Genomic DNA, 57,671 nt, shown 5'->3' on the forward strand with positions numbered 1-57,671 from the left:
GCCTCGAACCAATTGCCGCCTGCGCTGTTTGAGCAGCAGGCGGCCTAATACTCCTACGGAGTGGTTTAAAAAAACTGAACCACTACAGCCTGCTCGCGATAGCTATTTCCCTGACAACGAATTTTTTAAGGCTTGGTATCAGCCTTCGCCACCGTGACCCAATACGGTGTATGCCGCTCGATCTGCACCGGCAGGGTCGGCAGCAGCGCACTCAAGGCCTTGTCGGTGTCGTGCAGCGGGAAACTGCCGGTGATGCGCAGGTCAGCGACTTCCGGCGCGACGCCCAGATGCCCTCGGCGATAACGACCCAGTTCATGCACCAGGTCTTCCAGTCGCGCGTTGTCCACCACCAGCATGCCGCGGGTCCAGGCATCGGCGCCGGGCGTGAGCGCGGCGACCGTGTCGAGGCCGTCATTGCGGATCAGCACTTGCTGGCCTTCGCGCAGGATCTGCTCTTCAGGATGACTTTGCGGATGCGCCGCCACCGCCGACTGCAACACGCTCAAGCGTGTGCCTTGGTCTTCACGCTTGACCAGAAACCGCGTGCCCAACGCGCGCATGCTGCCTTCGCGGGTTTCGACAATGAACGGCCGCGCATCGCCATGGCCGGTCTCGACCATGATCTCGCCTGCCTGCAACACGATCAGCCGCTGCCTGGCATCGAAACGCACATCCACCGCGCTGTGGGTGTTGAGATTGAGCACGGTGCCATCGGCCAGCCGCACCGTGCGCTGCTCACCGGTGGCGGTGCGTTGATCGGCGAGCCAGTAATCCAGCGGCAAGTAGCGATCACCGGCAAACAACGCCAGACCGACGAGCGCCACCACGCTGGCCAATCCGCTGCCGAGCTTGCGCACACGGCGTCGAATGCCTTCGCGCGATTGCAGCAAGGCTGCGCGGGCCGGGCCGTTGGCGACGCTGAAGCGCTGATCGAGCATGCCCAGTTGGCGCCAGGCGCGGGCGTGTTCTTCATGGGCCGCGTGCCACTTGGCGAACTCTTCGCGCTCCAGCGGACTGCCGGAATCCAGCGACAACTGCCAGGCAATCGCCGCGTCCAGCACCTGAGCCGAGACCGGTTTGGAACTGGCCGGATTCATGTCGGCTCACCGTACAGGGCGATATAGCACTGGCGAATGCCTTGCGCGAGGTACTGCCGCACGCGGGGCACTGAGACGCCAAGCTTCTCGGCGATTTCGGCGTGGCCGAGGCCGTCGAGGCGGTTATACATAAAAGCGGCGCGGGCCTTGGTCGACAGTTTGCCGAGCAGGCGGTCGATGGCCTTGAGGTCTTCGAGGATCAGTTGCTGTTCTTCCACCGAAGGCTGTTCGCCTTCGGGGATCAGCATCAATTCGGCGAGATAGGCCTGCTCCAGCGCGGCGCGGCGGAAGTAATCGAACAACAGGCCCTTGGCGATCGCCACCAGAAACGCCCGGGGTTCGCGCGGCGTCAGCAGTTGCTCGCGACCGAGCAGACGGACGAAGGTGTCCTGGCTCAGGTCTTCGGCCCGTTGCGGGCAAGCCACATTGCGCCGCAACCAGCTCAGCAGCCAACCGCGATGGTCGCGATACAACGCACCGACGAGTTCACTGTGAGGGCTTGGGACTGACGACACCAGACGCACCGATTGGGAAATGTTAACCAACGAGAATTGTTCGCGATTCTCGCAGAGGTGGGAATGGTTAGCAATTGGCCACTGGTCGGGTGGTATGAGCAAGACCGCATCATCGTTCTTCGCGAGCAAGCCCGCTCCCACAGGGGGAATGCATTCCATTGTGGGAGCGGGCTTGCTCGCGAAGAGGCCAGTACCGGCACCGAAAATCTAGAAGGACGGCGCCTGCTGTCGGCGTTTCCATTGACTCAAGCGCTGCTGCAGATTCAGCGGACTATGAATCTGCTGCTGCCGCGCCCGGCTGAACAGAATCAACGCCAGCTCTGCCGTGGCCAGCGCATCGGCACTCGCGTTATGCCGCTCGAACACCTCAAGCCTGAACCAGTCGATCCATTCATCCAGGCCGGCCTCGCGAATATTCGCCTGTGGGCACAACAACGGCGCCATGTCCGCGACATCCAGAAACACGTTATGCAGCTTGTAACCCAAGTGTTCTTTCAATGCGCGCCCGAGCATGTGCTGATCGAAGGGCGCATGAAACGCCAGCACCGGGCTGTCGCCGATGAACTCCAAGAGCTCCAGCAACGCCTCGGCCGGGTCGCTGCCGGCGGCAATCGCATTCGGCCCCAGGCCATGAATCAACACGCTCGGGCTGAGTTTCAGCTCCCGACATTGCAGGGTACGCTCGAACTGCTGGCTGAAGTCGATTGCGCCGTCTTCGATCACCACCGCGCCGATCGACAGCACGCGATCCTTGTTCAGGTTCAACCCGGTGGTTTCCAGATCGAGCACCACCCAACGCTGCTCGCGCAGGCTGCATTCTTTCAGTTCGCTGATCGCCGGCAGTTTTGCCAGACGTTGTTGCAGGTCTGCCGACAGCAGAGGGCTGGCCGGCCGCAGCCACGAGAACAGGCTCATAGCTGATACCGCAGAGCCAGGCTGCTCTGCAGGCGCTGGGCCTGGCGCAGGGATTCACGCAGGATGCGCCGGTCCAGATGATTGAGGCTGTCCGGGTCGACCCGGTTCGACCAGGGCTGATTCTCACGGGTCTGGATCTGGTGTTGCTGCATGCGCGTCTGCTGGATGAAGTGGTAAGCCTCTTCATATGCCGCGCCGTCGAGCCGTTCGATGACTTCTTTCTCGACCAGCTGACGCAGGCGCTCCAGAGTGTTGTTGGTTTCGATGCCATGCGCCAGCGCCAACAGGCGTGCGCCGTCGACGAAGGGCGTCAGGCCCTGAACCTTGAGGTCGAGGGTGGCTTTCTCGCCGTTTTTGCGCGCCAGCACAAACTCGCGGAAACGCCCCACTGGCGGACGATTGCGCAGGGCGTTCTCGGCCAGCATGCGCTGGAACAAACGGTTGTCGCCGACCTGATCGAGAATCCCCCGGCGCAGTTGCGCGCAGCCTTTCTCGTCGCCCCACACCACCCGCAGGTCGAAATAGATACTCGAACCGAGCAGGTTCTCCGGTGTCGCCTCGCGGATAAATGCTGCAAAGCGCCGCGCCCATTCTGCTCGGGACAGGCACAGCTCAGGGTTGCCGGCCATGATGTTGCCCTTGCACAGGCTGAAGCCGCACTGCGCCAGGCTCTGGTTGATCTGCTGGGCGATCGGCAGCAGCTTGCCGCGAATCTCCGCCGCATGCGCCGCGTCCCGCGCTTCGAACAGAATGCCGTTGTCCTGATCGGTGTGCAGCGTCTGTTCGCGCCGGCCCTCGCTGCCGAAACACAGCCAGCTGAACGGCACGCCGGGGTCGCCTTTTTCGGCGAGGGTCAGTTCGATCACCCGGCACACGGTGTGATCGTTCAGCAGGGTGATGATGTGGGTGATCTGCGTCGAGGACGCACCGTGGGCGAGCATGCGTTCGACCAGTTGGCCGATCTCGCCGCGCAGGCTCACCAGTTGCTCAAGGCGCTGGGCACTGCGGATGGTCCGGGCCAGATGCACCAGATCGACCCTTTGCAGCGAGAACAGATCACGCTCGGAAACCACGCCACACAGGCGCTGATCCTTGACCAGACAGACGTGGGCGATGTGCCGTTCGGTCATGGCAATCGCCGCGTCAAAGGCGCTGTGATCCGGCGACAGGAAGAACGGCGAACAGGTCATGTGGCGCTCGATGGTTTCGCTGAAATCACCGCTGCCATTGGCGACCACTTCGCGCAGATCACGCAGGGTGAAAATCCCCAGCGGCGCCTTGTGTTCATCCACCGCGACGATGCTGCCGACCTGTTGCTCGTGCATCAGCTTCACCGCTTCGCGCAGTGGCGTGTCCGGACTGCAGGTGACCGGATGGCGCATCGCTAATTCGCCGAGGCGGGTGTTGAGCGAATACTGGGTGCCGAGGGTTTCCACGGCTTTTTGCTGGACTTGCTGGTTGACCTGATCGAGCAGGCTGCTGACCCCGCGCAAAGCGAAATCGCGGAAGCTGTTGGACAGGGCGAACAGCTTGATGAACGCCGGTTTGTTCAGTTGCAGGCAGAAGGTGTCTTCGCTGGCCAGATGCTCAGTGCGGGTCGCCCGTTCGCCAATCAGCGCAGCCAACGGGAAGCATTCGCCGGTGGTGATCTCGAAGGTGGTTTCGGTGCCGGGCCGGGTGATGTGCTGGCGTTCGCCGACCACTCGGCCCTGTTTGACGATGTAGAAATATTCGACCGGCCCGTCGGCGGGCTTGATGATGCTTTCGCCCTGGCCATAGAAGCGCAGCTGACATTGTTCCACCAGAAAAGCCAGGTGGGCGTGTTCCATCTGATTGAAGGGCGGGAAGCGCTGGAGGAATTGCAGGGTGCCCTGAATGTTCTGCAACACCGCGGTTTTCCCTGCCTGGGTGAAGGCGTCCGCTTTACTCATAACCATTACCGCAGTCTTTTTTGAATTGTTGTTGTCGGATCGTTGCAGCCATGGTCGGCCCCTGCGCGCGGGGTGCCCATTGGACGTAAGTCTAGGTTTGAGCTGCCGCTCGGCACATTTGGGAAGTGCCCTACAAAAACAGTCGGAAATTCCTCCGCCAGCCACTTGGAAAAAAATCCGACGAAGTGCACATTGAAGCTCTGCTTAGCGATGTCTGACGACTGTGCCAGGTGACTGAATTGAAAACGTAGAGAATGCCATGTCCGACCACGATATTTTGAGCGACGCCGAGCGTGAAGCGCTCAGCGCAGTAATGCTCGAACCCGACTTGCCGCCGCAGCGTGTACTGATCGTCGATGACGACAAGGACGCGCGGGAGCTGTTGTCGGAGATACTCGCGTTGGATGGCATTCGTTGCATGACCGCGGCCAGCGGTGAAACCGCGCTGAAGATGCTCGACGAAAAACCTTCGATCGGGCTGGTGATCACTGATTTGCGTATGGGCAATGTCGGTGGGCTGGATTTGATTCGGCAGGTGCGTGAGTCGGAGCGGGCGGCGTTGCCGATCATCATTGTTTCGGGCGATGCCGATGTGAAAGACGCCATCGCCGCGATGCACCTGAGCGTGGTGGATTTTCTGCTCAAGCCGATTGATACGGCCAAGTTGCTGGGCCTGGTCAAACACGAATTGGGCATCGAGCCCTGACTCTCAAGCGACACCGCCCCCCCTGTGGGAGCGGGCTTGCTCGCGAATGCGTCCTTTCTGTCGAAATTAATGTTGAATGTGAGTCCGTCTTCGCGAGCAAGCCCGCTCCCACAATGGATCTCCAGTGGTCCGGAGATTTTTATCGGCCAACAAAAAAGCCCTGATCTCTCGACCAGGGCTTTTTCACAGCAGCGCAAACTTACAGGCCGTTGGCCTTCTTGAACTCGCGACGACGACGGTGCAACACCGGCTCGGTGTAGCCGTTCGGCTGTTTGGTGCCTTCGATCACCAGTTCGACCGCCGCCTGGAAGGCGATGTTGCTGTCGAAGTTCGGTGCCAGCGGACGGTACAGGGGGTCGTTGGCGTTTTGCCGGTCGACCACTGGCGCCATGCGCTTGAGGCTTTCCATCACTTGCGCTTCGGTGACGATACCGTGGCGCAGCCAGTTGGCGATGTGCTGGCTGGAGATGCGCAGCGTCGCACGGTCTTCCATCAGGCCGACGTCATTGATGTCCGGCACTTTCGAACAACCCACGCCCTGGTCGATCCAGCGCACCACGTAACCGAGAATGCCCTGGGCGTTGTTGTCCAGTTCGTTCTTGATCTGCTCCGGGGTCCAGCTCGGGTTGACCGCCAGCGGAATGGTCAGGATGTCGTCCACCGAAGCACGGGCACGCTTGGCCAGTTCGGCCTGACGGGCGAACACGTCGACCTTGTGGTAATGCAGCGCGTGCAGCGCAGCCGCAGTCGGCGACGGTACCCAGGCGGTGTTGGCGCCGGCCAGCGGGTGAGCGATTTTCTGTTCGAGCATCGCTGCCATCAGGTCGGGCATCGCCCACATGCCTTTACCGATTTGCGCACGACCTTGCAGGCCGGTGCTCAGACCGATATCGACGTTCCAGTTTTCGTAGGCGCCGATCCACTTTTCGGCCTTCATGTCGGCCTTGCGCACCATCGGGCCGGCTTCCATGGAGGTGTGGATTTCGTCGCCGGTACGGTCGAGGAAACCGGTGTTGATGAACACCACGCGCTCACTGGCCGCCTTGATGCAGGCCTTGAGGTTGACCGTGGTGCGGCGCTCCTCGTCCATGATCCCGACTTTCAGGGTGTTGCGCTTGAGGCCCAGCACATCTTCGATGCGACCGAACAACTCGTTGGTGAACGCCGCTTCTTCCGGGCCGTGCATCTTCGGTTTGACGATGTAGACCGAGCCGGTGCGAGTGTTCTTGCGCGAGGTGTTGCCGTTGAGGTTGTGCATCGCCGCCAGACAGGTCACCAAACCGTCGAGTATGCCTTCCGGCACTTCGTTGCCGTCCTTGTCCAGGATCGCGTCGATGGTCATCAGGTGACCGACGTTACGCACGAACAGCAGCGAGCGACCGTGCAGGGTCAGTTCACTGCCATCGACCTTGGTGTAGGTGCGATCCGGATTCATGGTGCGGGTGAAGGTCTGGCCGCCCTTGGCGACTTCTTCGGACAGGTCGCCCTTCATCAGGCCGAGCCAGTTGCGGTAGATCACCACTTTGTCGTCGGCATCGACGGCAGCCACGGAGTCTTCGCAGTCCATGATGGTGGTCAGTGCCGCTTCCATCAGGATGTCTTTGACGCCGGCGGCATCGGTCTGGCCGACCGGGGTGCTGGCGTCGATCTGGATTTCGAAATGCAGGCCGTGGTTCTTCAGCAGGATCGCGATCGGGGCATTGGCGTCGCCCTGAAAGCCGACCAACTGAGCATCGTCACGCAGGCCGGTGTTGCTGCCGCCCTTGAGGGAGACCAGCAGTTTGCCGTCAGCGATCTTGTAACCGGTGGAATCGACATGGGAGCCAGCGGCCAATGGCGCCGCTTCGTCGAGGAACGCACGGGCGAAGGCGATGACCTTGTCGCCACGCACCTTGTTGTAGCCTTTGCCTTTTTCTGCGCCACCGTCTTCGCTGATCGCGTCGGTGCCGTAGAGGGCGTCGTACAGCGAACCCCAGCGGGCGTTCGAGGCGTTGAGGGCGAAGCGGGCGTTCATCACCGGCACCACGAGTTGCGGGCCGGCGGTGCGGGCGATTTCATCATCGACGTTTTGCGTCGTTGCCTGGAAATCAGCCGCTTCTGGCAGCAGATAACCGATTTCTTGCAGGAAGGCTTTGTAAGCCACGGCGTCGTGCGCCTGGCCGGCATGTTCCTGGTGCCAGGCATCAAGGCGAGCCTGGAAGTCATCGCGTTTGGCGAGTAGGGCTTTGTTCTTCGGCGCCAGGTCATGAATGACCTTGTCGGCACCTTCCCAGAATTTTTCGGCGGTGAGGCCGGTACCGGGAATGGCTTCGTTGTTCACGAAGTCGAACAGGACTTTGGCGACCTGCAGGCCACCGACTTGAACGTGTTCAGTCATTGCTTGCCTCACTCTGCTCAGCTATTTCGCTTTTCAGCTCTTCAATTTTGACAATGAAGCCTCTGGCCATTTAAACCACAAACCTTCCGACCAGTACATGCCATTGCTGGCGGCTGGGCTGGGACCAATCAACGGCTTGGGGGCCTTGCTGACGGGGCTTTCAGGGTTGCGAACATGCCTTGGGCAGACATCGATCCAGCGTTATGTAGTGCGCGCCGAGGCATACTACATGATGCGTTGCGCTTGTGAAAATCAGACTAATAACGTCGTTCTGCGACCTCATGACGCATTGCGGTCACATCGCGGAACGGGATGTTCTCAAAAAACCATCGGATTGTTCCAGCTAAATATAAAAAGTTGTACACATAAATACTGTGTGGCTTCCATTCAGCTTCGATGAGCCCGCGTTTGTGGCGAGGGAGCTTGCTCCCGCTCGGGTGCGAAGCATCCGCGAAAGATATTACTGACTGAAGAGGGCGTCCTGCGGCCGCCAGCGGGAGCAAGCTCCCTCGCCACAAGTGTTGTTCACTTGAGCATGGCGGCTGAATGTCGGTGCTTGCCTATACTTGCCTTTCTATAACAAAAGTCATGACAAGAGGGCGGCGCCATGGACCATCTCGTACTCACTGTGTTTGCTCCGGACAAGCCCGGGCAGGTCGAGCGCATCGCCCAATGCATCGCCGAGCACGGCGGCAACTGGCTGGAAAGCCGCATGTCACGGATGGCCGGGCAGTTCGCCGGGATTCTGCGGGTGGGCGTGCCGGCGGAGGCTTACGACGAATTAGTCGATTCCTTACAAGCACTGTCGGTCCAAGGCATTCGCGTGCTGATCGCCGAGAGTGGCATCGAGCAGTCCTGCACCTGGAAACCGATCGCCATGGAGTTGGTGGGCAATGACCGCCCGGGCATCGTGCGCGACATCACCCGTTTGCTGAGTGAGCAGGGGGTGAACCTCGAGCGGCTGGTGACCGAAGTGCGCCCGGCACCGATGAGCAGCGAGCCGTTATTCCACGCCGAAGCGATTCTGGCGGTGCCGCTGACCCTGTCGCTGGATGTGCTGCAATCGCGCCTGGAAACCCTGGCCGATGATCTGATGGTCGAACTGGTGTTACGCACAGATCTTTAAGCGCCGTCGAGGTTATCCAGTTTTAACGTGCACCTGCCTGTGGATAACCTGTAGAGACCGGGCGCAACGCCACGTCTGCCGTGGCTTGCAGCATGCTGATCAAAAAACCGCCAGCATTCAGTGACTTGCGCACAAACGGCGGGGATCACGCTGTGGATAACCTTGGGAAGGAACGTTGCAGGCCACGAGAACCGTGGCCTGCGAAGCTTTGTGCGTTTTTTGATCAACTGCGCCGACGCAAACTGATCACCGCATCGACGCTGTAAACGGCCAGACCGGCCCAGATGAAGATGAACGCGATTAGCGTGCTCGACGACAAGTGCTCACCAAACAACAGCACCGCCTGCAGCAGCACCAGGGTTGGCGCGGTGTACTGGAGGAAACCGATGGTGGTGTAGGACAGATGACGGGTGGCAGCGTTGAAACACACCAGCGGGATGAGCGTCACAGGACCCGCCGCGACCAGCCACCAGGCTTGCGAGGTGGTCCAGAACTCCGGTTGTGCGCTGGTGGCGGTCTGGTTGAACAACAACCAGGCCACGGCAATTGGCACCAGCATCCAGGTTTCCACCACCAGCCCCGGCAAGGCCTTGACCGGCGCCTGTTTGCGGATCAAGCCGTAAAAGCCGAAGGTCAGCGCCAGCACCAGCGAGACCCACGGCAGACTGCCGACCTGCCACACCTGCTGCGCCACGCCAACGGCCGCCAGCCCCACCGCGATCCACTGCATGCGCCGCAGGCGTTCGCCGAGAATCAGCATCCCCAGCAGCACGTTGACCAGCGGGTTGATGTAGTAACCGAGGCTCGCTTCGAGCATGCGCCCGTTGTTCACCGACCATACGTAGGTCAGCCAGTTGGCCGCGATCAGGGTGCCGCTCAGGGCGAGGATCGCCAGACGCTTGGGGTTGTCGAGCAACTCGCGTAACCAGCCCGGATGCTTCCACACCATCAGCAACAGTGCGCCGAACAGCGCCGACCACAACACGCGGTGAATGATGATCTCGACAGCAGGGACTTCGGCGATGGCCTTGAAGTAGATCGGGAACAGGCCCCAGATGATGTAGGCACTCAGGCCCAGAATGTACCCGCGACGCGGGTTGGCGGCTTGCATGCAGAATCCTTGCTTAGGCAGCTGACAAAGCAGGGATTGTAAGGAGATTTGTCGACGAATGCCTGAGCTGATTGGTCAGAAAAGTGTGAACACAGAACCCTGTAGGAGTGAGCCTGCTCGCGATAGCGGTCTGACATTCAACATTTACGTCGACTGATAAAACGCTATCGCGAGCAGGCTCACTCCTACAGAGGCGGTGGTGGGTCAGAACAGTTTCAGGGGTTCTTCGTTAAGCGCCGACAACTGTTCACGCAGCGCCAGCACCTGATCGCCCCAATACCGTTCCGTACCAAACCACGGAAAGCTGTGCGGGAACGCCGGGTCGTCCCAGCGTCGTGCCAGCCAGGCGCTGTAGTGCATCAGGCGCAGGGCGCGCAGCGGTTCGATCAGCGCCAGTTCGCGGGGATCGAAGTCATGGAATTCGTTGTAGCCGTCCATCAGCTCCGACAGTTGGCCGAGGCATTCCTGACGGTCGCCGGCGAGCATCATCCAGATGTCCTGCACGGCCGGGCCCATGCGGCAGTCGTCGAGGTCGACAATGTGGAACATTTCATCGCGGCACATCATGTTGCCGGGGTGACAGTCTCCATGCATGCGGATGTTCTGGTGCGGCGTGGCGGCGTAGACGTCTTCGACCCGCTTGAGCAGGTCGCGGGCCACTGACTCGTAGGCCGGCAGCAGGCTCTTGGGGATGAAATTGCCTTCAAGCAACGTCGCCAGCGAGGCGTGGCCGAAGTTCTGTACGCCCAGTGCTTCACGGTGTTCGAACGGCTTGGTCGCGCCGACCGCATGAATCCGCCCGAGCAACTGGCCGAGACGATACAACTGATCGAGATTGCCCGGCTCCGGCGCACGGCCGCCGCGACGCGGAAACAGGGTGAAACGGAAACCGGCGTGTTCGTGCAGGGTCTGGCCGTTGTGGATCAGCGGCGCCACCACCGGGATTTCGACGTCGGCCAGTTCGAAGGTGAACTGGTGTTCTTCGAGAATGGCTTCGTTGGTCCAGCGTTGCGGACGGTAGAACTTGGCGATCAGCGGTTCGGAGTCTTCGATGCCGACCTGATAGACGCGGTTCTCGTAGCTGTTGAGCGCCAGAATGCGCGCATCACTGAGAAACCCGATGCTTTCGACGGCATCGAGTACGAGATCGGGTGTGAGGGTTTCAAACGGGTGGGCCATGCTGACTCCTGCGCGCAGCAGGCTGCCGCGTCCGGCCCAGCATGGTAGCGCAGATGGCAGCGGGGGAGTTGGTTGGTGTCTGTGCTGACGCCATCGCGAGCAGGCTCACTCCTACAGTTGGAACGCATTTCCTTGTAGGAGTGAGCCTGCTCGCGATGAGGGCCAATCAGGCGCCGACGATCCCGCCATCCTCACGGGTAATCGCCATCACCGAAGAGCGTGGCTTGCCATTGGGCAGATGCTCGGGGAAGGTCGAACCACCGTTTTCGCCTGGATGTTGAATCCCGACAAACAGGGTTTTCTGATCCGGCGAAAAACTGATCCCGGTCACTTCACAGCCAATCGGCCCGACCATGAAGCGACGAATCTCGCCGGTCTTCGGATCGGCACAGAGCATCTGGTTGTTGCCCATCCCGGCAAAGTCCCCGGCGTTGCTCGAATCGCCATCTGTGAGAATCCACAAGCGCCCGGCCTTGTCGAAGCCCAAACCGTCCGGGCTGTTGAACATGTTCTGCGGGGTGATGTTCGACGAGCCGCCCTTCGGCGTGCCGGCGTGTACACCCGGGTTGCCGGCGACCACAAAGAGATCCCAGGCAAACGTCTTCGACGCGTGATCGTCGCGGTCGGTGCGCCAGCGCAGGATTTGCCCGTAGACGTTCTTCTCGCGCGGGTTCGGCCCGCCGACCGGCTGCCCGTCTTCGCCGCGCTTGGCGTTGTTGGTCAGGGTGCAATAAACCTGGCCGTCCTTCGGGCTGACCACGATCCATTCGGGGCGGTCCATGCGCGTGGCGCCGACCACACTGGCGGCGAGGCGGGCGTGGATCAGCACTTCGGCCTGATCGGCGAAACCGCTGCTGGCGTCGATGCCGTTCTTGCCGTGAGTCAGTTCGATCCACTGGCCCTGGCCTTTCGGGTGATCCGGGTTGCCGTCACCGGCGTCGAACTTCGCCACGTAAAGGGTGCCGTGGTCGAGGATGTCGCGGTTGGCTTTCGCATTGCGATGGTTGATGCGGTCGCGACTGACAAACTTGTAGATGAACTCGCCACGCTCGTCGTCGCCCATGTAAACCACGGCGCGACCGTCATCGGTCTCGGCCAGTGCGGCGTTTTCGTGCTTGAAGCGGCCGAGGGCGGTGCGCTTGACCGGGGTCGATTGCGGATCGAACGGATCGATCTCGACCACCCAGCCGTGACGGTTGAGTTCGTTGGGATTTTTGGCCATGTCGAAACGCGGGTCGAACGGGTGCCAGTTGATCTCACGGCTGGCGGCTGACACGCCGTAGCGCTTCTGCGCCGGGTCGAACTGCTGCTGAGCGTTGCTGCTGCCGAAACAGTCGGTGAAGTTCTCTTCACAGGTCAGGTAGGTGCCCCACGGCGTCTTGCCGTTGGCGCAGTTCTGAAAGGTGCCGAGGACTTTTTTGCCGTGCTTGTCGGCGGCCGTCTTCATCAGCTCATGACCAGCCGCCGGGCCACTGATGCGCAGCGGCGAGTTGCCGTGGATGCGGCGGTTGTAGCGCGAGCCCTGGACGAACTGCCATTGGCCGTTCCTGCGCTGCACTTCGATCACCGACACACCTTCACAGGCCAGCGCCTTGCGCACGTCTTCGGCCGACTGCGGCATGCCGCCGTGCGGGTAGAGGTAGCGATAATTGGTGTATTCGTTGTTGATCGCCATCAACGCACGGTTTCGGTCGTCGGGGAATTCGAACAGGCTCATGCCGTCGTTGTTGTCGCCGAATTGCACTTCCTGGGCGGCGGCGGTGCCATTGCCGCTCGGGTCGAACGCCGGGCCGTTCTTGTGCAATGGCTGACCCCAACTGATCAGCACCGATGATTTGTAGCCCTTGGGCAGGCTGATGACGTCGGTGGTCGCGGCGGGAATGCTCTCGAAACCGAGCAGGCGGCTGTTGCCGGCGCTGATGCCGGTGGCCAGCGCGCTGCGGCTCAGCAGGTTGCCGCCGAGGAACATGACGGCGCCGCACAGTGCCCCGGCGCTGATGAAACCGCGACGGCTGAGGCCGACCATTTTTTCCAGATCAGTCGATTGGTTTTCTTCTAATAGGCTCACATCAGGCTCCCTGCTTGGTTTTGGCAGCCACCTTAATGAGCGTCGATTACGCTTTCGTTGCAGCGCCTGATTACAGCGGCGTGCCGATCAGCACATTGGACGGCGAGAACTGCACCTGCACCGGGTGCTCGACACTCAGCCCGCGGGTGCGAAGTTGCAGCGGCTCCGCCAGAGCGCAGAGCGTCTGGCCGTTGGGCAGGGCGATGCGCACTTCGCTGGGGCCGTCCTCGGCATCGAGAATGGCTTCGATGGTGCCGCTCAGAAGATTGTGTCCAGATGTTGCAACTTGCTCCGGGGGCAGTAGTTCAAGCCAGCCAGCCTTGATCAAGGCCACCACTTCAGTGCCCGGTTGCAGTTCCAGGTGCACGGTGCTGTCGTGGGTGATCTGCGCGTTGATCCACAGGCCTTCGGCCAGTTCGAGGCGAATCAGGTCGTTGCGGCCCTGACCCTCGATGGCCACGACTTTGCCGTGCAGCTGGTTGCGCGCGCTGGTTCTGAGCATCAATCGCCCGAGCAGATCCAGATCGCTGGCGTCCTCAGCGGCCTCCAGCACCTGTGCCTGTAAAGCTTGCAGCTTTTGATACAGACGCAACACCCGTTCGCCTTCGCTGGACAATCTGGCGCCGCCGCCGCCCTTGCCGCCGACCGCACGTTCCACCAGCGGTTTCTGCGCCAGGTTGTTCAGCTCATCGATCGCATCCCAAGCGGCCTTGTAACTCAGCCCGGCGCTTTTTGCGGCGCGGGTGATCGAGCCCTGTTCGGCAATGTGTTGCAGCAGGGCGATGCGCTGCGGACGGCGGACGATGTGCTGGGAGAGCAGGGTGGGCAGGGACATGGATGGGTGCTTTTTCACGGTGGCGGTGGAGAGTGAAGTTGGCGGCTTGCGACGCATCAGTCAAGCCAAACACAGTGCTCTTGTAGGAGTGAGCCTGCTCGCGATGGCGGTGGAACAGTCAGCATCAATGTTGGCAGTAATTGCGCTATCGCGAGCAGGCTCACTCCTACAAGGGATTGTGTCGGTTTCAGTTTCCGGGTTTTGGCGTGCGGGCCAGACAATAGACGTCGACTCTTGCAGCGCCCGCATCCCGCAGCAGTCGCGCCAGTGCCTGGGCCGTGGCGCCGGTGGTCAGCACGTCATCAATCAACGCGAAGTGCCGACCTTTCACCTTTGCGTCAGGGGCCAGGGCGAAGGCGTAACGCAAATTGCGCTTGCGCGCCTTGGCGTCGAGATCCTGCTGGGCGCTGGTGTCGTGGATCCGCCGCAGAGCATGTTCCTCAAAAGGCAGATCCAGCTGTTGGCTCAACCATCGGCCCAGCATCGCCGCTTGATTGAACCCGCGTTGACGCAGACGTTTGCTCGCCAGTGGCACCGGCAGCAACACGTCGGGTCGTGGCAATCCCTCATCGAAGCGATGTTGCAGGTACTGTCCGGCAACATCGGCGAGCAAGTGGCCAAACGGCCATTTCGCGTTGTGTTTAAAACGCGTAATCAAACTGTCCACCGGGAAGTCATAGCGCCACGGCACGACTACCTGTTCGAACGCCGGCGGCTCTAGCAGGCATCCGCCGCAGGTCAGGCCAGCGCTGGGCAGCGGCAAGGCGCAGGTCTGGCAATGGTCGCCGAGCCAGGGCAGATCGGTTTCGCAGGCGACGCAGATTGGCACTTCTGCTTCTGCGGGTTCATCGCACAACAAACAGCTTTGTACGTTTTTTAAACAGATGTAAACCTGTGCTTCGTCTCGTGGTTGACAGTGCATGACTCTTCCTTAAATATGCCGAACATCCGTGTCGCGCCTGTGGGTATTCCGTTCCCACAGCCGCCAGCCAAGCATAACCAAGGAACTGCCCATGAGCGCCAGCACCTCTGCCACCCTGCGTCACGACTGGTCTTTAGCCGAAGTCAAAGCGCTCTTCGTACAGCCATTCAACGACTTGCTGTTCCAGGCGCAGACGGTGCACCGTGCACATTTCAACGCCAATCGCGTGCAGGTTTCCACGCTGCTGTCGATCAAGACCGGTGCCTGCCCGGAAGACTGCAAGTACTGCCCACAGTCCGGTCACTACAACACCGGCCTGGAAAAAGAAAAGCTGATGGAAGTGCAGAAAGTCCTCGAAGAGGCTGCCCGCGCCAAGGCCATCGGCTCGACCCGTTTCTGCATGGGGGCCGCGTGGAAGCACCCGTCGGCCAAAGACATGCCGTATGTGCTGAAGATGGTCGAAGGCGTGAAAGCCATGGGTCTGGAAACCTGCATGACTCTCGGTCGTCTCGATCAGGAACAAACCGAAGCGCTGGCCAAGGCTGGCCTCGATTACTACAACCACAACCTCGACACCTCGCCTGAGTTCTACGGCAGCATCATCACCACCCGCACCTACAGCGAACGCTTGCAGACGCTGGCCTACGTGCGTGAGTCGGGGATGAAGATCTGCTCCGGCGGCATTCTCGGCATGGGCGAGTCGCTGGACGACCGCGCCAACCTGCTGATCCAGTTGGCCAACCTGCCGGAGCATCCGGAATCGGTGCCGATCAACATGCTGGTGAAAGTCGCCGGCACGCCGCTGGAAAACGCCGATGACGTCGATCCGTTCGACTTCATCCGCATGCTCGCCGTGGCGCGCATCCTCATGCCGCAATCCCATGTGCGCCTGTCCGCCGGCCGCGAAGCGATGAACGAGCAGATGCAGGCGTTGGCGTTCTTCGCCGGTGCCAACTCGATTTTCTACGGCGACAAACTGCTGACCACCGCCAACCCGCAGGCCGACAAGGACATGCAACTGTTCGCGCGCCTGGGCATTCAGCCTGAAGCGCGCGAAGAGCATGCCGATGAAGTGCATCAGGCCGCGATCGAGCAGGCGCTGGTGGAGCAGAAGAGCAGCGAGCAGTTCTATAACGCGGCGGTCTAAACCTGCGCGGATTTCTCTGAAGGAATGCAAAACCCCTGTGGGAGCGGGCTTGCTCGCGAAAGCGTCAGTGCAGTCGACATTACCGTTGAATGTCAGACCGCCTTCGCGAGCAAGCCCGCTCCCACAGGGAATCTGTGTCACTTGAAAGTCGAGGCCTGCATGTCTTTCGATCTCGCCGCACGCCTTGCTGCCCGCCGTGCCGAAAATCTCTACCGCCAGCGTCCGTTGCTCGAGTCCCCGCAAGGGCCTGAAGTGGTGGTCGACGGCCAGCCGTTGCTGGCGTTCTGCAACAACGACTATCTCGGACTGGCCAATCACCCGCAGGTGATCGAAGCCTGGCGCGCCGGTGCCGAGCGCTGGGGCGTCGGTGGCGGAGCGTCGCATCTGGTGATCGGCCACAGCGGCGCGCATCACGCACTGGAAGAAGCACTGGCTGACCTCACCGGCCGGCCGCGTGCGTTGCTGTTCACCACTGGCTACATGGCCAACCTCGGTGCGGTCACGGCACTGGTCGGGCAGGGCGATACGGTGCTGGAAGATCGCCTTAACCACGCGTCGTTGCTCGATGCTGGTCTGTTGTCCGGCGCGCGTTTCAATCGTTATCTGCACAATGACACCGACAGCCTGGCCAAGCGCCTGGAGAAAGCCACCGGCAACACGCTGGTGGTCACCGACGGCGTGTTCAGCATGGACGGCGATCTCGCCGATCTGCCAGCGCTGGCACGCGAGGCCAAGGCCAAAGGCGCGTGGCTGATGGTTGATGATGCCCATGGCTTCGGCCCGCTCGGTGCCAATGGCGGCGGGATCGTCGAGCATTTCGGCTTGAGTCAGGACGATGTGCCGGTGCTGGTCGGCACCCTCGGCAAGGCGTTCGGCACCGCCGGTGCGTTTGTCGCCGGCAGTGAAGAGCTGATCGAAAGCCTGATCCAGTTCGCCCGGCCCTACATCTACACCACCAGCCAGCCACCGGCGTTGGCCTGTGCGACGCTGAAAAGTCTGGAATTACTGCGCAGCGAGCATTGGCGACGTGAGCACCTTAACCTGCTGATCCGCCAATTTCGTCGAGGGGCCGAGCAGATCGGTCTGCAGCTGATGGACAGCTTCACCCCGATCCAGCCGATCCTGATCGGCGACGCCGGTCGCGCCGTGCGCCTGTCGCAGATGCTGCGCGAACGCGGCTTGATGGTCACGGCAATCCGTCCGCCTACCGTCCCGGCAGGAAGTGCACGCCTGCGCGTGACCCTGACCGCCGCTCACAGCGAAGCGCAGGTGCAGCTATTGTTAGAAGGACTGGCCGATTGCTTTGCCCAACTGCCGCCGGAGCCAAGCCATGCGTGATCGCCTGATTCTGCTGCCCGGCTGGGGCCTCGGTGTTTCGCCGCTGGAGCCTCTGGCCGCCGCTTTGCAAGGGCTTGACGAGCATCTGCATGTCGAGATCGAGCCGTTGCCGCAGCTCGATTCCAGCGACTTGCGGGACTGGCTCGACGAACTCGATGAACGTATTCCTCAGGACGTTTGGCTGGGCGGTTGGTCGCTGGGCGGCATGCTTGCCTCTGAACTGGCAGCACGGCGCGGCGAGCGTTGCTGCGGGCTGCTGACGCTGGCGAGCAATCCTTCATTTGTCGCCCATGAGCATTGGCCGAGTGCGATGCCGGGCGAGACGTTCGATGCATTTCTCGCCAGCTGCCAGACCGACCCGCGGATGACCCTCAAACGGTTCTCGTTGTTGTGTGCCCAAGGCGCGCAAGACCCGCGCGGCATGTCGCGGCTGCTGCTCGGCGGTGCGCCGAATGCGGCGGCCGAGATCTTGATGGCCGGGCTGGAATTGCTCGCACAGCTGGATACCCGGGAAGCGTTGCAGGCGTTTCGCGGCCCGCAATTGCACCTGTTCGCCGGGCAGGACGGCCTGGTGCCTGCGGAAGCGGCGGGGGCGTTGTTTGCGCTGTTGCCGGATATCGAAATTGGTCTGATCGAACAGGCCAGTCATGCATTTCTTCTGGAAGACCCCCATGGCGTGGCGGGTGCGATCCAGGCTTTTCTACACGAGTGCGGTGATGACTGATTTGTCTCTTGTTGCGCTGCCTGGCGGCTTGCCTGACAAGCGCCAGGTCGCGGCCTCTTTCTCCCGTGCGGCGGCCAGCTACGACAGCGTTGCCGAGTTGCAGCGCGACGTCGGTTCACAGTTGCTGCAGCGTTTGCCGGCAAGTTTTCTGCCGTCAACCTGGCTGGATCTGGGCTGCGGCACCGGCTATTTCACTCGCGCATTGGCCGAGCGATATGTCGAAGGTCAGGGGCTGGCGCTGGATATCGCCGAGGGCATGCTCAATCACGCACGACCATTGGGCGGCGCGCAGCACTTCATCGCGGGTGATGCGGAACGTCTGCCGTTGCAGGATTCAACCTGTGAGCTGATCTTTTCCAGCCTTGCGGTGCAGTGGTGTGCGGACTTCGAATCGGTGCTCAGTGAGGCTTTTCGCGTACTGAAACCCGGTGGGATTTTTGCGTTTGCTAGTCTTTGTGTAGGGACGTTGTACGAGTTGCGCGACAGCTGGCGGCAGGTCGATGGTCTGGTGCACGTCAACCGCTTCCGCGAATTCGCCCGGTATGAGCAGTTGTGTGCCGAAAGTGGCTTGCGTACGGTGAGTCTGCAGAATCAGGCGCATGTGTTGCACTACCCGGATGTGCGCAGCCTGACTCACGAACTCAAGGCACTCGGCGCGCACAATCTGAACCCCGGTCGGCCGGGTGGCTTGACCGGACGCGCGCGGATTCTCGGTCTGGTCGAGGCTTACGAGCAGTTCCGTCAGGCACAGGGATTGCCGGCGACTTACCAGGTGGTCTACGCCGTGTTGGAGAAACCCTTATGAGCGCAGCCTATTTCATCACCGGGACTGACACCGATGTCGGCAAGACCACCGTGGCTGCCGGGTTGCTGCATGCTGCGCGCTCGGCAGGGCTGAGTACGGCGGCGGGAAAACCGGTTGCCTCGGGCTGCGAGGTCACCCCCAAGGGGTTGCGCAATGCCGATGCGCTGGCGTTGCTCGCCGAGTGTTCGGTGCCGCTGACTTATCAACAGGTCAATCCGGTGGCATTCGAGCCGGCCATCGCGCCGCATCTGGCAGCGCGTGAGGCCGGCGTCTCGCTGACTGTGCAATCGTTGCTGGCGCCGATGCGCGAAATTCTGGCGCTGAATGCCGATTTCACCTTGATCGAAGGGGCGGGTGGCTGGCGGGTGCCGTTGGCCGATCAGGACAATCTGTCGGATCTGGCCATCGCGTTGAAGCTGCCGGTGATTCTGGTGGTGGGTGTGCGCCTGGGCTGCATCAGTCATGCCTTGCTGACGGCCGAGGCGATTGCCCGCGATGGCCTGCAGCTGGCCGGTTGGGTGGCCAATATCATCGATCCGAAAACCTCGCGTCTGGAAGAGAATCTGGCGACGCTGGCCGAGCGGATTCCCGCGCCGTGTCTGGGGCGGGTACCGAAACTGAAGTCGCTTAGCGCCGAGGCGGTGGCTGATCATCTGCAACTCGATCTGCTGGATTAATGTTTTTGGCTATGACAAGGCACTGTGCCATCAGTATTTTTGACGGGTGTTTTTCTGGCGCCTCTGCTTCAATGGCAACCATTGATCCTTCCCAAGGATGAGAGCTCCCATGGAAATCTCCGGTAACACAGCTTTTTATGCGGGTTTGAGCACGATTCAGACCGGTCAGAACCGTGTCGATCAGGCGGCCAGCCAGATCGCCAACAACACCATCGAGCGTTCGGTCACCAGCCAGTCTTCCGAAGCGCAGGTCGATCGTCTGCGCGGTATCGACCGCAGTCAGCAAATGGATCCGGGCAGCGCCATGGCCGAAATGGCCCAGGGCAAGTTTCAGGTAGAGCTGGGCACCAAGGTCGCCAAGGCTTCCGATGAAATGCTCGGTACGATCATCGATACGTTTGCCTGACTTTTCGCGCCTCCTGCCTGCCGAACGCCGCGTCTTGTCGCGGCGTTTTTCGTTGTAAGTCCTTCTCTCTCAACTAATCTTTTTTCATTGCCCGTGACGCTTTGCAGTTCATGGCGGTTTGCCGTGTCCGGCATTTGAAAAAAGTCATGACGAACGGCAAAAGATCGACGCTTGACAAGATTTCGGCGTAAACGTATGTTTCAAACAACTGTTTGACCGTCACAACAAATCAACGCGGTCGTTCATTCCCGGTTACATCAGCAGAGGTTTATCGCTATGCCTGACTACAAGGCCCCCTTGCGTGATATTCGCTTCGTTCGTGACGAACTGCTCGGCTACGAAGCGCACTATCAGAGCCTTCCAGCTTGCTCCGAAGCAACGCCGGACATGGTTGACGCCATTCTTGAAGAAGGCGCCAAGTTTTGTGAGCAGGTACTGGCACCGCTGAACCGCGTGGGCGACCTTGAAGGCTGCACCTGGAGCGAGTCCGGTGTGAAAACCCCGACTGGCTTTAAAGAGGCCTACAAGCAATTCGTCGAAGGCGGCTGGCCAAGTCTGGCGCACGACGTCGAGCACGGCGGTCAAGGCCTTCCAGAGTCGCTGGGTCTGGCTGTGAGCGAAATGGTCGGTGAAGCCAACTGGTCGTGGGGCATGTACCCAGGCTTGTCGCACGGCGCGATGAACACCATCTCCGAGCACGGTACCCCTGAGCAGCAAGAAGCCTATTTGACCAAACTGGTTTCCGGCGAATGGACCGGCACCATGTGCCTGACCGAACCGCACTGCGGCACCGACCTGGGCATGCTGCGCACCAAGGCCGAGCCTCAGGCTGATGGCTCCTACAAGGTTTCCGGGACCAAGATCTTCATCTCGGCCGGTGAACACGACATGGCCGACAACATCGTCCACATCGTACTGGCCCGCCTGCCGGACGCTCCGGCTGGCACCAAAGGCATTTCCCTGTTCATCGTTCCAAAATTCCTGCCGAACGCCGATGGCACCCTCGGTGCGCGCAACGCAGTGAGCTGCGGTTCGCTGGAACACAAGATGGGCATCCACGGCAACGCCACTTGCGTGATGAACTTCGACGGTGCCACCGGTTTCCTGATCGGCCCGGCGAACAAAGGCCTGAACTGCATGTTCACCTTCATGAACACCGCACGTCTGGGTACCGCGCTGCAAGGTCTGGCCCACGCAGAGATCGGCTTCCAGGGTGGCCTGAAATACGCTCGCGATCGTCTGCAAATGCGCTCCCTGACTGGCCCTAAAGCGCCGGACAAGGCCGCTGACCCGATCATCGTGCACCCTGACGTACGTCGCATGCTGCTGACCATGAAGGCCTTCGCCGAAGGCAACCGTGCGATGGTGTACTTCACCGCCAAACAGGTCGACATCGTCAAATACGGCGTCGACGAAGAAGAGAAGAAGAAGGCCGACGCACTGCTGGCGTTCATGACGCCGATCGCCAAGGCGTTCATGACCGAAGTCGGTTTCGAAGCCGCCAACCACGGCGTGCAGATCTACGGTGGCCACGGCTTCATCGCCGAGTGGGGCATGGAGCAGAACGTTCGCGACAGCCGCATTTCGATGCTGTACGAAGGCACCACCGGTATCCAGGCACTCGACCTGCTGGGCCGTAAAGTGCTGATGACTCAAGGCGAGGCTCTGAAAGGCTTCACCAAGATCGTCCACAAGTTCTGCCAGAACAACGAAGGCAACGAAGCCGTCAAAGAGTTCGTTGCACCGCTGGCTGCACTGAACAAGGAATGGGGCGAGCTGACCATGAAGGTCGGTATGGCTGCCATGAAAGATCGCGAAGAAGTCGGCGCGGCCTCCGTGGACTACCTGATGTACTCCGGTTACGCCTGCCTGGCCTACTTCTGGGCCGACATGGCACGTCTGGCCGCCGAGAAGCTGGCAGAAGGCACCGGCGACGCCGCGTTCTACACCGCCAAGCTGCAAACCGCGCGCTTCTACTTCCAGCGAATCCTGCCACGTACCCGTACCCACGTGGCCACCATGCTGTCGGGCGCCAACAACCTGATGGACATGAAAGAAGAAGACTTCGCCCTGGGCTACTAAGCCTCAACGCGGTCTGACGAAAACCGCTGCTCCCTCGGGGGCAGCGGTTTTTTTGTTTCCGAATCGCTCAGAAACCCGGGTTTTCTGCCGTTAAAGAGACTGCGTGTGATCTGGATCACATTGTGTGTGCTTAACTGGCCACATTGCAGGCACAATGACATCTCTTTGATATGACGGGTCGGAGCTTTACCCTTGCCGCGTTCTTCCGCTGTACGTTTCAGCCATTTCCTACCTTCACTGCTGTTGTTGCTCGCGGGGTTGGCGGCTGCGTACGTCAAAGACCTCAACGTGTTCTTCACTTCGCTGTTCAACGTGTTGCCGACCCTGGTTCTGCTGTTGGGCGGCGCTTACTGTGCGGTTTACCGACGTCAGCGCGAGCTGTTTCTGATGCTCACGGTGTACATCGCCTACTTCTTGCTCGACACCCAGACCGACTATTACCGCGACAATGGCAAGGTGCGCGAAGACGCCGCCGTGGTGTTTCACCTGGTCTGTCTGCTGTTGCCGTTGCTGTTCGGGCTGTTCGCGGCGTGGCAGGAACGTACCCATCTGTTTCAGGACATGGTCGCGCGCTTCGCCGTGTTGCTGGCCTTTGGCAGTGTTGCTCTGGGGCTTGAACAAAGTTATCCGCAGGCGCTGCTGATGTGGCTCTCGGAAATCCGCTGGCCGGCGCTGCACGGCGCCTGGATGAGCCTGATCCAGATGTCCTATCCGGTATTCCTCTCGGCATTCCTGTTGCTGGCCTGGCAATACTGGCGCAATCCGCGTCCACTGCACGCGGCGCAGCTGGTCGGGTTGCTCGGGGTGTTCTGGATGCTGCCGAAAACTTTCATCCTGCCGTTCACCCTGAACATCATGTGCAGTCAGGTGATGCTGATGATTGCCGCTGCCGTGGCGCATGAGGCCTATCAAATGGCCTTCCGCGATGAACTCACCGGTCTGCCGGGGCGTCGTGCGCTCAATGAACGGATGCAGCGCCTGGGGCGCAACTATGTGCTGGCGATGAGCGACGTCGATCACTTCAAGAAATTCAACGACACCCACGGTCACGACGTCGGTGACCAAGTGCTACGGCTGGTCGCCAGCAAGCTGTCGAAAATCAGCGGTGGCGGTAGGGCATATCGCTATGGAGGTGAGGAATTCGCCTTGGTGTTTGCGGGCAAAACCCTCGAGGAGTGCATGCCGCACCTGGAGGTGATTCGCGAGTCGATTGCCTCCTACAACATCCAGTTGCGCAATCAGGAGAGCCGTCCGCAGGACGATCAGCAAGGTCGTCAGCGTCGTAGCGGCAGCGGTGCTTCCAGTGTCTCGGTCACGGTCAGTATCGGCGTCGCCGAGCGCGTCGAGCAACGGACGCCGGAAGAAGTCCTCAAGTCCGCCGACCAAGCGTTATACAGTGCCAAGGGCGCCGGGCGTAACTGCGTCATGGCGTTCGGACAGAACCGTCGCGGCGCGGTGCGAATGGACAGCGCCGCTGGCTGACTCAAGCCACACGTCATCACTCAAAAGCCCGCTGATTGCGGGCTTTGTTTTATCTCTGAATGCTGGTGACCAAAAATAACAAATCAGTCACCGGTTGACCCTATGTGTCGCAAAAGTTGTTGAGGTACACTCGGCCTCAACGAAAACACTCTTCCACGAATCACCTGTTTAGATCTTGCGAGGTTTGCCATGGCTGACTACAAAGCGCCGCTGCGCGATATGCGCTTCGTCCTCAATGAAGTATTCGAAGTCGCCAAACTCTGGGCTGAACTGCCGGCCTTGGCCGAGACTGTCGATGCGGAAACCGTAGAAGCCATTCTCGAAGAAGCCGGCAAGGTCACCAGCAAAAGCATTGCGCCACTGAGCCGTGCGGCCGACGAAGAAGGCTGCCACTGGAAGGACGGCGCCGTCAGCACCCCGGCCGGTTTCCCACAGGCCTATCAGACTTACGCTGAAGGCGGCTGGGTCGGTGTCGGTGGCGATCCGGCCTACGGCGGCATGGGCATGCCCAAGGCTGTCTCGGCGCAGGTCGAAGAGATGGTCAACTCCGCCAGTCTGTCGTTCGGCCTGTACCCGATGCTGACCGCCGGCGCCTGCCTGTCGATCAACGCCCACGCCAGCGAAGAGCTGAAGGCCGCGTACCTGCCGAACATGTACGCCGGCATCTGGGCCGGTTCCATGTGCCTGACCGAGCCGCACGCCGGCACCGACCTGGGCATCATCCGCACCAAGGCCGAACCGCAGGCCGACGGTTCCTACAAGGTCAGCGGCACCAAGATCTTCATCACCGGCGGTGAGCACGACCTGACCGAGAACATCATCCACCTGGTGCTGGCGAAACTGCCGGACGCACCTGCTGGCCCGAAAGGCATCTCGCTGTTCCTGGTGCCGAAGTTCATGGTCAATGCTGATGGCAGCCTGGGCGCGCGCAACCCGGCGAACTGCGGTTCGATCGAACACAAGATGGGCATCCAGGCGTCCGCGACCTGCGTGATGAACTTCGATGAAGCTGTGGGCTATCTGGTCGGCGAGCCGAACAAGGGCCTGGCGGCGATGTTCACCATGATGAACTACGAGCGTCTGGGCGTCGGTATTCAAGGTCTGGCCAGCGGTGAGCGTTCCTATCAGAACGCCGTCGAATATGCGCGCGATCGTCTGCAGAGCCGTTCGCCGACCGGCGCGCAGAACAAGGACAAGGTTGCCGACCCGATCATCGTTCACCCGGACGTGCGTCGCATGCTGCTGACCATGAAAGCCTCGAACGAGGGCGGTCGCGCCTTCTCCACTTACGTGGCGATGCAACTCGACACCGCCAAGTTCAGCGAAGACGCGACCACCCGCAAGCGCGCAGAAGATCTGGTCGCGCTGTTGACTCCGGTGGCCAAGGCATTCCTCACCGACCTGGGCCTGGAAACCACCGTGCACGGCCAGCAGATTTTCGGCGGCCACGGCTACATCCGCGAGTGGGGTCAGGAGCAACTGGTGCGTGACGTGCGCATCACCCAGATTTACGAAGGCACCAACGGCATTCAGGCGCTGGACCTGGTCGGGCGCAAGATCGTCGGCAGCGGTGGCGCGTTCTACAAGCTGTTCGCTGACGAGATCCGCCACTTCACCGCGACCGCCAGCGCTGACCTCGGTGAATTCACCAAGCCGCTGAACGATGCCGTCAGCACCCTCGACGAGCTGACGGCGTGGCTGCTGGATCGGGCGAAAACCAATCCGAACGAAATCGGCGCGGCCTCGGTCGAATATCTGCAAGCGTTCGGCTACACCGCTTATGCCTACATGTGGGCACTGATGGCGAAAGCCGCGCTAGGCAAAGAAGCCCAGGAGGATTTCTACGCCAGCAAGCTGGGTACCGCACGCTTCTATTTCGCCCGTCTGCTGCCGCGTATCCACTCGCTGAGCGCATCGGTGAAGGCTGGCAGCGAGTCGCTGTTCCTGCTGAATGCTGAGCAGTTCTGATGATGTAACGTCATGTAAGCATTCTCTTACATGACGTGCTGCTGTTCTCCCATATGCGTAGATTGGATCCACAGCTAATCTACAACTCATGGACGTCGCGCAGGAAGCGCAAAGCAACAACACGGACACGTAGGATTCTGCCAGGGTGGCGGAGTGAAATGGATGTCAGGGAAACAGTCTGCAAAGCCCCGCTTCGGCGGGGTTTTCTTTTGCCTGCAGAAAAGTTTTCAGGCCAGCGGATCCAGTGGCGGCGCGGCTTTTAGCGGTTTGTCTTCACGCTGAATCACTTCTTCCAGCAATGTGCGCAGTAACGCCAAAGACGCCTGCTGGCGTTGCACATCGCGGCACACCAGCCCAACCTTCAGCGGCACCCGTGGTTCGCTCAACGGCTTCCACAACAGATCCTCATCGTCGTATTCCTTCTGTGAACGCCCGGGCAGCACCGTCGCCAGTTTGGTGTGCGGCAGACTGTCGAGAATCCCCAGCATATTGTTCAGCTCGGCCTGCACTTGCGGGCGCCGACCCAGGCTGGTCAGTTGCGCCTGCCAGATCTGCCGGATCTGAAACTCTTCGCCCAGCAGCAACATCGGCAATTCCGCTGCCTGCCGCATCGAGACCTTCTTGAATTCACGCAGCGGGTGATCCGCCGGGATGACCAGCGTCAGCTCATCTTCATACAACATCACGCCATGCAGCCCCGGTTGGCGCGGCGGCAGGTAGCTGATGCCGATGTCCAGTGAGCCGTTGAGCAAACGGCGCTCGATCTCCAGCCCCGTCAGTTCATAGATCTGCACCACAAGATGCGGCTGCGCCTTGCGCACCCGTTCGAGCATTTGCGGCACAAGGCTGGTGTGCACGGTTTGCAGTACGCCGATCGCCAGCGTGCGCAAGGCCTGCCCCTTGAAGTTGCCCAGCGCTTCCCGCGCCCGCTGCAAACCGTCGAGCAGCGGCAGGGCGTGGTTGTACAGCGTGTGCGCGGCAAGGGTTGGCAACAGGCGTTTGCTGCTGCGTTCGAACAGCGTGACGTCGAGGTTCTGTTCGAGCTGGCGAATCTGCTGCGACAGCGCCGGTTGCGAAATCGACAGGCGTTCGGCGGCCCGGCCGACATGACCCTCTTCGTAGACCGCGACGAAATAACGCAGTTGTTTGAAATCCATAAGTAATGCTTATCGAAAATGCTGGTAAATCGAAATGGCCCGAAGCCGTCAGTGAGCCTAGTCTAACCGCAATCACAAGGCTTACAGGGCCAGAGAGCGCGATGAATAGCGTTTGCTTCGACAGTGTTTGCATAGGCGGTTCAAAAAACCTCAAGCGAGGTTTTTTGCAATGAATCTGTTCAGTCTGCGGCGTCAGGCGCCGAGTCTCGATGACCTCGCTTTCGAGGCCGGTCCACCCCAGGCAGGCGATAGCCTGAATGCCGAGCGACTGATGCCCAGCGTCGAGCGACCGGCGCAGGTCTTCGTGCGTGGCCAGGGATCCTGGTTGTGGGACAGCAACGACCGCGCTTATCTCGACTTCTCCCAGGCCGGCGGCGCCAACAGCCTCGGCCACAGCCCTTCGGCGCTGGTCAAAGCCATCGCCAGTCAGGCCCAGGCGTTGATCAATCCCGGTTTCAATCTGCACAACCGCGGCATGCTCAGCCTTGCCGAGCGCCTGTGCGCCAGCACCTCCAGCGATCAGGCTTACCTGCTCAACAGCGGCAGCGAGGCCTGTGAAGCGGCGATCAAACTGGCGCGCAAATGGGGCCAACTGCATCGTGGCGGCGCCTCGCGGATCATTGTTGCGAAGCAGGGTTGCCATGGCCGCAGCCTGGCAACGATTTCCGCGTCGGACAGTTGCAACCTGCACAACCGCTTCGCACCGTTGCTGCCGGGTTTCGATCTGGTGCCGTTCAATGACTTGCCTGCGTTACATGCCGCCGTCGATGCGCAAACCGTGGCAATCATGCTCGAACCGATCCAGAGCGATGCCGGGGTGATTCCGGCCACCGAGCATTACCTCAAAGGCGTCGAGCGTCTGTGCCGAGAATTGGGCATTTTGCTGATCCTCGACGAAGTGCAGACCGGCATCGGGCGCTGCGGCACATTGCTCGCCGAACAGTCCTACGGCGTGCGCGCCGATATCGTTGTGCTCGGCAAAGGCCTCGGCGGCGGTGTTCCTCTGGCGGCGTTATTGGCCCGTGGCAAGGCCTGCTGTTTTGACGCCGGTGAACTGGGCGGCACCCATCACGGCAACGCGCTGATGACAGCGGCCGGTCTGGTGGTGCTTGATAGCGTGCAGGATCGGGTATTTCTCGAGCAGGTCAAAGACCTCGGCCAGCACCTGCGCGAAGGTCTAGCTCGATTGGCACACCGCTACGGGCATGGCGAACTGCGTGGTCAAGGTCTGTTCTGGGGATTGAGCCTGTCAGAGGATTCCGCCGATGCCGTAGTCAAAGCCGCCTTGCATGAAGGCCTGCTGCTCAACGCGCCGCAAGCCAACTGCCTGCGTTTCACCCCGGCACTCAGCGTCAGCAAGGCCAACATCGACGAAATGCTCCTGCGCCTGGCCCGCGCCTTCTCGCGAGTGCGTACCGCGCAACTGCAATGCCGCAAAGGGATTGCCGTCTGAGCTGAAGTTTCCTACCCGATTTGAAGAACCGTCTCGCGGTATAACGCACGCCCCACGCCTGATTCTTTTGGCGTGGGGCGTTTTTTTGTGCCCGATGGTGGCGATCAAATGGCGTTTGCACTGAACCCTGACGAACGGCGCAGGTCGATTAGCGTGTATGGCTCATGTGAGCCAACCCCCATTCAGGAGCTGACCCATGGACTTCATTCGTATCATCATCGCCATTCTGTTGCCGCCACTGGGTGTGTTTCTGCAGGTCGGGTTCGGCGGGGCGTTTTGGCTGAACATTCTGCTGACGCTGTGCGGCTACATTCCCGGGATCGTGCATGCGGTGTACATCATCGCCAAGCGCTGAGTATCGCCGAGTCAGATAAAAAGCCATCGCGAGCAGGCTCACTCCCACAGGGGATTTGTGTTGTGAACACGGTCAACTGTAGGAGTGAGCCTGCTCGCGATAGGGGCACCGCTATTTTGAAATGTAAATGCGGTGTTTAGTCCGCCAACCCCATCACCCGCCGATAAAACCGCCACTCCTGCTCCAGCGCATGCGCCTGATTGGCGGCGCGACGGAAACCATGGCGTTCGTCGGCGTAGTAATGCGCCTCGACCGAGATACCGTTTTGCTCCAGCGCCGCGACCATGTCGCGGGTCTGTTGCGGCACCACCACCGCATCCAGTTCACCCTGGAAGAAAATCACCGGCACACGGATGTTGCTCGCATGCAGTAGCGGCGTGCGGGCGGCGTAGCGCTCGGCATCCTGTTCGGGATCGCCGATCAGCCAGTCGAGATAATCACCTTCGAATTTGTGGGTTGCCCGGGCCAGTGCCACCGGGTCGCTGACGCCATAGAGGCTGGCGCCCGCGCGGAACACCTGCTGAAACGCCAACGCGCATAACGTGGTGTAACCCCCGGCGCTGCCGCCGCGGATAAACGCGCGCTCGCCGTCGATCAGACCTTGCTCGGCCAGATACGCCACCACCGCGCAAGCATCCTCGACATCCACCTCACCCCAACTCAGATGCAACGCCTGACGATATTTGCGACCGTAACCGCTGCTGCCGCGATAGTTGAGGTCGGCGACGGCGAAACCACGCTGCGTCCAGTACTGAATGCGCGGGTCGAGCATCGGGTAGCAGGCCGAGGTCGGGCCGCCGTGGATGAATACCACCAGTGGCGGCCGGGCTTCGTCGTTCATCGCCGGATAAAAGAAGCCGTGAGCCTCACCGCTGCCGCTCGGGTAGCGCAAGGTCTGCGGACGGCTGATGCGCTCCGCCGGCAGAGGTGCAACACCACCGGCCAGCACTTGCACCGAGTGGGTCGTGCGATCGATGGCGATCACCGCCGAAGGGCTGATCGGCGAGGCGGTAATGCAGTAGATGAATTGCTGATCCAGCGCCAGATGGCGGAAGCGGCTGTAGTCGCCGGTAAAGTCTTCGCTGTCTAGCGCCAGGCGTCCAAAACCGCCTTCGCTCCAGCTTGCCAGAAATGAATCGTCCACCGGCAACCAGGTGCAGCCACCCATTTGCCAGGGTGCCGGCGCATGGTCGGCTTCGGCGCAGGGCAGTCGCTGCAAGCCGTCGGACGTTTCGCCCCATGGCTGCCAGAAGCCGCCGCGATCGGTCAGGCACAACAAACGTCCTTTAGCGTCGAACCGCGGTTGCTGGATCGACTCTTCAAGGTCAGCCCCCGCCACGCAACGCGGTGCGCCAAAGCCACCCTCAGCCAGACGCTCGGCCACCATCAATCGCGTGGATGTCCAAGGCTGATGCGGCCGACTCCACTCGATCCAGGCCAATCGCGAACCGTCCGGGCTGATCACCGGTGCTGCATAAAAATCCGCACCTTCAGCCAGCAAATGCCGGGTGCCGTCGGCCAGATCAATCGCTACCAGCCGATGCTGGTCGCGCAGTTCCTCGACCGCCAGCACTTGGCCGAAAGTAAAATGCAGATCGCCATAACGACACTCGCCAGAAGTCAGCACCTCGGGCGCGCCATCCAGCGTCTGCCGATACAACTGCTGATCCGCCTCATTGACGAAAACCACCCCGTCCGGCGTCAGACAAAACGCGCCACCGCCATATTCGTACACCCGGCTACGCACGCTGAAGCCATCCGGCGTCAGACATTTCGCCGCGCCGTCTCGCCAGTGCCAGATCCGGCACGCAGCATCTTCGGGGCGATATTCATTCCAGAACAAACCGCGGGCACCGAGTTGCAGTTCGGCGAAATCCATTCCGGCGGCGACAGCCTGGGCGGCGCTGAAAGGCTCAGCCCTTGGCGATGAGGCGTGAGTTTCGTTCATTACGGAAGGCCAGTTGTTCGATGGTCTGAGTGGCGGTCTCGGCTTCTTCGCGGGCCGCAAGGATCACGCCGTGATGTTCGGATTTGCTGCACACCGGGTCGGCATTGCTCGCGTCACCTGTGAGCATGAACGCCTGACAGCGGCAGCCGCCGAAATCCTGTTCCTTTTCGTCGCACGAGCGGCACGGCTCGGGCATCCAGTCGTAACCGCGAAAGCGGTTGAAGCCGAACGAGTCGTACCAGATGTGCTGCATGCTGTGGTCGCGCACATTGGGAAATTGTACCGGCAGCTGTCGGGCACCATGACAGGGCAGGGCAGTGCCGTCCGGGGTAACCGTCAGAAAAATACTGCCCCAGCCGTTCATGCAGGCTTTCGGGCGTTCTTCGTAGTAGTCCGGGGTGACGAAAATCAGCTTGCACGGATGCCCTTCGGCTTCCAGTTTGGCGCGGTATTCGTTGGTGATGCGTTCGGCGCGCACCAGTTGCTCTTTGGTCGGCAACAGGCCGACACGATTGAGCTGCGCCCAGCCGTAGAACTGGCAGGTGGCGAGTTCGACGAAGTCGGCTTCCAGCGCGATACACAGCTCGATGATGCGGTCGATCTTGTCGATGTTGTGTCGGTGGGTGACGAAGTTCAGCACCATCGGATAGCCGTGGGCCTTCACCGCGCGAGCCATTTCCAGTTTCTGCGCGAAGGCTTTTTTCGAGCCGGCGAGCAGGTTGTTCACTTGCTCGTCGCTGGCCTGGAAACTGATCTGGATGTGATCGAGACCAGCCTTTTTGAAGTCGCTGATTTTTTGCTCGGTCAGACCGATGCCGGAAGTGATCAGGTTGGTGTAGAAACCCAACTGTCGCGCTTCACGGATCAGTTCGGCGAGGTCCTGACGCACCAGCGGTTCGCCACCGGAAAAGCCCAGTTGCGCCGCGCCCATCTCCCGCGCTTCGCGGAAGACCTTGATCCACTGCTCGGTGCTCAGCTCTTTACCCTGCTCGGCGAAGTCCAGCGGATTGGAGCAGTACGGGCATTGCAGCGGGCAGCGGTAGGTCAGCTCGGCGAGCAACCACAGCGGCAGGCCGACTTCAGGTTTTGGCGGTACTTGCACCGATGCCTCAGGCAAGTTCGATCCAGTGCTGCGCACGGGCAACCTCCATGAATTGCTCGATGTCTTCACCGAGCTCGGGCACGCCGGGGAACTGCTCGTCGAGTTTGGCGATGATCGCCGCGACATCGCGTTCACCGTCGATCAATCCGCCGATCAGCGCGGCGCTGTCGTTGAGCTTGATCATGCCCTCGGGGTAGAGCAGCACGTGACCTTTTTGCGCCGGTTCGTACTGGAAACGGTAGCCGGGGCGCCAGGTCGGGATCTTGCTGCGATCAAAACTCATAGGGTGATTCCTTTGTGCCAGACCCGCTGCTCGGTGACGCTGTGATACGGCGGGCGGTTCAGTTCGTAAGCCATGCTCATGGCATCGAGCATGCTCCAAAGAATGTCCAGTTTGAACTGGAGAATTTCCAGCATGCGCTCCTGACCCTCGCGGGTCTTGTAGTGCTCGAGCGTGATCGCCAGACCGTGCTCGACATCGCGCCGCGCTTGACCCAGGCGAGTGCGGAAATATTCGTAACCGGCCGGGTCGATCCACGGGTAATGCTGCGGCCAGCTGTCGAGACGCGACTGGTGGATCTGCGGCGCGAACAGTTCGGTAAGCGAGCTGCTGGCGGCTTCCTGCCAACTGGCGCGGCGAGCGAAATTGACGTAGGCATCGACGGCGAAACGCACGCCGGGCAGCACCAGTTCTTGGGAGCGCAGTTGATCCGGGTCGAGGCCGACCGCCTGACCGAGCCGCAGCCAGGCTTCAATGCCGCCGTCTTCACCGGGGGCGCCATCGTGGTCGAGCAGGCGTTGAATCCACTCGCGGCGAATCTCGCGATCCGGGCAATTGGCGAGGATCGCCGCGTCTTTCAGGGGGATGTTCACCTGATAGTAGAAGCGGTTGGCGACCCAGCCCTGAATCTGCTCGCGGGTGGCACGGCCTTCGTACATCGCCACGTGATACGGGTGGTAGATGTGGTAATAGGCGCCCTTGGCGCGCAGGGCCGCTTCGAATTCGGCGGGGGACAGCGGGGTGTCGGTCATTGCGGTTCTCCGGGGGAACAACCCTAGAAATATCTGGTGTCTGTGCCGGCCTTATCGCGAGCAGGCTCACTCCTACAGGTGATCGCATTCCAATGTAGGAGTGAGCCTGCTCGCGATAGACCGCGCAGCGGTCTCAAAGGCTTACAGCACAATACTCATGCCATCAAACGCCACTTCAACATTACGCCGCGCCAGCTCCGCGCGCTCCGGCGATTCTTCATCGAGAATCGGGTTGGTGTTGTTGATGTGGATAAGCACCTTGCGCTGCTCGGGCAACTGCTCCAGCACTTCGAGCATGCCGCCGGGGCCGTTCTGCGCCAGATGGCCCATCTCGCGACCGGTGCGGGTGCCGACGCCACGGCGCTGCATTTCATCGTCATCCCACAGCGTGCCGTCCACCAGCAGGCAATCACTGCCGGCCATGATCTCCAGCAATGGCGCATCAACCTTGCCCAGCCCCGGTGCATAGAACAGTTTGCCGCCGGTGTTCAGGTCTTCGACGATCAGGCCGATGTTGTCGCCCGGGTGCGGGTCGAAACGGTGCGGCGAGTACGGCGGCGCCGCGCTGCGCAACGGCAGCGGGGTGAAGCGCAGGTTCGGGCAGGCCGCAACGGTGAAGCTCTGGTCGAGCTCGATGCGGTTCCAGTTCAGCCCGCCGTTCCAGTGGGTCAGCATCTTGAACAGCGGGAAACCGGTGCTCAAATCTTCGTGAACCATGTCCGTGCACCAGACCTGATGCGGGCAGCCTTCGCGCAGGCTGAGCAGGCCGGTGGTGTGGTCGATCTGGCTGTCCATCAGGATGATCGCGCTGATGCCGGTGTCGCGCAGTGCACGGCCCGGTTGCATCGGGGCGAAGCTCTGCAGTTGCGCACGGATGTCCGGCGAAGCGTTGCACAGCACCCAGTTCACGCCATCATCGGAGATTGCGATGGACGATTGGGTGCGGGCCTTGGCATTCAGGCTGCCGCCGCGAAAGCCAGCGCAATTGACGCAGTTGCAGTTCCACTGCGGAAATCCGCCACCGGCGGCCGAACCCAGAATCTGGACGAACATGAACGCTCCCATCTTTCAACGCTGAAAATAAAACGCCCCGGCGAGCCGAGGCGTTGCACTGCAAGTCTGCGTAGGCAGAACTCAGCGGCTGGCGAAGTACATGGTGACTTCGAAGCCGATACGCAGGTCGGTGTAAGCCGGTTTTGTCCAGGACATAGGGTGACTCCTCATTGGGTGGGTGGGATAGCGCTGTCCATAGTTATAGTCCACGGCAGCGCAGGGATGTTCCAAATAGTTAGGCTGCTATGTTACTCAAAATTTCAACGGTATTGCCCGTGAATCTTTGAGAAAGCTCCTTGCAGCCTTGGTAATGATCATTTTGTCGCTTGCCACGGCGCGCCGGGTGACGATTCGCTGGCCAGGCAGCGCCAGCCGCCCTTGGGGTTGAGCAAGCGCTGCGCTGCGTCCAGCAATGTTGAGCGTTTCAGTTGACCCATGGCTGTGTGCAGTTGCGCCAGATAATCCGACGAGTGGCCGGCGAGCTTGGCCTGCCACAGCAACTCGGCGGCGTCTTTGCCGGACAGATGACTCTCATCGAACTGATCCGCGAGTGACTGGCGTTGCTGGTTGAAGTCCTCTTCATCGAGGTTTTCGATCAGCGCAGGAATGCCCTCGAGGAACTGCTGGACATGCCCAAGCAGCTCAACGGGCGCAGTATTCGGCGACTGCACACCGAACAGCAATCCACTCTGGCCATGCATCTGTCGCAAGGCGCTGAATACCGCGTAGCCCAATTGCAATTCGACTCGCAGGCGTTGATAGAACGGTGTCTGACACAGCTGCGCGAGCAAGCGCCAGGCGGCTTCGTCGGCGATCTCGCGGCCGGTGCTCGGGCAGAACAGCAGCAACGCATGCTCGCTGGACGCGGTGTCGATGTGGCTCCACAGATGTTGCGGGTTGATCGCCGTCGCTGCCGGCAATTGATTGTCCGGTGTGCCGGGGATGCGGCTCAGGGCCAGGCCCATGGCTGATTGCGTCTGTGCGTTGAGGCCAAGGGCCAGTCCGTCCCAGCGCGAAGTTGTCCACAGCTGTTTGACGTCGTTCGACTCGACGGCCGATGACAGACAATATTCAGGCAACGCCTTGAGCAACTGGCGGATCGGTATCAACGGCGCTTCTGGCTCTACGCTCGCTGAATCGGCGTCAATTTGCGTCAGACATTTCAGCGCGTGTTCGAGGACACTGGGCATCGGCTCCTGCAAGCCCGTCAGTTTCAGCAGCCACTGCGTGCCGGTGGCGCTGAACGCCAATTCGACGCCGGCCTGCCGCGCGTCTTCCTGCGTTTCCCACAGACTGCGTCGCAACTTGCCTTGCAGATCTGTGCCGGCCGCCGCCTGCGTTTGCCAACGCAAGTAAATTGCGCCGTGGTCGGTATGATCCGGCAACGCCTGGCTGAATTGCATCGGCGAACGCTCACGCCGACCGCGCGAGCGATCCTGAGCGAAAGTCCGCAAGCCACGATGGGCGCTGGTCTGGCCGCGAATCAGGCCGGCGTTGGCCAGCGGCTCGTTGGAGCCTAGAAAAGGATTGGCGGCAGGCAGGTGCCAATGGTCGCTGAAGTTATCCACAACGCCGATGTCGCGCAGAATCTGTTTGAGCGCAACGACGCCGTTTTCCGACAGACCGTTTTCGCGTTGTTCACTGTCGAGCCGCGCCAGTTGCAGTGCGCCACTGACTTGCTGCTGACGTTCCAGCAGTTTGGCGTATTCCCCGCGCAGCGCTGCCCAGTCCTGTTGCGCGGCAAAGAAGCTCAACCAGTCCAGCAGCTGTTCACCAATGACGCTGAGGGATTCGGCGGGGGCGGTGAATTGCAGGTGCAGCAGCGCTTGCCCGGCGAAATGATACAGCGGCACGGCTTTCAAACTATCCGCGAGGCGGTGTTGCTGCAAATGGACGAGCAAACCGCCGGGCTTGGCGCTGTTCAGCCAATGGCAGAGAAACGCCAGCGCTTCGGCGGACGAGTCGGGCAGTGCTTCGAAAGCGAACAACAGATGGCTGCTTCGCTCGCCGACCTGTTGATAACTTTTTACCGCCAATGGCAGCGGCGCTGCTTGCTCGACCTTATCCCCAGCCGGCAGCACGGCGGCGAACTGCTGCGCCAGTACGCGCAATTCCTCGATGCTCTGCGGCCCGACCAGGCTCAGCGTCATTTGTCCGGTGCGATAAAACTGCCGGTGGAAATCTTTCAGCGCCTGTTGAAACGCTGGTAACTCAACTTTCAGGCTGTCGCGATTTCCCGCATGAAACCCGCGCAGCGGATGTGCGGCCGGCAATCCCTCGTACAGCGCCAGTTCCTGCTGAGCCGTCGGATCTTGCGACCACGCGACGAATTCCGCGTCCAGCACTTCCCGTTCGCGCAACTGATCGTGCGGATTCATACGCGGCTGGGCGAGCATGTCTGACATACGCTCAAGCCCGGCGCTGAAGGCAGCGGTCGGCAATTCAAAGAAGAAGTCTGTCGTGCGCTCGCGGGTGCTGGCATTCACCTGCCCACCGTGACTTTGCACGTAGGCCATCAGCGCCTGGCTCGCAGAAAAACGCTCAGTGCCGAGAAACAGCAAATGCTCAAGAAAATGCGCCAGTCCCGGCCACTCCAGTGGCACATCATGGCTACCGGCAGCCACCCGCAACGCAGCGGCACTGCGCTTCAAGCCGGGCACCTGACGCAGGGTCACGCGCAAGCCGTTGGCCAGGGTTTCAGTGTGGGGGCGGGGGTGAGTCGGCGCAGGCATGGGCACTTCCAGAACAGTGAAGTGCCAATGCTAGCGGATTGGGTGGGGTCAGCGCTTGTTCAACGCGTGGTAAAGCTCGGGACGACGGTCGTTGAGGTAGCGATTGGCGGCGCGGGAATCTGCCATCAACTGTCGATCCAGCTCACCGACGATCAATGCTTCATCGAGTCCGGCCTGGGCGATACGGCTGCCGTCCGGCGCGGCGATGCTGCTTTGTCCGCAATAGTGGATCTCGCCTTCCTGCCCGCAATAATTGGCGTACGCCACGTAACACTGGTTTTCGAAGGCACGGGAACGCACGGTAACGTCAGCGACGAAATCGAACGGAATCATGTTCGCCGTCGGCACCACAATCAGCTCGGCGCCGGCCAGCGCCAGACGCCGCGCGTTCTCGGGAAACTCCAGGTCGTAGCAGATCAGGAAACCGAGCTTCCAGCCGTTGAGCTCGACCACCGGAAACGCATCTTCGCCGGTGCTGAACATCGAACGATCCAGGTCGCCGAACAGATGGGTCTTGCGGTAGTTGCACAGGCGCTCGCCGTGCGCGTCGATCAACTGCACGGCGTTGTAGATCTGCCCATCGGCCGTGCGCTCGGGGTACCCGTAAGCAATTGCCAGCCCGGCGGCTTTGGCGATTCGACCGATCTGTTGCGCCCATTCACCGTTGTAGACCTCGGCCAGCGTACTGACTGCCTCGGCGCCGATGTTGTAGCCGGTCAGAAACATTTCCGGCAGCACCAGCAGGTCGGCACCCTTGGCCTCCATCGCCAGTTGCTGCAGGCGATGCAGGTTGGCGGCGGGTTCCTGGGGCAGCGGTGGACATTGGTAAAGGGCTACACGCATCGGGGATTCCTCTTACTCGGGCAGGGCGATAGGGCCGATGTCTTTGAACACATCACCCGGGCCCGGGTTCTCTTTATGTGTCGAACCGCCGAAATGCTTCATGATCCCCCACACGGCGTTGAGCGACGTCTGCACCGCGCCTTCGACCCACGCCGGGGTCCACGATACGTCGTCACCGGCGATGAAAATCCCGCGCTGCTCGGCTGGCATGTCGTCCTGCATGAAGTGCGCGTACATGCGCTGGTTGTAGCGATAGTGGCCGGGCAGGGCGCCTTTGAATGCGCCGAGGAAGTACGGGTCGGCTTCCCACGACACGGTGATCGGATCGCCGATGATCCGCGCGGCGATATCGACTTTCGGGTAGATCTTCTTCAGCGCGTTCAACGCCAGCTCTACGCGTTTTTCCACCGGGTGCGGCAGCATCTTCAGCGCGTCGCTCATCCACGAGTAGGACAGGCAGATCACTCCCGGCTTGTCGTCACCGTTGTCGAACAGATAGGTGCCGCGGGTCAGGCGATCGGTGAGGGTCATGCTCATCAGGTCGCGACCGGTTTCCGGGTCCTTGTCCTTCCAGAATGGCCGGTCGACCATCACGAAGGTCTTCGACGACTGCATGTAGCGCGTGCGATCCAGCGCCATCCACATCTTCTGCGAGAACAGGGTTTCGTCGCATTCGATCTGCGTGGTCAGCAGCCAGCTCTGGCAGGTGGTCAGCACGGCGGCGTATTCGCGGGTGTCGCCGTTGTTGTCGGTGACGGCGAAACGGCCGTCCGGCGCGTGAGCGATTTTCTTCACGCCGGAACGCGGCGCGCCACGGTGCAGGGATTTCAGGCTGGTGCCTTCCGGCCAGTGCACGCAGCGCTCCGGCACATGCCGCCAGATGCCTTGTGGCACTTGTTCTACACCGCCAACCACCAGGTGTTGGTGATCGTCGCAGTTGGTCATCACCACGCGGAAGATTTCCAGCATCGAATTGGGGAAGTCCGAGTCCCAGCCGCCGGTACCGAAACCGACCTGACCGAACACTTCGCGGTGATGGAACGAGAGTTTGGCGAAGGCTTTGGAAGTGGCAACGAAGTCGTAGAACGTGCGGTCGTCCCACAGCGGAACGAGCTTGTTCCACAGCTCTTTGAGGCGTGGCACATCGCGGTCGCGGATCGCTTGCTGAATATCGGCGAACTGCGAGCCGGCCTCCAGCGCATCCGCCCAGGCGTCAGCCACTTCCTGGAACAGTGCAGGAAGATCCTTCAGGCTTTGTGCGTAATGGGTTTTGCCTTCGAGGTCGATCACGGTGCTGCCGGAAGCCGGCGTCAGCGGGTTCGGGAAAGGTTTTGTCTCAAGACCGAGCTTGTCGACGTAGTGATAAAACGCAGTAGAGGACACCGGGAAACGCATGCCACCCAGTTCCGCGACGATGCCATCGGTGCCGTTGAACGCTTGCGAACGCAGGCGGCCACCCAGTTTCGAGGCCTCGTAAACCACCGGTTTCAAGCCGAGCTTCATCAGTTCGTAAGCGGCCACCAGGCCAGCAATGCCGGCGCCGACTATCGCCACTTCAGCACCATGGTAGTGTTCAGGAATGCTGCCGAGACCGGCCGGGTGTTCGATCCAGTCGTCGAAGGCGAACGGAAAGTCCGGGCCGAAAATGGTGACGGGTTTCTTACCGTCTGCAGGATGGCGATTGTTCTTGTTCATGGCTGACCTTGCTGGCGACCCGACGCAGGATGCGCGTCTGAGTATAGGAAAAGATGCCAGCCATTCTAGGGAGCGTAGAACACGTTAATAAGACGCAAAGTGTCGTCGTTTTGCCATTCTATTGATCAAAGTGACAATCTTTTACTGCACTTCGATCATTGTGCGGGTGGGCTTGCTCGCGAAGTCAATGTTCCCGCCACCAAGGAAGGTGGCTGACAGACCGCTTTCGCGGGCAAGCCCGCTCCCACAGTGGGTTTTGTGTCTGACGCAGATTCTGCGCTCAACCCGGTCAAACGTGGGAGCGGGCTTGCTCGCGAAGAGGCCCTATTTGCCAATCGGAAGGTTATTGCCATTACTCAAACCGGCTGCCCACGATCAATCTTGCTGCTCAAAATGATCGAGGTCGTGGTCTTTTCCACCCCATCCACACTGCCAATCTGGTCCAGCAACTGATCCAGTTGCTCCGGCGAGTCGGTGCGCAACCACGCCACATAATCAAATTCGCCACTCACCGCACACAACTGCTGCACCTGCGCCATCGCGCTCAACCGGCGCAATACCTCTTTGCCTGAGCGCGGCTGCACCTTGATCCCGACGTAGGCTTGCAGCCCACCATCGACGACACGCTGACCCAAGCGCACGCCATAACCGGTGATCACCTTGGCCTTTTCCAGACGCGCCAGTCGCGAAGTCACTGTGGTGCGCGCAATGCCCAATTGGCGGGCAAGCATGGCCACGCTCTCGCGAGCGTTGATTTGCAGGGCGGCGATTAGCTGCCGGTCGATTTCATCGAGCACGGGCGGGCGGATGTCGGGCAAGGAAGGCTCCATAGGGCGCGGATCTTGGAGCGAGCATGTTACAGGCTCAACCGACGAGACGCTTGTGGGCGGTAATCGAATGATTGGCCAACGGGGCGCGAAGAGTGGACAGAAAAATCCGCGTAATTGCGCGGATTTTTATGCGTTGGATTGACCGTTATCTGGCCATTCTGCGTAAGGCTTGATCGATAAGTTCGATCTGGAAGCGGTATCGGAGATTTACGCGTTTGAGCAATACCGCTCCTATTGAAAGACCGAGTACCAAGGCAATGATCATCAATAAGGCGCTATCACCCCAGTTTCCGCTCACAGGTCCGGCCAACAAGGTCTTACTGATCCAGGGGAAACCGCCGAATTTTTCCGCGCAGACGTAGGCCGTTCCCAGCAGAGCAAGGGCTGCAGCTTTTTCTCCAAAAAACAGGGCGACACGCGCTTCTGCTCGATTGATTCTGAGTTCGAGCCAATACTTTGCATCTAGAAGTGCCACTTCCGAATGAGGTTCAAGTGAATCTACCAACGCATTCTCGTGTCTGACATCGGCAATCATGCTTTTCAAGGTGATGGTCTCCCATCGGAAAAGCGCGTAGACCAGTGCCGCCATGGGTGTAAGCAGTGACAGCAAAGTAGATATTGTCGAGAAGAACACAAGATAGAGAGCCAGATATTTGGCCTCTTCCGGCAACGGAGTCTGCGACGTATGCCAGTAGGCCATGCAGGCCGCGACGGCCATCCCGGCACCGCCGAGAATGAGACACCAATTGGCAAATTTCTCCGCATTCACTTCGAGTCTGCTACGCCGTGCAGATGCCTTCAGGGGTCTGCATGTACTCAAGTGTTCAAGAACTTTGATGGTATCGTCGATGTGTATTTCTGGAAGTTCCTTTTCCATTACGCTCATTGCGTGCTCCGTTGCGATTTGATTTTACGTATGACCCGCAGGCACCACTCACATCCAGGTGGATGGGGTCGACTGAGTGGCTGACGAGACACAAAAACAAAAAAGGCCTATGCCATCAAGCATAAGCCTTTGTATGTTTGGTGGGCCCACACGGACTTGAACCGTGGACCAAAGGATTATGAGTCCTCTGCTCTAACCAACTGAGCTATAGGCCCTCAGTAGGCCGCGGATTATAGCGACGGTTTGGCGGCTGTGCTATCCGAATAATCCGATACGGTTACACGAAGAAACGTTGCGGCGAATTCTTCCGGGGGCAGCGGCAGGCTGACGATGTAGCCCTGGATCTGTTCGCAACCTTCGGCGGCGAGGAATTGTTGCTGGGCCTGGGTCTCGACGCCTTCGGCGATCACGGTGAATTGCATGCTCCGGCCCAGAGCGATGATCGCGCGGACAATCGCCGCGTCGTGCGGGTCATCGGGCAGTCCGCGAACAAAGGACTGGTCGATCTTGAGGATGTCCAGCGGCAGGCGTTTGAGGTAGCTGAGCGAAGAATAACCGGTGCCGAAGTCGTCGATCGCCAGTTGTACGCCCAAGTGTTTGAGCTGGTGCAGCACCGCCAAGGCCTCCTCGGCCTGGCTCATGATGAAGTTTTCGGTAATTTCCAGTTGCAGTAAATCCGGCTGCAGACGGTTGTCCCTGAGCAGTTGTTCGATGCGTCCGAGCAGATTCGGCTGGCGTAGTTGCGCACCGGCGAGGTTGACTGACAGCGGGCCGAGGCTGTCGTAGATCTGGCTCCACTCGAACATCTGCCGGCAGGCGGTCTCGAGCACCCAATCGCCGATCTGCAGGATCATGCCGTTCTCTTCGGCCAGTGGAATGAAGTGCTCCGGCGGCACTTCGCCGAAGGTCGGGTGACGCCAGCGGATCAGTGCTTCGGCACCGACCAGGCGATGGTCGTCGAGGCTGATTTTCGGTTGGTAGTAGAGGAACAACTCTTCGCGCTCGATGGCCCGGCGCAGTTCGTGCTCCAGTGCCACGCGCTCGCTGGCCTGGGCAGTGAGGTCGCGAGTGTAGCTTTCGACGCGGTTGCGGCCCTTGGCCTTGGAGCGGTACATCGCCGCGTCGGCGTTTTTCACCAAGGTGGCGACATCGCAGCCATCCCGTGGATAGAGGCTGGTGCCGATGCTGGCGCTGATGAAGAACTCGTGCTCACCGGCCTGAAACGGTGCGCCAAAGCAGTTGAGCAGTTTGAATGCGATGTTGTCGGCATCGCTGGCTTGTTGCAGACCCGGCAGCAGAATGATGAATTCATCACCGCCCAGTCGTGCGACGGTGTCGATATCACGCAGTTGTTCTTTCAAACGCACGGCAATGCCTTTGAGCAGCAGATCGCCAACCGGGTGGCCGAGGCTGTCGTTGATGTGTTTGAAGCGGTCGAGATCGAGGAACAGCACCGCGCCCTGACCACCGTTTTCCTGCTGACTGTTCAGCGCGGTGAGCAGGCGACTTTCGAACAGGGTGCGATTCGGCAGGCCGGTGAGCGGGTCGTGGTGCGCCTGATAATCGAGCTTGGCTTGTGCGTGTTTGAGGCTGGAGATATCGGCGAACACCGCGACGAAGTGGGTGATGAACTTGTCGCGGTTGCGTACGGCGCTGATGGTCAGCCAGCTCGGATACAACTCGCCGTTCTTGCGCCGGTTGGAAATCTCGCCCTGCCAGTGTCCCTCGGCAGTCAATTGGTGCCACATTGCCGCATAAAACGCGCTGTCATGCAGTCCCGAGGCGAGCAGACGCGGGGTGTGGCCGAGGGCTTCGCTTTCGCTGTAGCCGGTGATTTCGCTGAACGCACGGTTCACCGCGCTGATGTGCTGCTGAGTGTCGGTGATCAACACGCCTTCGGCGGTGCTCTCGAATACGGTGGCCGCCTGCTGCAGTTTTTCCTGCATCAAATGGCGCTCGGTGATGTCCCGGGCGATGGTCAACATGCAATCTTCTTCGCCGATCGGCAGCGGACGGCTGGACACTTCGCACAGTCGGATCTGCCCGTCGCTGCGGCGGATATGGCAGGTGAAATCGCGTACGAAGCCGTCGCGGTGCAGCAGGTCGAGCATCTGCTTGCGTTCGTTGAGATTGACCCAGATCCCCAGGTCCAGCGCCGAGCGATCCACCGACATCGCGCTGTTGAACCCGGTGATGCGGCTGAAGCCCTCGTTGACCTCCAGCAGCAAGCCATCGCTCTGACGCGACAGCAGCAAGCCGTCCGGCGAGGCGTGAAAGGCTTTGGCGAACTTCTCTTCGGAGGTTTGCAGTTGCTGCTGGGTTTCCTTGAGCTGGGTGATGTCGCGCACGACCACCACCAGCGCCGGAGTGGTGTCGAGGTCGAAGGGCTCGGCGGAGATCAGACCGGTGAACACCTGGCCATTGTTGCGGCGAAAGGGCATCTCCAGGTTGCGGATACTGCCGGCCTGCAAGCGCTGTAACAGCCCGGGCCCGACCCCGGGGATGCCCCAGATGTTGAGTTCGGTGGCGGTCTGGCCGACGACGTCCTTGGCCTTGAGGCCGATCTGCTCTTCAAAGGCTTCGTTGACCTCCAGCAGATAGCCGTCGGACAACCGCGCGATCACGAGGATATCCGGGCATTGCTGGAACACCGACGCGAACTTCTGCTCCGAAAGCCGCAGCGCCTCCTCAGTGCGCTTGGTTTCGCTGATGTCGATCATCAGCCCGCGCATCACAGGCTCGTGGCCATGTTCAATCAGACTGACAATGTCACGCACCCACAGGCAGCGCCCGTCAGCGGTGATCACCCGATAGTCGAGGGTGTGATCGCGTCCGTCGCGTACCGCCTCATCGCAAATGGCCTGGGCGCGGGTCAGGTCGGCGGGGTGAATGATGTTGCGCCAGAAGCCCGGAATCAGCCAGTGCGCCTGTGGATAACCGAGCAGATCTTCGGCATGGGGCGACACATAGCTGTAGGTGAAGTCGCTCATGCGCGCTTCCCAGGCGATGGCCGAAAGGCTCTCGACCAATCCGCGGTAATGATATTCGCTGCTGCGCAATTCCTGTTCTAGGTCGACGCGGCGGGCGATTTCCGAACTCAAGCGGCGATTGATGCGAATGACCACCGCCAGAATGCTGACCAGCAGCAACAGGCCAGGAAGGCCATAGATCAGAAGATCCGACCAGAATGTCCGATGGTCCAGAACATTACCGACCCAATGTTCCTGAATGCTGCTGATTTCCTCGGGGCTCATGTCCGCCAGGACTTTGTCCAGAATACCCACCAGCATTTTGTTGTCGCGGGGTACGCCCATTGCCAACTGATAGCGATACGGCGTTTCACCGCTGACGTATAAACCGTCGAGCTTGAGCTGGCGCAGACTCCAGACGCTGGAGGCGAGATCGCCGACCACGGCGTCTACTTCATCGGTGGCCAGTGCCTGCAAGGCCGAACTGACGTTGGGCATGGCCACCAGATTCAGGTCGGGATGGTGGGTGCGCAGGAGTTCGTGGGGGGCGTAGTTTTCCACCACCGCGATCTTCAGACCGTACAGGTCCTCGATTTTGCGCGGCTGAGCGCCGCCGATGTGGGCGAGGATCACGATCGGGAAATCGAGGTAGGGACGGGTAAACGACAGATAGTTCTGGCGCTCCGGCGTGGACATGATCCCCGGTAGCAGGTCGATCTTGCCGGTCTTCACCTGCGCCAGCACTTCGGTCCAGCTCGATGGTTCGATCGGATTGAGTTTGATCGACAGTCGCTGGCGGATCACGTCGATATAGTCGGCGGCCAGGCCTTGATAGCGATTCTGTTCATCGCGGAACTCGAACGGCGGCCACGATGCATCGACACCCAGGCGCAAGTCCGGGTGAGCCGCCAGCCAGCTACGTTCTTCATCGTTCAGAGTCAGCGCGTCAGCCGTTGCGGTCCAGATCATCAGTGACAGCAAGAAAAGCACGGGCGCCAGTCTGGGCATAACCGTCTCGTTATGGCACGGGATTCATTGTTTCGAGTGTAGACGGGGTATGCCGGGGAGGGGCGGTGCGAGGGATTTAATCTGCCGCATAAACAAAACCCCCGGCCTGGGCCGGGGGTTCTGGTATCACTCGTCGAGGAAGGAGCGCAGATGCTCGCTTCGCGTCGGGTGGCGCAGCTTGCGCAGCGCCTTGGCTTCGATCTGACGGATCCGCTCACGCGTTACGTCAAACTGTTTGCCCACTTCTTCGAGTGTGTGGTCGGTGTTCATGTCGATACCGAAGCGCATGCGCAGTACCTTGGCTTCACGGGCAGTGAGGCCGGACAGCACTTCGCGGGTCGCTTCTTTCAGGCTTTCAACGGTTGCAACATCGATTGGCGACTGCATGGTCGAGTCTTCGATGAAGTCACCCAGATGAGAGTCTTCGTCATCACCGATCGGGGTTTCCATGGAGATCGGCTCTTTAGCGATCTTCAATACCTTGCGGATCTTGTCCTCAGGCATTTCCATGCGTTCGCCCAGCTCTTCCGGGGTCGGTTCGCGACCCATTTCCTGCAGCATCTGGCGGGAAATGCGGTTGAGCTTGTTGATCGTCTCGATCATGTGCACCGGAATACGGATGGTGCGGGCCTGGTCGGCGATCGAGCGAGTGATCGCCTGACGGATCCACCAGGTGGCATAAGTCGAGAACTTGTAACCACGACGGTATTCGAACTTGTCCACCGCTTTCATCAGACCGATGTTGCCTTCCTGGATCAGATCGAGGAATTGCAGGCCGCGGTTGGTGTACTTCTTGGCGATCGAGATCACCAGACGCAAGTTGGCTTCAACCATCTCTTTCTTCGCGCGGCGGGCCTTGGCCTCACCGATCGACATGCGACGGTTGATGTCCTTGATTTCAGCGATGGTCAGGCCGGTCTCGGTTTCCAGCGCGATCAGTTTCTGCTGGCAACGGATGATGTCCGGCTGTACGCGACCAATGGCTTCGGCGTATTTGCTCTTGCCTTTGGCCAGGGCGTCGGACCAGCTTTCGTCGACTTCATTGCCCGGGAACTGACGCAGGAAATCGGCGCGAGGCATACGTGCATCACGTACACACAGTTGCATGATCGCGCGCTCTTGCTGACGCAGACGATCCAGGGCGCTGCGAACACGCTCGACCAGGGCTTCGAATTGCTTCGGCACCAGTTTGATCGGCATGAACAGCTCGGCCAGGGCCAGCAACTCGGCAATCGCTGCCTTGTTGTGACGACCGTGCTTTTTCAGGGCCTTGCGGGTGATTTCCATCTGATCGGACACAGCGCCAAAACGCTGGGCCGCGATGACCGGATCCGGACCGCTTTCGGCTTCTTCTTCGTCATCCGAAGATTCGGCGTCATCGTCGTCGGTATCGTCGTCAGCCTTGGTGGCTTTCGCGTCGATCGGCGGTGGCACTTCGGCAGCCGGCGGCGCAATGCCGTCGTCCGGATCGATGTAACCGCTCAACACGTCGGACAGGCGACCACCCTCGGTGGTGACGCGAGTGTACTCGGAGAGAATGTGGTCAACCGTGCCAGGGAAGTGCGCGATCGCGCTCATCACTTCACGGATGCCTTCTTCGATACGTTTGGCGATTTCGATTTCGCCTTCACGAGTCAGAAGCTCGACCGTACCCATTTCACGCATGTACATGCGCACCGGGTCAGTGGTGCGACCGATATCGGTCTCCACCGCTGCCAACGCAGCGGCTGCTTCTTCCGCAGCGGCCTCGTCGGTATCGGCGTCGGCCAACATAAGGGCGTCCGCATCCGGAGCACTCTCGTGTACGGGGATCCCCATGTCGTTAATCATGCGGATGATGTCTTCCACCTGCTCCGGATCTGAAATATCCTCGGGCAGGTGGTCGTTGACCTCGGCGTAAGTCAGATACTTCTGCTCACGACCCAGTTTGATCAACTCAATAATACGAGACTGCTGTTGCGCTTTTCCGGACATAACACCCTATCCACTGAAGGTCTTGGCGGGCAAAAAACAAGCCGAGGATTATACCTGAGCTATGACCTCACGCGCCAGTTGAGGTCGGGTTTGATGCGGAAACATTGCGACTTAAAAGGTCGCGCAGTTGATTTTTCTCTTCGGCGCTCAGTTCGCTTTGACGCGCTTTCCTGAGCAACTGTTCCAGATTTCGCTCGCGTTGGCGGGCTGACAAGCTAGTAATGGTGTCGAAAAACTGTTGTTCAAGGTTTTCTCCGTCAATCAGCCACTCCTTTTCCGCCAGCGCTTTCAACAAGCGACCCTGTTCAGTGCCGTGCCATCGCGCGATCAACTGAAATGAGTTTAGCTTGGGATTCTTCTGTACGGCTTCGAGCAGCGACACAAGCAACTGTGCGTTGGTCTGATTTTCGTCCGCAATGTGCCCGGCGTCCTCGACGCGCTCGGCCAGTTGCGGGTGATGCAGCAATGTTCGCAGGGCGGTCAGGGTCGGTGATTCGACGCCAATCGGCGTGCGCGGGCGTTGTTGATCGCGATCGCCGCCACGCTTGCCGTTCTTGTCCCAGGGTTTCTTGTCCCATTTCTTGCCGCCGGCGCCGGGTTTCTTCGGCGTCCACTCCTGCTGCGGCACATACATGTCTTGTGCCTGCGGCTGATGGTAGTCGCTGTAATCCGGCATTGCGTCGTAATCGATGCCCGGATCGTAGGCGGGAGGCGCTTCCTGCGGCGCGCTTTGCGCCAGCTGGCTGACGGTTTCGCTGCTCAGACCGGTAATTTCGGTCAAGCGCTGGCGCATCAGGATGCGCAGGTTGGCGCCCGGCACTTTGTCGATCAGCGGCGCGGCGAGGGTGGCCATATGGGCCTTGCCTTCGAGCGAGCGCGGATCGGCTTCCTCGGTCAGTTGCTGGAAGAAATAATCGGCCAGCGGTTGCGCATGTTGGTTGATTCGGGCCTTGAAGGCATCAGTGCCTTCGGCGCGAACCAGGGTGTCCGGGTCTTCGCCTTCGGGCAAAAACAGAAAGCGCGCGCGGCGCCCGTCCTGCAGGCACGGCAATGTTGCTTCCAGTGCGCGCCATGCGGCGTTGCGGCCGGCCTGGTCGCCGTCGAAACAGAACAAGACGTTCGGCACTACCCGAAACAGACGCTTGAGGTGTTCTTCGCTGGTTGCAGTGCCCAGGGTCGCGACGGCATTGCGCAAACCTTGCTGGGCGAGGGCGATGACGTCCATGTAACCCTCGACGACGATGATTTCGTCGAGGTTGCGGTTGTTCTTGCGTGCTTCATAGAGGCCGTAGAGCTCCTGGCCTTTATGAAAGACCGGGGTTTCCGGCGAGTTCAGGTATTTCGGCTTGTCGTCGCCGAGTACCCGGCCACCGAAAGCGATGATGCGGCCGCGGGTATCGCGAATCGGGAACATCACGCGATCGCGGAAGCGGTCATAGCGTTTGCCGGTTTCGGCGTTCTCGATCAGCAGTCCGGCGTCGATCATGGCCTTCTGCTGCAAAGTGTCGCTGCTCAAATGTTTGAACAGGTTGTCCCAGCCCGGCGGCGCGAAGCCGAGACCGAAGTCCCGGGCGATCTCGCCGGTCAGTCCGCGGCCCTTGAGATAATCCACCGCAGCCTTGCGCGCCGGATGACTCTTGAGCGCCTGGCGGTAGAAATCGGCGGCGGCGGTGAGCAGCGGGTACAGCGGCGAATCGGTTGGCTGCCGCGGTTTGTGCGGGCGGCCACTTTCTTCGCGGGGGATTTCCATGCCGGCGGCTTTGGCCAGGTCCTCAACCGCCTGGGGAAAATCCAGGTTGTCGTGGTCCATGAGAAAGCCGAGGGCGTTGCCACCGGCGCCGCAACCGAAGCAGTAATAGAACTGCTTGTCCGGGCTGACGCTGAACGATGGGGTTTTCTCTTTATGGAACGGGCAGCAGGCGGTGTAGTTCTTGCCGGCCTTTTTCAGTTGCACACGCGAGCTGACCACGTCGACGATGTCGGTGCGGTTCAGGAGGTCGTCAATAAAGCTCTGGGGAATCAGCCCGGCCATGGCGTTCTCGTCTGCGCTGTAATGAGTCCGATGCGAAGGGCGGCCGGACGCAGGTCTTGAGTGAGGCGCACAAAGTGGGCGGCTCGACCGGGTTCGGTTGCGTGATCGCTGTCGGGAAGTGTATCTGCCGAAAAACCACTGACGTTAGTACTCATCAGTTTTCGACTATTTGAAAGTGTTGCGCTGAATCCGCTGACGGCCGATAAATGGCCCCGGATAGCTCAATAAAACGGGCACGCATGCAGGTGCCTTGGGCTGATCGTCGTAAGAGGAATCAGTGGGTGTGCTCGTCAGTAGCCTTGAAAGGCTCGTCAGAAAAGACGTGCACCGCTGGCAAAAGAGCCAGGTCTGACGCGTGAAGCAGATTTGTCTCGGTCGCGTGTGCGGCTTCGACGGTGAAGCATCAAGCGTTTTACGCAAATGCCATTAGCCCGGCTGAGGGCCGGGCTTAGGCAAGAAGCTTGCTACGATCGTCTGTGTATTAGTACAGACGAACGGCGCGGCGCTGTTCGCGCTGAACTTTCTTGGCGTGACGCTTAACAGCGGCTGCTGCTTTGCGCTTACGCTCAGAAGTTGGCTTCTCGTAAAATTCGCGGCTACGAACTTCAGCCAGTACACCGGCTTTTTCGCAGGAGCGCTTGAAACGACGCAGAGCTACGTCGAAGGGTTCGTTCTCTTTAACTTTGACGGCTGGCATCCAGAGCTACCTTCATTCATTACCGGGGTCAACATCCTCGCGGCAAAAGAGCACTTGAAGACGTCGGTTTTTAAGGGTTGCGGATGTTAACCCCTCATCGCTCGGAATGCAAAGCCTCTGATCGAAAACCGCTAGTCGGGGCATCGCATGGCGACTATTATGCGCGCCTTCGAATTCAGCCTAAACAAGGCGCAAACCCATGCTAGTACTGGGATTAGAAACCTCCTGCGACGAAACCGGCGTCGCATTATACGACAGTGAACGCGGCCTGCTGGCCGACGCGCTGTTCAGCCAGATCGACCTGCACCGCGTCTATGGCGGCGTGGTGCCGGAGCTGGCCTCGCGTGACCATGTCAAACGCATGCTGCCCTTGATTCGTCAGGTGTTGGCCGAGGCTGACTGCGTGCCGACCGAGATTGATGCGATCGCCTACACCGCGGGCCCGGGCCTGGTCGGGGCGCTGCTGGTGGGTGCCTCGTGCGCTCAGGCGCTGGCGTTTGCCTGGGGCATTCCCGCACTTGGTGTGCACCACATGGAGGGCCACTTGCTGGCGCCGATGCTGGAGCCAAAGCCGCCGGAATTCCCGTTCGTCGCTTTGTTGGTTTCCGGTGGGCATACGCAGCTGGTTCAGGTCGATGGCATTGGCCAATACAGCCTGCTCGGCGAGACCCTCGACGATGCCGCCGGCGAAGCGTTCGACAAAACCGCGAAAATGATGGGCCTCAATTATCCGGGCGGGCCGGAAATCGCCAAGCTGGCCGAGAAGGGCGTCGCAGGACGTTTCACCTTCCCGCGTCCGATGTGTGATCGCCCGGGCCTGGATTTCAGCTTCAGCGGCTTGAAGACCTTTGCTCTCAATACCTGGCAGCAATGCGTCAACGCCGGGGACGACAGCGAGCAAGCCCGTTGCGACATCGCGCTGGCGTTCCAGCAGGCCGTGGTGGAGACTTTGACCATCAAGTGCAAGCGCGCCCTGAAACACGCGGGCATGAAGCGTCTGGTGATTGCTGGCGGCGTCAGCGCCAACAAGGCCTTGCGCGCTTCGCTGGAAAAGATGCTCGGCGACATGCAGGGCGATGTGTTCTACGCCCGCCCGGAGTTCTGCACCGACAATGGCGCGATGATCGCGTTTGCCGGTTGTCAGCGTTTGCAGGCCGGTCAGCAGGAAAGTCTGGCGATCAGCGTGCAGGCGCGCTGGCCGATGGAGCAGTTGTCGGCACTGTGATTGGCGGTGTGGCTGAGCGGTATTTAAAAATGCCGTTCGCGCCCGGCAAACAGGTCGCGTAGATTGCCGCGGTGGCGCCAGACGATCAGCAATGTCAATGCGCTCATCGGCAGCAGCGCTTCCGGTTCCTGCCAGGCGAGCAAGGGCAAGGTCAGGGGCGTGGCGATCAACGCCGCCAGCGAGCTGGTACGGGTCAGGTAGAACGTCAGCAGCCAGGCGCACACCGCCAGCAGTGCGGCGGGTGGATACAGGCCCAGCAGCATGCCGGCAGCCGTGGCGACGCCTTTGCCGCCGCGAAAACGGAAATACAGCGGGAACAGGTGACCGATAACGGCGCACACGCCGATCCAGGCCTGATCCTGCAACGAAAGGCCAGCGGCCGCTGCGATCAGCACCGGTACCAGGCCTTTGCACAGATCACCCAGCAGGGTCAGGATCGCCAGTTTGCGACCGGCCAGGCGCAGCATGTTGGTGGCGCCGGCATTACCCGAGCCACTCATTCGCGGATCCGGGTTTCCGGTCAGGCGGCTGAGCAAAATGGCGAAGGACAGAGAGCCGAGCAGGTAGGCGAGAGTCGCCAGTAACCAAAACATGCTAACTATTCCGGGCGAGGACGCCCTGATTCTAACGGCGCATTGCGCCCTTGTCGTGCAGCGGAGAAAAGTGCTTGGACAGAGTGTTTATCGAGGGCTTGGAAGTCGACACCGTGATCGGTGCTTACGACTGGGAGCGGGGCATTCGACAGTGCCTGCGTCTTGATCTGAGCTTCGCCTGGGACAATCGCCCGGCCGCCGCGGGTGACGACCTGACCCTGGCGCTCGATTACGCCAGCGTTTCCACGCGTATCCAGGCCTTTGCCGAGCAATCCCAGTATCAACTGGTCGAGACCTTTGCCGAGCGCCTGGTCGAAGTGCTGATGGCCGAGTTCAAGATCACCTGGGTTCGCCTGAAGCTGACCAAGCCTGGCGCAGTGCCGGCGGCCAAGGGTGGCGTGGGTGTGGAGATCGAGCGCGGATGTCGCTGACTCAGGTGTACCTCGGGCTCGGTAGCAATATCGAGCGCGAAACCCATTTGCGCGCCGGGCTCGACGCTTTGGCGACGTTTCTGGTGGATATCCGCTGTTCGGCGGTGTTCGAGAGTCAGCCGGTGGGGATCAAGAGCGGGCCTTTCTTCAATTTCGTGGTTTCGGCGCTTACCGATCTGCCCTTGATGGAGCTGGATCGGCGCCTGAAATTCATCGAAGCCGATAACGGTCGCTATGCGCCGGATCGCAAGGGGCTGCCGCTGGATATCGACGTGCTGTTATACGGCGATCTGACCGGTAACTTCGACGGCTTGATTCTGCCGCGTGCCGAAATCCTGAAAAACGCCTTTGTGTTGTGGCCGCTGTCGCTGATTGCGCCGGATCGGGTGCATCCAGGTGTGGGGAAAAGCTTCGCGACGTTGTGGGCCGAGGCGCAGATTGATCAGGTGTTGGCGCCGGTGGCCTTTGAGTGGCGTGGGCAGCAACTGACGTCTTCGGATTTACGTTGAATTAACGGCCGCTTTCGCGAGCAAGCCCACACATTTGGAATGCATTCCCCTTGTGGGAGCGGGCTTGCTCGCGAAGCTTTTCAGGCTGACGCCTTGTCTTTGTAGGCTTTTAGCGCCTTCAGTCGTTCTCGCTTCAGCGCTTCGCCCAGTTCCGGGCCTTTGAATCCCTTCTCCAGCAACGGCTGCACCGCGACTTCCCGCGCAGCCTGGGCAGCGCCGCGTAAATAATCGGCCTGTGGATAACTTCTCTGCTCCAGCCCTTTACGGCCTCGGGCGTCCATTTCGCATGCGCCGATAAACTCTTCAAACCGCTGCGGTCGTCGATACACATCAAAGCTCTGCAACAGCTCCAGCAATGTTGAGGCCTTCAATTCCAGCGCCCGGTGACAGTGGGTGTGGTACTTGCCGACAAGCAAGGCCAACTCCTGACAATCCTTCGGTGCCTTGAAGCGTTCGTTGACCGCTTTGATCAGCTTCAACCCAGTGTGTTCATGGGCGATATGTCGTGGCCACTCTTCTTCCGGCGTCAGGCCTTTGCCGAGGTCATGCAGCAGGCAAGCCCAGCGTACTGTCAGCGGTTGTTTGTGCAGCGCTGATTGCTCCAGAACGCTGAGAGTGTGCAGGCCGGTGTCGATTTCCGGGTGATGCACTTCCGGTTGTGGCACGCCAAACAGCGCGTCGACTTCCGGCATCAGTTCTTTCAGTGCGCCGCAATCGCGCAGCACCTGGATGAATACCTGCGGCTGATCTTCCATCAGTGCGCGGGAGATTTCTTTCCAGCTGCGTTCGGCGGTCAGCGCCTGCAGTTCGCCGGACTCGCTGAGCTGGCGCATCAGTTTCAGTGTTTCTGGTGCGACAGTGAAGCCAAGACTGGCATAACGGGCAGCAAAGCGCGCAACGCGCAGCACGCGGAGCGGATCTTCGGCGAATGCGGGGGAAACGTGGCGCAGGATCCGCGCTTCGAGATCGCGTTGCCCATGATAGGGATCGGTGAGGTTTTGCTGGTCGTCCTCGGCCATTGCATTGATGGTCAGGTCGCGGCGGATCAGGTCTTCTTCCAGAGTGACCCCGGGGCTTGCGTGAAAAGTGAACCCGCCATAACCGCGACCGCTTTTGCGTTCGGTACGGGCAAGGGCGTATTCCTCGCCGGTTTTCGGGTGAAGGAATACCGGAAAATCCGCACCCACGGGGCGAAAGCCCTGGGCGAGCATTTCCTCAGTGGTCGCGCCCACCACCACCCGATCAACGTCGGTGACCGGTATACCCAGCAAGCGATCGCGTACCGCACCGCCAACCTTGAAAATCTGCATAAAAAACCTCCGTTAGCCCGACAGGATAACCCTTGTGTCGGACTTTCGGAGGTCAGAACCGCATCTAGAGATGAATCACGGCCAGGTCGAGTCGACCGTAATCACCCTCGCTGTGTTCACTTCGCGGCGGTACGTGGTGAGTTTTCATGATCTGGTCGCCCTGAAGGGTTTCCAGGTGAATGTCGAAGCCCCACAACCGGTGCAGATGTTTCAGTACCTCGTCGGTGGAGTCGCCCAAGGGTTTGCGGTCATGTTGTTGGTGACGCAGGGTCAGCGAGCGGTCGCCGCGTCGGTCGATGCTGTAGATCTGCACGTTCGGTTCGCGGTTGCCGAGGTTGTACTGCGCGGCCAGGGTTTCGCGGATGATCCGGTAACCGGTTTCGTCGTGGATCGCCGGCACCAGCAAATCGTCCTTCTGGTCGTCATCGAGGATGCTGAACAGCTTCAGGTCACGGATCACCTTGGGTGAAAGGTACTGGAGGATGAAGCTCTCATCCTTGAAGCTGCTCATGGCGAACTTGATGCTCGACAGCCAGTCGGAACCGGCGATGTCCGGGAACCAGCGCCGGTCTTCCTCGGTGGGGTTTTCGCACATGCGGCGGATGTCGCGATACATCGCGAAACCCAGTGCGTAAGGGTTGATCCCGTTGTAGTAAGGGCTGTCGAAGCCTGGCTGGAACACCACGCTGGTGTGCGAGGTGAGGAATTCCATCATGAACCCGTCAGTCACCAGGCCCTCGTCGTACAGGTCGTTCATCAGGGTGTAGTGCCAGAACGTGGCCCAGCCTTCGTTCATCACCTGAGTCTGACGTTGTGGATAAAAATACTGGGCGATCTTGCGCACGATCCGCACGATCTCCCGTTGCCACGGCTCCAGCAACGGCGCGTGCTTCTCGATGAAATACAGGATGTTTTCCTGCGGCTCGGCCGGGAACCGGGCGTTGTCCTTGTCGCTGTACTTGTCCGCGCCTTTGGGGATGGTGCGCCACAGATCGTTGATCTGCTTTTGCATGTGTTCCTCACGATCCTTCTGCCGCCGGCGTTCTTCCTCGGCGGATATCGGGTAGGGACGTTTGTAGCGGTCGACCCCGTAGTTCATCAACGCATGGCAGGAATCAAGAAGGTCCTCCACCGCATCGATACCGTGGCGCTCCTCGCATTGCATGATGTACTGCTTGGCGAACACCAGGTAATCGATGATCGAACTGGCATCGGTCCAGGTGCGGAACAGGTAATTGCCCTTGAAGAAACTGTTATGGCCATAGCACGCGTGTGCCACCACCAGCGCCTGCATGCAGATGGTGTTTTCTTCCATCAGATAGGCAATGCACGGATCCGAGTTGATCACGATCTCGTAGGCCAGCCCCATCTGGCCGCGGCTGTAGGATTTCTCGGTGCTGAGGAAGTGTTTGCCGTAGGACCAGTGGTGATAGCCCAGTGGCATGCCGACCGAGGCATAGGCGTCCATCATCTGTTCGGCGGTGATCACTTCGATCTGGTTGGGATAGGTGTCCAGGGCATAGCCGGCCGCAATCCGGGCGATTTCGCGGTCATAGGCCTGGATCAGCTCGAACGTCCATTCGGAGCCGGTGGAAATGGGTTGGCGTTTCTGCTCTTTGGCGGTCATGTCACTAACCTGCGCTGGAAGAGTTCACGGAAGACCGGATAGATATCCCCGGCCGAGACCAGTTGCTGCTGGGCAAACGTGTCGGAAAAGGCTTCGGCGATGCGTTCGTATTCGTACCAGAGGGCCTGGTGTTCGCGCGGGGTGATCTCCACATAAGTGTAGTACTGCACAAACGGCATGATCTGATTGATCAGGATGTCGCGGCAGATCGGCGAGTCATCGTTCCAGTTGTCGCCATCGGAAGCCTGCGCGGCGTAGATGTTCCATTCGTTGCTCGGGTAGCGCTCGGCCATGATCTCCTGCATCAGCTTCAGGGCGCTGGAGACGATGGTGCCGCCGGTTTCCCGCGAGTAGAAGAACTCTTCCTCGTCCACTTCCCGGGCGCTGGTGTGATGGCGGATGAACACTACGTCGATCTTGTCGTAGTTCCGCTTGAGGAACAGGTACAGCAGGATGAAAAAGCGTTTGGCGATGTCCTTGGTCGCCTGGGTCATCGAGCCGGACACGTCCATCAGGCAGAACATCACCGCTTTCGAGCTGGGGTTGGGTTGCTTGATCAGCAGGTTGTATTTCAAGTCGAAAGTATCGAGGAACGGCACGCGGTGAATGCGCGCGCTGAGTTTCTCGATTTCCGCTTCGAGTTCCTGAATATCGCCGAAGTTGTCCGGCTCTTCGCGCTTTAATCGCGCCAGTTCCTCTTTGGCCTCGCGCAGTTTGGCACGGCTGCTGCCGGACAGCGCAATGCGCCGGGCGTGGGCCGAGCGCAGGGTGCGGATGATATTGATCCGCGACGGGTTGCCTTCGTTACTGATCCCCGCGCGCACGGTCTTGAAAGTGTCGGTGCCGCTCAGGTTGCGTTTCACCAGATTCGGCAGTTCAAGGTCCTCGAACATGAACTCGAGGAATTCCTCCTGGGTGATCTGGAAGACGAATTCGTCCATGCCCTCGCCGGAATTGCCAGCCTTGCCGGGACCGCGTCCACCGCCGCCCCCCGGAGGCCTGGCGATGTGTTCGCCGGCAGTGAATTCCTTGTTGCCGGGATGAACCACGGTCTGCTTGCCGCCGCGACCGTGGTGAAGCACCGGTTCGTCGATATCGCGACCGGGAATGCTGATCTGTTCGCCGTGCTCCATGTCAGTGATGGAACGGCGGCTGACTGCCTCTTCGACAGCCTTCTTGATGTGATCACGGTAACGCCGCAGGAAGCGCTGGCGGTTAACCGTGCTCTTGTTCTTGCCATTGAGACGTCGGTCGATCACATAGCTCATACGTGGCCCTCCGGGCAGCTTCAAGTTGTGAGCTGCGAGCCGCAAGAAGAAGCACAGCGTTCACATGCTTTTTTCTTGCAGCTCGTAGCTTGAAGCTTGTAGCTGTTTTACTGCGATTTCCGGACCCGTAGGTACCATTCGGACAGAAGTCTTACCTGTTTGTCGGTGTAGCCGCGTTCGACCATTCGAGTAACGAAGTCGTTGTGTTTCTGTTGATCCTCTTTGCTCGCCTTGGCATTGAAGCTGATGACTGGCAGCAGGTCTTCGGTGTTCGAGAACATTTTCTTCTCGATGACCACCCGCAGTTTCTCGTAGCTGAGCCAGGTCGGGTTCTTGCCGTTATTGTTGGCCCGAGCGCGCAATACGAAGTTGACGATCTCGTTGCGGAAATCCTTCGGATTGCTGATGCCCGCCGGTTTCTCGATTTTCTCCAGCTCTTCGTTCAGGGCGACACGGTTGAGAATCTCGCCGGTCTCCGGATCGCGGTATTCCTGATCCTGGATCCAGAAGTCCGCATACAGCACGTAGCGGTCGAAGATGTTCTGACCGTACTCGCTGTAAGACTCCAGGTACGCGGTCTGGATCTCTTTGCCGATGAATTCGATATAACGCGGCGCCAGGTACTCCTTGAGGTAGCGCAGATAGCGCTCGCGGGTCTCGGCCTGGAACTGTTCCTGCTCGATCTGTTGTTCCAGCACATACAACAGGTGCACCGGGTTGGCGGCGATTTCATGCGGATCGAAGTTGAACACCTTGGACAGAATCTTGAACGCGAAACGGGTCGAGAGACCGTTCATGCCTTCGTCGACGCCCGCCGAATCGCGGTATTCCTGGATCGACTTGGCCTTTGGATCGGTGTCCTTGAGGTTTTCCCCGTCATAGACGCGCATCTTCGAATAGATGTTGGAGTTTTCCGGCTCCTTGAGGCGCGACAGCACGGTGAACTGCGCCAGCATCTTCAGAGTGTCGGGGGCGCAGTGGGCCTTGGCCAGCGAACTGTTGAACAACAATTTGTCGTAAATCTTCACCTCGTCGCTGACCCGTAGGCAGTACGGCACTTTGACGATATAGATCCGGTCGATGAACGCTTCGTTGTTCTTGTTGTTGCGGAAGGTGTGCCACTCCGATTCGTTGGAGTGCGCGAGCAGGATCCCGGTGAACGGAATCGCCCCCAGCCCTTCGGTACTGTTGTAGTTGCCTTCCTGCGTGGCGGTCAGCAATGGGTGCAGCACCTTGATCGGTGCCTTGAACATTTCGACGAATTCCATCAGGCCCTGGTTGGCCCGGCACAGCGCACCGGAGTAGCTGTAGGCGTCGGCGTCGTTCTGTGGGTATTCCTCGAGTTTGCGGATGTCGACCTTGCCCACCAGCGCCGAGATGTCCTGGTTGTTTTCGTCGCCCGGTTCGGTCTTGGCCACGGCGATCTGGTTGAGGATCGACGGATACAGTTTGACCACACGGAACTGGCTGATGTCGCCACCGAATTCGGCCAGGCGTTTGGTCGCCCACGGCGACATGATGGTGTTCAGGT

Annotated in this window: 47 protein-coding genes and 1 tRNA gene (1 of these 48 running past the window's edge); 16 read left to right on the plus strand and 32 right to left on the minus strand. The window is 60.2% G+C overall.

The window, feature by feature from the left end; translation table 11 throughout:
• Positions 1-125: 125 nt before the first annotated feature.
• From VLA07_RS24335 to VLA07_RS24350, 4 genes are all read right to left on the minus strand, one after another.
• The gene (locus tag VLA07_RS24335; protein ID WP_027610677.1) at positions 126-1,097 is read right to left on the minus strand and encodes a FecR domain-containing protein; all 972 of its coding nucleotides are present in this window, start codon (positions 1,095-1,097) and stop codon (positions 126-128) included.
• On the minus strand, positions 1,094-1,612 hold the full coding sequence (locus tag VLA07_RS24340) for an RNA polymerase sigma factor (RefSeq protein ID WP_333992082.1): 519 nt from the start codon (positions 1,610-1,612) through the stop codon (positions 1,094-1,096). The genes VLA07_RS24335 and VLA07_RS24340 overlap by 4 nt, the downstream gene beginning before the upstream one ends.
• Before the next feature lie 207 nt (positions 1,613-1,819).
• The gene (locus VLA07_RS24345; RefSeq protein ID WP_333991975.1) at positions 1,820-2,527 is read right to left on the minus strand and encodes a 3'-5' exonuclease; all 708 of its coding nucleotides are present in this window, start codon (positions 2,525-2,527) and stop codon (positions 1,820-1,822) included.
• Positions 2,524-4,458 (minus strand): putative nucleotidyltransferase substrate binding domain-containing protein, encoded by a 1,935-nt coding sequence (locus tag VLA07_RS24350; protein ID WP_333991978.1) that lies wholly within the window; start codon positions 4,456-4,458, stop codon positions 2,524-2,526. Before VLA07_RS24350 ends, VLA07_RS24345 begins: the two co-directional genes overlap by 4 nt.
• Before the next feature lie 259 nt (positions 4,459-4,717).
• Here VLA07_RS24350 and VLA07_RS24355 point away from each other — a divergent pair, with 259 nt between their 5' ends.
• Positions 4,718-5,164, plus strand: a complete 447-nt coding sequence (locus VLA07_RS24355; protein WP_047596467.1) for a response regulator — start codon at positions 4,718-4,720, stop codon at positions 5,162-5,164.
• 199 nt (positions 5,165-5,363) lie between these two features.
• Here VLA07_RS24355 and VLA07_RS24360 read toward each other — a convergent pair whose 3' ends face one another.
• Positions 5,364-7,541 (minus strand): malate synthase G, encoded by a 2,178-nt coding sequence (locus VLA07_RS24360; RefSeq protein WP_333991980.1) that lies wholly within the window; start codon positions 7,539-7,541, stop codon positions 5,364-5,366.
• A 607-nt stretch (positions 7,542-8,148) separates the two neighbouring features.
• Between VLA07_RS24360 and VLA07_RS24365 the strand changes: the two genes are divergently transcribed.
• Positions 8,149-8,667, plus strand: coding sequence for a glycine cleavage system protein R (locus VLA07_RS24365; protein WP_333991982.1), 519 nt, complete (start codon positions 8,149-8,151; stop codon positions 8,665-8,667).
• A gap of 223 nt (positions 8,668-8,890) precedes the next feature.
• Here the strand turns inward: VLA07_RS24365 and rarD are convergent, their stop codons facing one another.
• From rarD to VLA07_RS24390, 5 genes are all read right to left on the minus strand, one after another.
• Positions 8,891-9,778 (minus strand): EamA family transporter RarD, encoded by an 888-nt coding sequence (gene rarD, locus VLA07_RS24370; protein WP_333991983.1) that lies wholly within the window; start codon positions 9,776-9,778, stop codon positions 8,891-8,893.
• Between the two features lie 204 nt (positions 9,779-9,982).
• Positions 9,983-10,957: a serine/threonine protein kinase gene (locus VLA07_RS24375; protein WP_027610685.1), complete on the minus strand. Its 975-nt coding sequence runs from the start codon at positions 10,955-10,957 to the stop codon at positions 9,983-9,985.
• Positions 10,958-11,123: 166 nt separating this feature from the next.
• Positions 11,124-13,025 (minus strand): PhoX family protein, encoded by a 1,902-nt coding sequence (locus VLA07_RS24380; RefSeq protein ID WP_333991986.1) that lies wholly within the window; start codon positions 13,023-13,025, stop codon positions 11,124-11,126.
• Between the two features lie 70 nt (positions 13,026-13,095).
• Positions 13,096-13,860, minus strand: coding sequence for a TOBE domain-containing protein (locus tag VLA07_RS24385; RefSeq protein ID WP_333991987.1), 765 nt, complete (start codon positions 13,858-13,860; stop codon positions 13,096-13,098).
• A 187-nt stretch (positions 13,861-14,047) separates the two neighbouring features.
• Positions 14,048-14,782: a ComF family protein gene (locus VLA07_RS24390; protein ID WP_333991989.1), complete on the minus strand. Its 735-nt coding sequence runs from the start codon at positions 14,780-14,782 to the stop codon at positions 14,048-14,050.
• Between the two features lie 91 nt (positions 14,783-14,873).
• Between VLA07_RS24390 and bioB the strand changes: the two genes are divergently transcribed.
• From bioB to VLA07_RS24435, 9 genes are all read left to right on the plus strand, one after another.
• A complete protein-coding gene (bioB, locus tag VLA07_RS24395; RefSeq protein WP_027610689.1) occupies positions 14,874-15,929 on the plus strand; it encodes a biotin synthase BioB in 1,056 nt (351 codons plus the stop codon).
• A 159-nt stretch (positions 15,930-16,088) separates the two neighbouring features.
• Entirely contained in the window at positions 16,089-17,267 is a 1,179-nt protein-coding gene (gene bioF / locus VLA07_RS24400) for an 8-amino-7-oxononanoate synthase (protein ID WP_333991991.1), read from the plus strand.
• Positions 17,260-17,991, plus strand: coding sequence for an alpha/beta fold hydrolase (locus tag VLA07_RS24405; RefSeq protein WP_333991992.1), 732 nt, complete (start codon positions 17,260-17,262; stop codon positions 17,989-17,991). Before bioF ends, VLA07_RS24405 begins: the two co-directional genes overlap by 8 nt.
• Positions 17,984-18,796 (plus strand): malonyl-ACP O-methyltransferase BioC, encoded by an 813-nt coding sequence (gene bioC, locus VLA07_RS24410; RefSeq protein WP_115986034.1) that lies wholly within the window; start codon positions 17,984-17,986, stop codon positions 18,794-18,796. Before VLA07_RS24405 ends, bioC begins: the two co-directional genes overlap by 8 nt.
• The gene (gene bioD / locus VLA07_RS24415; RefSeq protein WP_333991995.1) at positions 18,793-19,473 is read left to right on the plus strand and encodes a dethiobiotin synthase; all 681 of its coding nucleotides are present in this window, start codon (positions 18,793-18,795) and stop codon (positions 19,471-19,473) included. Before bioC ends, bioD begins: the two co-directional genes overlap by 4 nt.
• Positions 19,474-19,582: 109 nt before the next feature.
• Positions 19,583-19,879: a hypothetical protein gene (locus VLA07_RS24420; RefSeq protein WP_003228898.1), complete on the plus strand. Its 297-nt coding sequence runs from the start codon at positions 19,583-19,585 to the stop codon at positions 19,877-19,879.
• A 276-nt stretch (positions 19,880-20,155) separates the two neighbouring features.
• Positions 20,156-21,961 carry a phenylacyl-CoA dehydrogenase gene (locus VLA07_RS24425; protein WP_027610694.1) on the plus strand — a complete coding sequence of 602 codons (1,806 nt, stop codon included), beginning with the start codon at positions 20,156-20,158 and terminating at the stop codon, positions 21,959-21,961.
• A gap of 192 nt (positions 21,962-22,153) precedes the next feature.
• Positions 22,154-23,443, plus strand: coding sequence for a GGDEF domain-containing protein (locus VLA07_RS24430; protein ID WP_098965935.1), 1,290 nt, complete (start codon positions 22,154-22,156; stop codon positions 23,441-23,443).
• A gap of 189 nt (positions 23,444-23,632) precedes the next feature.
• Entirely contained in the window at positions 23,633-25,411 is a 1,779-nt protein-coding gene (locus tag VLA07_RS24435) for an acyl-CoA dehydrogenase C-terminal domain-containing protein (RefSeq protein WP_096796670.1), read from the plus strand.
• A 227-nt stretch (positions 25,412-25,638) separates the two neighbouring features.
• Here the strand turns inward: VLA07_RS24435 and VLA07_RS24440 are convergent, their stop codons facing one another.
• A complete protein-coding gene (locus tag VLA07_RS24440; protein ID WP_135296700.1) occupies positions 25,639-26,568 on the minus strand; it encodes a LysR family transcriptional regulator in 930 nt (309 codons plus the stop codon).
• Between the two features lie 169 nt (positions 26,569-26,737).
• Between VLA07_RS24440 and VLA07_RS24445 the strand changes: the two genes are divergently transcribed.
• A complete protein-coding gene (locus VLA07_RS24445; RefSeq protein ID WP_098965931.1) occupies positions 26,738-28,021 on the plus strand; it encodes an aspartate aminotransferase family protein in 1,284 nt (427 codons plus the stop codon).
• A gap of 196 nt (positions 28,022-28,217) precedes the next feature.
• Complete coding sequence (locus VLA07_RS24450; protein ID WP_003228885.1) at positions 28,218-28,376, plus strand: YqaE/Pmp3 family membrane protein; 159 nt, start codon at positions 28,218-28,220, stop codon at positions 28,374-28,376.
• A 136-nt stretch (positions 28,377-28,512) separates the two neighbouring features.
• On the opposite strand, the gene VLA07_RS24455 is transcribed toward VLA07_RS24450, so the two are convergent.
• From VLA07_RS24455 to rpsU, 16 genes are all read right to left on the minus strand, one after another.
• Positions 28,513-30,324: a S9 family peptidase gene (locus VLA07_RS24455; RefSeq protein ID WP_333992009.1), complete on the minus strand. Its 1,812-nt coding sequence runs from the start codon at positions 30,322-30,324 to the stop codon at positions 28,513-28,515.
• Positions 30,290-31,462 carry a pyrroloquinoline quinone biosynthesis protein PqqE gene (gene pqqE, locus VLA07_RS24460; RefSeq protein ID WP_333992011.1) on the minus strand — a complete coding sequence of 391 codons (1,173 nt, stop codon included), beginning with the start codon at positions 31,460-31,462 and terminating at the stop codon, positions 30,290-30,292. The genes VLA07_RS24455 and pqqE overlap by 35 nt, the downstream gene beginning before the upstream one ends.
• On the minus strand, positions 31,434-31,709 hold the full coding sequence (gene pqqD, locus VLA07_RS24465) for a pyrroloquinoline quinone biosynthesis peptide chaperone PqqD (RefSeq protein WP_003228880.1): 276 nt from the start codon (positions 31,707-31,709) through the stop codon (positions 31,434-31,436). Before pqqD ends, pqqE begins: the two co-directional genes overlap by 29 nt.
• Positions 31,706-32,458: a pyrroloquinoline-quinone synthase PqqC gene (pqqC, locus tag VLA07_RS24470; protein WP_042606685.1), complete on the minus strand. Its 753-nt coding sequence runs from the start codon at positions 32,456-32,458 to the stop codon at positions 31,706-31,708. The genes pqqD and pqqC overlap by 4 nt, the downstream gene beginning before the upstream one ends.
• A gap of 141 nt (positions 32,459-32,599) precedes the next feature.
• Positions 32,600-33,511, minus strand: coding sequence for a pyrroloquinoline quinone biosynthesis protein PqqB (gene pqqB / locus VLA07_RS24475; RefSeq protein WP_333992014.1), 912 nt, complete (start codon positions 33,509-33,511; stop codon positions 32,600-32,602).
• 81 nt (positions 33,512-33,592) lie between these two features.
• Positions 33,593-33,667, minus strand: coding sequence for a pyrroloquinoline quinone precursor peptide PqqA (gene pqqA / locus VLA07_RS24480; RefSeq protein WP_003422658.1), 75 nt, complete (start codon positions 33,665-33,667; stop codon positions 33,593-33,595).
• Positions 33,668-33,825: 158 nt separating this feature from the next.
• Positions 33,826-36,243 carry a pyrroloquinoline quinone biosynthesis protein PqqF gene (gene pqqF / locus VLA07_RS24485; protein WP_333992015.1) on the minus strand — a complete coding sequence of 806 codons (2,418 nt, stop codon included), beginning with the start codon at positions 36,241-36,243 and terminating at the stop codon, positions 33,826-33,828.
• A 48-nt stretch (positions 36,244-36,291) separates the two neighbouring features.
• Complete coding sequence (locus tag VLA07_RS24490; RefSeq protein WP_333992016.1) at positions 36,292-37,086, minus strand: carbon-nitrogen hydrolase family protein; 795 nt, start codon at positions 37,084-37,086, stop codon at positions 36,292-36,294.
• Between the two features lie 12 nt (positions 37,087-37,098).
• Positions 37,099-38,781 (minus strand): flavin monoamine oxidase family protein, encoded by a 1,683-nt coding sequence (locus VLA07_RS24495; RefSeq protein ID WP_330207875.1) that lies wholly within the window; start codon positions 38,779-38,781, stop codon positions 37,099-37,101.
• Positions 38,782-39,137: 356 nt separating this feature from the next.
• Positions 39,138-39,599 carry an Lrp/AsnC family transcriptional regulator gene (locus VLA07_RS24500; RefSeq protein ID WP_007910086.1) on the minus strand — a complete coding sequence of 154 codons (462 nt, stop codon included), beginning with the start codon at positions 39,597-39,599 and terminating at the stop codon, positions 39,138-39,140.
• Between the two features lie 157 nt (positions 39,600-39,756).
• Positions 39,757-40,497 carry a hypothetical protein gene (locus tag VLA07_RS24505; RefSeq protein WP_134787475.1) on the minus strand — a complete coding sequence of 247 codons (741 nt, stop codon included), beginning with the start codon at positions 40,495-40,497 and terminating at the stop codon, positions 39,757-39,759.
• 138 nt (positions 40,498-40,635) lie between these two features.
• A tRNA-Ile gene (locus tag VLA07_RS24510) sits at positions 40,636-40,712 on the minus strand.
• Between the two features lie 15 nt (positions 40,713-40,727).
• Entirely contained in the window at positions 40,728-44,474 is a 3,747-nt protein-coding gene (locus tag VLA07_RS24515) for a bifunctional diguanylate cyclase/phosphodiesterase (RefSeq protein ID WP_333992026.1), read from the minus strand.
• Positions 44,475-44,600: 126 nt separating this feature from the next.
• Positions 44,601-46,448, minus strand: coding sequence for an RNA polymerase sigma factor RpoD (gene rpoD / locus VLA07_RS24520; protein WP_333992029.1), 1,848 nt, complete (start codon positions 46,446-46,448; stop codon positions 44,601-44,603).
• 67 nt (positions 46,449-46,515) lie between these two features.
• A complete protein-coding gene (gene dnaG / locus VLA07_RS24525; protein ID WP_247269642.1) occupies positions 46,516-48,480 on the minus strand; it encodes a DNA primase in 1,965 nt (654 codons plus the stop codon).
• A gap of 481 nt (positions 48,481-48,961) precedes the next feature.
• A complete protein-coding gene (gene rpsU, locus VLA07_RS24530) occupies positions 48,962-49,177 on the minus strand; it encodes a 30S ribosomal protein S21 (RefSeq protein WP_002551877.1) in 216 nt (71 codons plus the stop codon).
• A 199-nt stretch (positions 49,178-49,376) separates the two neighbouring features.
• On the opposite strand from rpsU, the gene tsaD reads away from it, so the two are divergent.
• Positions 49,377-50,402: a tRNA (adenosine(37)-N6)-threonylcarbamoyltransferase complex transferase subunit TsaD gene (gene tsaD, locus VLA07_RS24535; RefSeq protein ID WP_139055805.1), complete on the plus strand. Its 1,026-nt coding sequence runs from the start codon at positions 49,377-49,379 to the stop codon at positions 50,400-50,402.
• 23 nt (positions 50,403-50,425) lie between these two features.
• Here tsaD and plsY read toward each other — a convergent pair whose 3' ends face one another.
• Entirely contained in the window at positions 50,426-50,995 is a 570-nt protein-coding gene (plsY, locus tag VLA07_RS24540; protein WP_097089123.1) for a glycerol-3-phosphate 1-O-acyltransferase PlsY, read from the minus strand.
• Positions 50,996-51,069: 74 nt separating this feature from the next.
• Between plsY and folB the strand changes: the two genes are divergently transcribed.
• Positions 51,070-51,426, plus strand: a complete 357-nt coding sequence (folB, locus tag VLA07_RS24545; protein WP_003228857.1) for a dihydroneopterin aldolase — start codon at positions 51,070-51,072, stop codon at positions 51,424-51,426.
• Positions 51,417-51,935 (plus strand): 2-amino-4-hydroxy-6-hydroxymethyldihydropteridine diphosphokinase, encoded by a 519-nt coding sequence (folK, locus tag VLA07_RS24550; protein WP_027610712.1) that lies wholly within the window; start codon positions 51,417-51,419, stop codon positions 51,933-51,935. The genes folB and folK overlap by 10 nt, the downstream gene beginning before the upstream one ends.
• Positions 51,936-52,015: 80 nt before the next feature.
• Here folK and VLA07_RS24555 read toward each other — a convergent pair whose 3' ends face one another.
• The 4 genes from VLA07_RS24555 to VLA07_RS24570 all read right to left on the minus strand — a co-directional run.
• A complete protein-coding gene (locus VLA07_RS24555; protein ID WP_333992035.1) occupies positions 52,016-53,245 on the minus strand; it encodes a multifunctional CCA addition/repair protein in 1,230 nt (409 codons plus the stop codon).
• A gap of 64 nt (positions 53,246-53,309) precedes the next feature.
• Positions 53,310-54,872 carry a SpoVR family protein gene (locus VLA07_RS24560; RefSeq protein ID WP_003228850.1) on the minus strand — a complete coding sequence of 521 codons (1,563 nt, stop codon included), beginning with the start codon at positions 54,870-54,872 and terminating at the stop codon, positions 53,310-53,312.
• The gene (locus VLA07_RS24565; RefSeq protein ID WP_003228849.1) at positions 54,869-56,140 is read right to left on the minus strand and encodes a YeaH/YhbH family protein; all 1,272 of its coding nucleotides are present in this window, start codon (positions 56,138-56,140) and stop codon (positions 54,869-54,871) included. Before VLA07_RS24565 ends, VLA07_RS24560 begins: the two co-directional genes overlap by 4 nt.
• Positions 56,141-56,247: 107 nt before the next feature.
• Positions 56,248-57,671 carry the 3' portion of a PrkA family serine protein kinase gene (locus tag VLA07_RS24570; protein ID WP_003228848.1) on the minus strand. The gene runs 499 nt beyond the window's last position, so only the last 1,424 of its 1,923 coding nucleotides appear in the window; its start codon lies beyond the right edge, outside the window; its stop codon occupies positions 56,248-56,250.

Source organism: Pseudomonas sp. S3(2024), from assembly GCF_036861315.1.
Classification (GTDB): domain Bacteria; phylum Pseudomonadota; class Gammaproteobacteria; order Pseudomonadales; family Pseudomonadaceae; genus Aquipseudomonas; species Aquipseudomonas putida_A.

Coding starts and splice junctions, on each gene's coding strand:
- pqqC (WP_042606685.1), bottom strand. CDS start 32,458: ATGACCGACACCCCGCTGTCCCCCGCCGAATTCGAAGCGGCCCTGCGC.
- pqqB (WP_333992014.1), bottom strand. CDS start 33,511: ATGTTCGTCCAGATTCTGGGTTCGGCCGCCGGTGGCGGATTTCCGCAG.
- pqqF (WP_333992015.1), bottom strand. CDS start 36,243: ATGCCTGCGCCGACTCACCCCCGCCCCCACACTGAAACCCTGGCCAAC.
- VLA07_RS24495 (WP_330207875.1), bottom strand. CDS start 38,781: ATGAACAAGAACAATCGCCATCCTGCAGACGGTAAGAAACCCGTCACC.
- VLA07_RS24405 (WP_333991992.1), top strand. CDS start 17,260: ATGCGTGATCGCCTGATTCTGCTGCCCGGCTGGGGCCTCGGTGTTTCG.
- VLA07_RS24360 (WP_333991980.1), bottom strand. CDS start 7,541: ATGACTGAACACGTTCAAGTCGGTGGCCTGCAGGTCGCCAAAGTCCTG.
- bioF (WP_333991991.1), top strand. CDS start 16,089: ATGTCTTTCGATCTCGCCGCACGCCTTGCTGCCCGCCGTGCCGAAAAT.
- pqqD (WP_003228880.1), bottom strand. CDS start 31,709: ATGAGTTTTGATCGCAGCAAGATCCCGACCTGGCGCCCCGGCTACCGT.
- tsaD (WP_139055805.1), top strand. CDS start 49,377: ATGCTAGTACTGGGATTAGAAACCTCCTGCGACGAAACCGGCGTCGCA.
- VLA07_RS24390 (WP_333991989.1), bottom strand. CDS start 14,782: ATGCACTGTCAACCACGAGACGAAGCACAGGTTTACATCTGTTTAAAA.
- VLA07_RS24350 (WP_333991978.1), bottom strand. CDS start 4,458: ATGAGTAAAGCGGACGCCTTCACCCAGGCAGGGAAAACCGCGGTGTTG.
- dnaG (WP_247269642.1), bottom strand. CDS start 48,480: ATGGCCGGGCTGATTCCCCAGAGCTTTATTGACGACCTCCTGAACCGC.
- VLA07_RS24365 (WP_333991982.1), top strand. CDS start 8,149: ATGGACCATCTCGTACTCACTGTGTTTGCTCCGGACAAGCCCGGGCAG.
- VLA07_RS24445 (WP_098965931.1), top strand. CDS start 26,738: ATGAATCTGTTCAGTCTGCGGCGTCAGGCGCCGAGTCTCGATGACCTC.
- VLA07_RS24455 (WP_333992009.1), bottom strand. CDS start 30,324: ATGAACGAAACTCACGCCTCATCGCCAAGGGCTGAGCCTTTCAGCGCC.
- bioB (WP_027610689.1), top strand. CDS start 14,874: ATGAGCGCCAGCACCTCTGCCACCCTGCGTCACGACTGGTCTTTAGCC.
- VLA07_RS24505 (WP_134787475.1), bottom strand. CDS start 40,497: ATGAGCGTAATGGAAAAGGAACTTCCAGAAATACACATCGACGATACC.
- rpoD (WP_333992029.1), bottom strand. CDS start 46,448: ATGTCCGGAAAAGCGCAACAGCAGTCTCGTATTATTGAGTTGATCAAA.
- VLA07_RS24490 (WP_333992016.1), bottom strand. CDS start 37,086: ATGCGTGTAGCCCTTTACCAATGTCCACCGCTGCCCCAGGAACCCGCC.
- rarD (WP_333991983.1), bottom strand. CDS start 9,778: ATGCAAGCCGCCAACCCGCGTCGCGGGTACATTCTGGGCCTGAGTGCC.
- VLA07_RS24565 (WP_003228849.1), bottom strand. CDS start 56,140: ATGAGCTATGTGATCGACCGACGTCTCAATGGCAAGAACAAGAGCACG.
- rpsU (WP_002551877.1), bottom strand. CDS start 49,177: ATGCCAGCCGTCAAAGTTAAAGAGAACGAACCCTTCGACGTAGCTCTG.
- VLA07_RS24345 (WP_333991975.1), bottom strand. CDS start 2,527: ATGAGCCTGTTCTCGTGGCTGCGGCCGGCCAGCCCTCTGCTGTCGGCA.
- VLA07_RS24555 (WP_333992035.1), bottom strand. CDS start 53,245: ATGCAGATTTTCAAGGTTGGCGGTGCGGTACGCGATCGCTTGCTGGGT.
- folK (WP_027610712.1), top strand. CDS start 51,417: ATGTCGCTGACTCAGGTGTACCTCGGGCTCGGTAGCAATATCGAGCGC.
- VLA07_RS24335 (WP_027610677.1), bottom strand. CDS start 1,097: ATGAATCCGGCCAGTTCCAAACCGGTCTCGGCTCAGGTGCTGGACGCG.
- bioD (WP_333991995.1), top strand. CDS start 18,793: ATGAGCGCAGCCTATTTCATCACCGGGACTGACACCGATGTCGGCAAG.
- bioC (WP_115986034.1), top strand. CDS start 17,984: ATGACTGATTTGTCTCTTGTTGCGCTGCCTGGCGGCTTGCCTGACAAG.
- VLA07_RS24560 (WP_003228850.1), bottom strand. CDS start 54,872: ATGACCGCCAAAGAGCAGAAACGCCAACCCATTTCCACCGGCTCCGAA.
- VLA07_RS24425 (WP_027610694.1), top strand. CDS start 20,156: ATGCCTGACTACAAGGCCCCCTTGCGTGATATTCGCTTCGTTCGTGAC.
- plsY (WP_097089123.1), bottom strand. CDS start 50,995: ATGTTTTGGTTACTGGCGACTCTCGCCTACCTGCTCGGCTCTCTGTCC.
- VLA07_RS24385 (WP_333991987.1), bottom strand. CDS start 13,860: ATGTCCCTGCCCACCCTGCTCTCCCAGCACATCGTCCGCCGTCCGCAG.
- VLA07_RS24420 (WP_003228898.1), top strand. CDS start 19,583: ATGGAAATCTCCGGTAACACAGCTTTTTATGCGGGTTTGAGCACGATT.
- VLA07_RS24515 (WP_333992026.1), bottom strand. CDS start 44,474: ATGCCCAGACTGGCGCCCGTGCTTTTCTTGCTGTCACTGATGATCTGG.
- VLA07_RS24450 (WP_003228885.1), top strand. CDS start 28,218: ATGGACTTCATTCGTATCATCATCGCCATTCTGTTGCCGCCACTGGGT.
- VLA07_RS24355 (WP_047596467.1), top strand. CDS start 4,718: ATGTCCGACCACGATATTTTGAGCGACGCCGAGCGTGAAGCGCTCAGC.
- VLA07_RS24435 (WP_096796670.1), top strand. CDS start 23,633: ATGGCTGACTACAAAGCGCCGCTGCGCGATATGCGCTTCGTCCTCAAT.
- VLA07_RS24375 (WP_027610685.1), bottom strand. CDS start 10,957: ATGGCCCACCCGTTTGAAACCCTCACACCCGATCTCGTACTCGATGCC.
- VLA07_RS24440 (WP_135296700.1), bottom strand. CDS start 26,568: ATGGATTTCAAACAACTGCGTTATTTCGTCGCGGTCTACGAAGAGGGT.